Below are 46152 nucleotides of genomic sequence, written 5' to 3' on the forward strand. Positions count from 1 at the left end.
TGATCATCTTGGTGCGCTGGGCCTCGCCGCCGGACAGCGACCCGGACGGCCGGTCCAACGACAGGTAGCCGAGCCCGATCTCGACGAACGAGTCGAGCGTGTGGCGCAGCGAGCCCAGCAGCGGGGCCACGGTCCTGATGGTCGAGCTCCGCTCCGCTCCGTCTCCGTCGGCCCGTTCGAGGTCCCGGACCCAGTCGGCGAGGTCGGAGATCTGCATGGCGCAGGCGTCGGCGATGGAGACGCCCCGGATCTTCGAGGAGCGGGCGAGCTCGGACAGGCGCGTCCCGTCGCAGTCCGGGCACCGCCGGAACACGATGGCCCGGTCGACGAACGCGCGGATGTGCGGCTGCATCGCCTCGCGCTCCTTGGCCAGGAACGACTTCTGGATCCGCGGGATCAGCCCCTCGAAGGTGACGTTGATGCCGTCGACCTTGATCCGGGTGGCCTCCTTGTAGAGCAGTGCGTTCAGCTGGGGCTTGGTGAAGCTGCTGATCGGCTTGTCGCCGGGGAAGAAGCCGGAGTTGGCGAAGATCCGGCCGTACCAGCCGTCGACGGAGTAGTTCGGGATCGTCAGGGCGCCCTCGACGATCGACTTCGACTCGTCGTACAGGGCCGTGAGGTCGAAGTCGGACACCGAGCCGCGGCCCTCGCACCGCGGGCAGGCACCGCCGACGATCTCGAACTCGCGCCGCTCCTTGACCTGCTGGCCGTTCTTGCGGACGGTCACCGCGCCGGAGCCGCTGATCGTCGCGACGTTGAACGAGAACGCCTTCGCCGGGCCGGCGTAGGGCTTCCCGAGCCGGCTGAACAGGATCCGCAGCAGCGCCCCGACGTCGGTGGCGGTGCCGACGGTGGAGCGCACGTCCCCACCCATGCGCTCCTGGTCGACGATGATCGCGGTGGTGAGGCCGTCGAGGACGTCGACGTCGGGGCGGCCGAGGTTCGGCATGAAGCCCTGGACGAACGCGCTGTAGGTCTCGTTGATCATCCGCTGGGACTCGGCGGCGATCGTCGAGAACACCAGGGAGCTCTTGCCCGAGCCGGACACCCCGGTGAACACCGTGAGCCGCCGCTTGGGCAGCTCGACGGAGATGTCGCGCAGGTTGTTCTCGCGCGCACCGTGCACGCGGATGAGATCGTGGCTGTCGGCTGCGTGCATGGTGAATCCCCCGTCCGGCCCGTGTCAGGGCCGCTGCTGGATGCGGACCATCGTGCCCGCAGGGTCGCGGAAGGCACAGTCGCGCACCCCGTACGGCTGGTCGACCGGTTCCTGGACGACCTCGGCCCCGCTCGCCTGGAGCCTGTCGAACGCGGCCTCCAGGTCGTTACTGGCGAGCAGCACGGCGGTGTAGGTGCCCTTGGCCATCATCTCGGTGATGGTGCGGCGCTCGTCGTCGGTGACGCCGGGGTCCACCGCGGGCGGGGCGAGGACGATCGAGACGTCGGGCTGCCCGGGCGGACCGACGGTCAGCCAGCGCATGGTGCCCTGGCCGACGTCGAGGCGGACCTCGAAGCCCAGGCCGTCGCGGTAGAAGGCGAGCGAGGCCTCGGGGTCGGTGTGCGGGAGGAATCCGGCGTGGATGGTGATGGCGGGTTCGGTCATGACGCTCACGCTAGGGAGGTCGCGGGTCCCGGTGCTTCTCGATTCCTGACCGGTCGGGTGACCTGCTTGGCGACGCACGCCGGGAGCCCCGGTGTGCCGTCCCGGGCGGCGCGCCTGTACGCCGACGGCGGCATCCCGACGAGCTCGGTGAAGCGGGTGCTGAACGTGCCGAGCGAGGAGCAGCCGACGGCGAAGCAGACCTCGGTGACGGTGAGGTCACCCCGTCGCAGCAGCGCCATCGCACGTTCGATCCGCCGGGTCATCAGGTAGCTGTAGGGCGACTCGCCGTAGGCCCTGCGGAACGCCCGCGACAGGTGCCCGGCCGACACGTGCTCGGCGCGGGCGAGCTCGGCGACGTCGAGCGGACGCGCGTACTCACGGTCGATCCGGTCCCGGACCCGGCGGAGCCGGACGAGCTCGCGCAGGTGCCCGTCGTCGCGGTCGCTCACCCGAGGAACTCCCGCAGCAGCGCCGCCACCTCGGCCGGGCGTTCCAGGTAGACCATGTGCCCCGCGTCGACGGGGGCGACGGTCAGGTCCGCGCCGAGCGCGGCGCGGCAGGCGGCGAGCCAGTCGTCGGAGACGTAGTCGGCCCGGCCGGCGGGGACGACCAGCGTCGGCAGACCCGCCGGTGGGACGACCGCCGGGCGCGCCATCTCCGCCCACGCGGCCACCAGGGACGCCTGGCTCAGGCGCCAGCGCCAGGCGCCGTCGCGCCGTTCGAGATGCTCGTCCACCTCGGCGTCGACGAGCGCGCCGGGGACGTCGGCCCAGCTCCCGGCCTTGGCCGCGCGTGCGGCGTCGCGGGTCGGGAACGTGACGTCGGCGCGGGTGTACTCGGCCGCGTCGAGCATGTCCTGCGGGTCCAGCCCGAGTGCGGGGTCGAGCAGCGCGAGCCGGTCGACGCGGTCGGGAGCGGTCCGCGCGAGGTGCGTGGCGACGGCGCCGCCGAAGGAGTGCCCGACGACGGCGGCCCGCCCGACCCCGTCCGCGTCCAGCACCTCCACCAGGTCCGCGACGTGGCGTTCCAGGTTCCACGGCGGCGTCCACGGCGAGCGTCCGTGCCCGCGGACGTCGACGGCGATCCACCGCAGCCGGGGCAGCTCCGCGAACAGCGGTCGCCAGCGCAGACCGTGGCCGGTCACGCCGTGGACCGCGAGGACCGGCGGCCCGGCGGGGTCGCCGGCGTGGTGCACGTGCAGGGACATGCACCCATTCTGCACGTTGCCGGTCCGGCAAGGAAACTTGCTGATACGTGCGGCAGCTCGTCAGGGTGGGGACATGGACACAGCACACCGCCACGACGTCGTCGTGATCGGCGGCGGCCCGGCCGGACTGAACGGGGCCATGATGCTCGCCCGCTCCCTGCGGTCGGTGGTCGTCGTCGACTCCGGCACGCCCCGCAACGCCCCGGCCGCCGCCGTGCACGGCCTGTTCGCCCGCGACGGCGTCGCCCCGGCCGAGCTGCTCGCGACCGGCCGCGACGAGGTCCGCCGCTACGGCGGCACGCTCGTCGACGGCGAGGTCGTCGGCGCCCGCCGCACCGGCGACGGCTTCACCGTGACCCTCGCCGACGGCACCACCCTCGACGCCCGGCGACTGCTCGTCACGACCGGACTGGTCGACGTGCTGCCCGACGTGCCGGGACTCGCGCAGGGGTGGGGCGCCGACGTCGTCCACTGCCCCTACTGCCACGGCTACGAGGTGCGCGACCGCCCGATCGCGGTGCTCGGGACCTCCCCCGGCTCCGCGCACCACGCGCTGCTGTTCCGGCAGCTCAGCGCGGACGTGGTCTACGTGTCGCACACGGCGGGGCCGACCACGGAGCAGCGGGAACGCTTCGACGCGCTCGGCATCGCCGTCGTCGACGGGCCGGTGAGCGAGGTCGTGCGGTCCGACGGCGCGATCACCGGGCTGGTCACGCCGACCGGCGTGCTGGCGCGCGAGGTCGTCGCGGTGGCGCCCCGGATGGAGGCCCGCGCCGGCTTCCTCGCCGAGCTGGGCCTGGTCCCGGCCGAGCACCCGAGCGGGATGGGGCAGCACCTCGTCGCCGACGCGACGGGCCGCAGCACGGTCGAGGGCGTGTGGGTCGCGGGCAACATCACCGACCTGACCGCGCAGGTGGGGGCCGCGGCGGCCGCGGGGGCGTTCGCGGGGGCCGCGATCAACGCCGACCTCGTCGAGGCCGGGGCGCTCGCCGCGCTGCGGGAGGTGGCACGCCTCTAACCTGGGGGCGTGCTGGTCATCTTCGGGCTGTCCCGCAAGGAGCGCCCGCTGGGCCTGGTCGCGCTGGGCTGCGGGACCTGCGGTCACGCGGGTCCGCAGCCCGCCGTGCACCGGAGGACCCGGTTCACGCTGTTCTTCGTGCCGGTACTGCCGCTGCGCAGCCGCTACGAGATGCGGTGTCCCGTGTGCGGGGCGGGGCGGACCCTGTCCCGCGACGACGCCCGGCGGCACGGCGCGCGGACCTGAGGAGCGCCCTCCCCCGCGGCACGGCGGCACTCCCCTACCGCCATGCCGCGGCTCGGTCCATCGGCCGCGACGCGAGCCTCATCGACCGGCTGGGTCCACCTCGACGCGGTAGCCCACCGGCTCCAGCCGCATGACACGTCAGCGGTCCACACCGAGGCCGCAACCAAGGCAGGACCGTCGTCGCAGCTCAGGAGTTCGCAATTGCGAACGGAAACTTGGTGTTCGAACACCAGTTCGAGTAGTATGGGTGGCGTGACCGCGACCCAGGAACCACCCGCCCACGCCACCGGCGTGCACGCGGGTGGGTTCCCCTCCGGTGACCTCACCCTGCTCCGGTTCCTCGTCGAACAAGCCCTCAGCGCCGACCCTTCCGCGTCGTCCGAGTCGGAGCTGATCGACCAGATCCAGGAGATCGAATCCCTCCAGGCCTCCCTCGCCGCACTGCAGTCCACCCGCATCCGGGCCTTCGCCCGCAGCCACGTGGAGAACGCCCCGAGCGACCTGGATCCCCAGAAGCTCCACCGCAGCGTGATCGCCCAGATCCAGCTCGCCTGCCGGGTCTCCACCACCGAGGCCCGCACCCGGGTGGCCAACGCCCGCGACCTGCATTCCGGGCTCGACCGGATCCGTGGCCTGCACCGAGCTGGTGAACTCAGCGCAGCGAAGGTCTCCGCGATCGCCGTCGAATGCCGCGACCTCGACACCACCCAACGCGCGCAGGTCGACGCCCGCCTCGCCACCAACCGGGACCTCACCCGGTACGGCATCGGGCGCCTGCGTGCGATGACCCGGCGTCTGGTCGCCGAGATCGCCCCCGACCGGTTCCGCGCCCGCGTCCACGCCGCCAAGGCCGAACGCCGAGTGACACTGCGCCCGGCACCGGATGCGATGAGCTACCTCACCGCCTACGTCCCGGTCGAACAGGGCGCCGCCTGCCTGGCCGCACTACAAAAGGCGTTCGTCGAGGTCCAGGTCGACCCGCAGACGCTGACCCGCACCCGCGGCCAGGTCCTCGCCGACACCCTCGTCGAACGCGTCACCGGACAGGCCACCGCGACCGCAGTGAACCTGGAAGTGCAGGTCACCGTCCCCGTGCAGGCCCTGCTCGACCCGCAGTCCCCGCTGCCCGCCGAGATCCCCGGCTTCGGACCGGTTCCGGTCGATCTGCTCGCCACCTCCGAGGGCGCCAAGTCCCTGCGCAGACTGGTCACCGATCAGGGCCTGGTCATCGGCGGGGACTCCCGCAGACGTACCTTCACCGGACTGCTCGCCACCCTGGTCAAGGCACGCGCCGGGAACCGGTGCACCGAGCCCTACTGCGACGCTCCCGTCCGTCACGTCGACCACATCCGGCGGGATGCCGACGGCGGGCGGACGGAGCTGGAGAACGGGCGTGGGGTGTGCGAATTCCACAACCACGTCCGCGAACAACCCGGATGGCACGTGGCCCGAGCCCCCGACGGGACCGTCGTCACCACCACTCCGACCGGACACACCTACCGCGGGCCGGACTGATCGCGGCGTACCCGATCGCCCGGTGCCGAGGCGGTGTCCGCGGGGCCCGGCCGTCCGCTCCGTCCGCTGCCTCAGGTCGGCAGCAGGTACTCCTCGCTGGCGTGGTGGCACGCGCTCGGATGGTGCCCACCCGGCCGCGTCACCAGCGGCGGCTCCTCGGTCGCGCAGATGTCGGTGGCCTTCCAGCAGCGCGTCCGGAACCGGCAGCCGCTCGGCGGGTCCACCGGGCTCGGGACGTCACCGGTGAGCCGGATCCGCTTGCGCCCTTCGCGGACCGACGGGTCGGGCACCGGCACCGCGGAGAGCAGCGCCTGGGTGTACGGGTGCGACGCCCGGGTGTAGATCTCCTGCTCGGTCCCGAGCTCCACCATCTTGCCCAGGTACATCACGCCGACCCGGTCCGACAGGTGCCGCACGACGGACAGGTCGTGGGCGATGAAGATGTAGGACAGCCCGAACTCGCGCTGCAGGTTCCCGAGCAGGTTCATCACCTGCGCCTGGATGGACACGTCGAGTGCGGACACCGGCTCGTCGCACACGATGATCTCCGGGCGCAGCGCGAGCGCGCGGGCGATCCCGATGCGCTGCCGCTGCCCGCCGGAGAACTGGTGCGGGTAGCGGTTGACGAAGTCGGGGTTGAGCCCGACGACGTCGAGCAGCTCCTGCACCTTCGCCCGCCGCTCCCCCTTCGGCGCGACCTCGGGGTGGATCTCGAACGGCTCCCCGACGATGTCGGCGACCGTCATCCGCGGGTTCAGCGACGTGTACGGGTCCTGCAGCACGATCTGCATCTGCCGGCGCAGTGCCCGCAGCTCCGCCCCGCGGCGGGCGAAGATGTCCTCGCCGTGGAAGCGCACCGAGCCCGACGTCGGCGGCTCCAGCCGCATCAGCACCTGGGCCAGGGTCGACTTCCCGCAGCCGGACTCGCCGACGATGCCCAGCGTCTCGCCCTTGTTCAGCGAGAACGAGACGCCGTCGACGGCGCGCACGTGGCCGACGGTGCGCTTGACGACCGCACCGACCTTCACCGGGAAGTGCTTGACGAGGTCGTCGACCTCGAGAACGGGCTCGCTCATACGAGGTCCTCCGCGAACAGGCACGCCGACGCCCGCGCTCCGGGCAGTGGGATCAGCGGCGGGTCGGTCCCGAGGCAGCGCTCCACCGCACGCGGGCAGCGCGGGTGGAACGGGCAGCCGTCGGGGATGGCGGTGAGCGTCGGCGGGAGCCCGGTGATCGCCCGCAGCTCGGTGCCCTTGCTGTCCAGCCGCGGGATCGAGGCGAGCAGCGCCTCGGTGTAGGGGTGGGCCGGGTTCGCGAAGAGCTGGTGCACGTCGCCCTGCTCGACGATGCGGCCCGCGTACATCACCGCGATCCGGTCGGCGACCTCCGCGACGACGCCGAGGTCGTGGGTGATGAGGATCAGCCCCATCTCCCGCTCCCGCTGGATGTCGGCGAGCAGGTCCATGATCTGGGCCTGCACGGTGACGTCGAGGGCGGTCGTCGGCTCGTCGGCGATGAGCACGTCCGGGTCCAGCGCCAGCGACATCGCGATCATGACGCGCTGGCGCATCCCGCCGGAGAACTCGTGCGGGAAGTTCGTGACCCGCTGCGCCGCCCCGGGGATCCCGACGAGGTCGAGCAGTTCGACGGCGCGGGCCCGCGCGTCGCGCCTGCTCATCCCGCGCCGCGTCCGCAGCTGCTCCCCGATCTGGAACCCGACGGTGAACACCGGGTTCAGCGCCGACAGCGCGTCCTGGAAGATCATCGCGACGTTCTCGCCGCGCAGCTCGCGGCGCCGTTCCTCGGTCGCGGTGAGCAGCTCCTCGCCGCGGTAGCGGACCGAGCCCGCGGTGACGGTCGCGGGCGGGGTCGGCAGGATGCCCATCACCGTGTTCGCGGTGACCGACTTCCCCGACCCGGACTCCCCCAGGACGGCGAGGGTCTCCCCCGCGTGCACCTGGTAGCCGACGCCGTTCAGCACCCGGGCGACGCCGTCGCGGGTGCGGAACTCGACGTGCAGGTCCTTCACCTCGAGCAGCGGGGTCATGACCGGCCCTTCGGGTCGAACGCGTCGCGCACGGCGTCGCCGAGCAGCACGAAGGCCAGCACGGTGACGACGAGGAACGCGCCGGGGAACAGCAGCAGGTGCGGCGAGGTCCGCAGGTAGCTCTGCGCCTCGCTGATCATCACGCCCCAGGAGACGACGGGGTCGCGCAGGCCGACGCCGAGGAACGACAGCGTCGCCTCCGCGCCGATGAACGCACCGAGCGCGATCGTCGCGTACACCATGACGGGCGCGATGGTGTTGGGCAGCATGTGCCGCCGGATGATCCGCCACGGGCTCGCGCCGAGCGCGCGGGCGGCCTTGACGTAGTCCTGGTTGCGGGCGGCGATCGCGGCGGACCGCATGATCCGCATGACGATCGGCCAGGACAGCAGCCCGATCGTGCCGATCACCAGGCCGCTGATGCCGATCACGCTCTGCCCGACCGACGCCCGGAAGGTCGACAGCACGACGATCGCGCCGAGGATGAACGGCACACCGAAGAAGACGTCGGCGACGCGGGCGAGCAGCGAGTCGACCCAGCCGCCGGCGAACCCGGCGATCAGGCCCATGACGGCGCCGACGAGCACGACCGCCGTCGTCGCCAGCACACCGACCACGATCGAGACGCGGGTCCCGTAGACGGTGCGGGCGTACACGTCGCGGCCGAGGTGGTCGTAGCCGAACCACGCCTGGGCCGACGGGTCCTGCCGGGCCCGCGACAGGTCGCCGAGGGTCGGGTCGACCGAGGTGAACAGCTGCGGGAACGCGGCCATGACCAGCAGGAACGTGATGAGGCTCGCCGCGACGAGGAACAGCGGGCGACGACGCAGGTCGTGCCAGGCGTCGCCGCTGAGGCTGCGGGTGCGGGCCGACGCCTCGGCGGTGCCGCCGGTGGCGACGGGCTTGTCCGCGGTGGCGGTGGTGGGGTCAGTCAAGGCGGATCCTCGGGTCGAGCAGCGCGTAGGTGACGTCCACGACCAGGTTCGCGAGCAGGTAGACGATCACCAGCAGGACGACGACGCCGGTGACGACCACCCCGTCGAGCCGCTGGATGGACCCGAAGATCAGCCCGCCGATCCCCCGGATGTTGAAGATGCCCTCGGTGACGATCGCCCCGCCCATGAGCGTGCCGAAGTCCGCGCCGAGGAAGGTGATCACCGGGATCGCCGAGTTGCGGGTCAGGTGGACGCCGACGACCCGGCGCCGGGTCAGGCCCTTCGCGGTCGCCGTGCGGACGTAGTCGGCCCGCAGGTTCTCCGCGATCGACGTCCGGGTCAGCCGGGCCACGTAGGCCAGCGACAGGCTGCCGAGCACGTAGCCGGGCACGATCAGGTCCAGGAAGCCGGGGTTCGCCGGGACGGTCGGCGGGATCAGGCCCAGCCGCAGCCCGAGGACGGACTGCAGCACGTAGCCGGTGACGAAGACGGGCACGGCGACCAGGAACAGGGTCGCGGTGAGCACCACGTTGTCCAGGAACCCGCCGGGCCGCAGCCCGGTGAGCACACCCGCGGTCAGGCCGATGATCGCCTGGATGACCAGCGCCACGAGGGCGAGCTGGATCGTGACCGGGTAGGCGTTCGCGATCAGCGTGGAGACCTCCTGGCCACGGAAGTTCTCCCCGAAGTCGCCCCGCACCAGGTTGCCGAGGTAGGTGGCGTACTGGACGAAGATCGACCGGTCGAGCCCGTACTCCTCCCGCATGCGTTCGACGAACGCGGGCGGGCACGCCTGGTCGCCGCACTTGCCGGCGAGCGGGTCGCCGGGCAGCGCCCAGACCATGAAGTAGATGAGGAACGTGGTGCCGAGGAACACCGGCACCAGTTGCAGGAGTCGTCGCAGGACATAGCGCCCCACGGGTCACCTCCGGGTTCGGGTGCCCGGCGGTTCGCGCCGGGCACGTGCACCGGCGGCCGGGTGGTCACCCGGCCGCCGGTGGGTGGTGGTGGAGCGGCGTCACTCCTGGACGGTCACGGTCTCCAGGTCCAGCTCACGGCCGTAGGTCAGCTCGACGTTCTGCAGGCGCGGCGACCAGCCGAACTGCGCGGACTGGTCGTTGATCGCGACGGCCGGCATGTCCTGGATCAGGACGCGCTCGGCCTCGGCCCACAGCGCGTAGGCCTCCTCGGCGGTGGCGGCGGTCGAACCCTGGTCGACCAGCGCGTCGAAGCGCGGGTTGGTGTAGCCGCTGTTGTTGTTCGCCGCGCCCGTCGTGTACTGCGGCCGCAGGACGTAGTCCATGGTCGGGGTCGAGGCGACCCAGCCGGAGCGGAAGATGCCGGTGAGGCTCTCGGCCCGGCGCTGGTCCAGGAACTCCGAGAAGGTCGGGACCGGTACGAAGTTGCACGGCACGCCGAGGGTGTTGCTGATGCTGACGCAGGCGGCCTGCATCCACTCGCGGTTGATCGCGGAGTCGACGTTGGAGATCAGCTCGATCGGGCCGGTGAAGCCGGAGGCGTCGAACTGCTGCTTGGCCCGCTCCGGGGAGAAGGTGCACAGCTCGCCGCACTGGTCGTCGACCTTGCCGGGCACGCCCTCGGGGATGAAGCCGGTCGCCGGCTTCACGAGTCCGTTGTAGACGTTGTTGATGATCGCCTCGCGGTCGACGGCCATCGAGATCGCCTGCCGCAGCTGCGGGTCGGCGTAGCGCTGGTCGTAGATCGGGAACGTCATCGTGTTGGTGCCGGCGTAGGGCTGGTTGCCGTTCCGGTTGGCGAGGTCCTGCTGGTACAGGTTGTCGATCAGGAACGAGCCGGGGATGGTCTCGAGGAAGTCCAGGTTGCCGCTGACGACGTCCTGGTAGGCGGCCTCGCTGTCGGCGTAGAACCGGAACTCGACACCGCCGACCCCGACCGGCTGCTCGCCGCCCCACTCGTCGTAGCGGGTGACGGTGACGTTCTGGTCGGGCACCCGGGACTCGTAGCGGAACGGGCCGTTGCCGACCGGGTTCGCCTCGAACGCGGCCGGATCGGCGAAGAACGACTCGGGCATCGGGTAGAACGCGACGTCACCGAGGGTGTTGACGAACACCGGCGACGGCGCGGTCAGCGCGACGGTGAAGGTGCGGTCGTCGACGACCCGCAGGCCGGACATGGCCTGCGCGGTCGGCTCGCCCTCGTCCGGGTTGACCTGGTCGAACCCGGCGACGCCTGCGAAGAACTCCGAGCTGGACTGGGCGTTGGTCTTCAGCGCGACGTAGTTCCACGCGTCGACGAAGCTCTTCGCCGTGACCGGCGTGCCGTCGTGGAAGGTCCAGCCCTCCTTGAGGCGGATCGTCCAGTTCTGTGAGTCGGTCGACTCGATGGACTCGGCGACCTTGTTCTCCGGCTCGCCCTGCTGGTTGTAGTCGACCAGCCCGGACCACAGCGCGTCGAGGATCTTGCTGCCGCCGACCTCGCGGGTGTTGCCCGGCAGCAGCGCGTTCTCGGGCTCGGTGCCGTAGACCGAGATCGTGGGGGCGCCCTGGGCGTCGCCCGTGGTGCCGCCTCCCCCGCCGCCACAGGCGCTGAGCACCAGCGCGGAGGTCAGGGAGAGCAGCGCCGCGACTCGAGTTGATCGCATCAGAGTCCTGTCTGTCCGGGACGGCCGCGCCCCGCGTGGTGTGCAGGCGGCCGGTGCGGTTCGGTGGTGGGTCGCACGGTAACCACAGCATCCCGGTTCTCCGGTTACGAATCCATTGCGCCCGCCTCCATTGCGTCGGGCAACACGGAATTGCGCGCGACCGTCGGTGATCGGATCGCGACGTCACGTCCGGCCTGATCCTCACGGAAAACACATCAGCGCAGGTCGGACGCATTCCGGCACATTCTTCCGTTACGCAACATTGCATTGCGCATCGCAATTACCCGACCGAAGGTGTGACCAGTGCCACATTACCGGACTGCTGCGAGCCCGTGAGCAGCGACAGCACCTCACGGGAGCGCGTCGAAGCCGACCGGTGAGACGAGCGCCGTCCCACGTCGTGGAACCCGCCCACCACGACGCGGGACCACCCGTCGCGCACTGTTCGGCGCCCCGCGCGCATTCACCGCTGCTTTTCTCGCGGAAATGCCCGACATGCTGGTGGCGATTTTCCCCGCCCTGGGACGCCGACTCCGACGCCGCGTCGACCTGGTTTTCAACGGCAACCGGAAATGGACCGGAATCGAATCGGAAACAGTGCACGGACACCGCCGGCGTGCGCTCCACCTGCGGGACCGCGGGATCGCGGCGCGGCCGACCCCGCCGCCACGGACGACGGCGCGCCTCCACGGGACGTCAAACGCTCGACGTGTTTATTTCAGGAAGATCGCCTGAAACGGTCATTCGAGTACGGTCGTACCAATCGTGGGCGGTCAGCGCGGTGACGCCTGTGTGAACAGATCGCCCTTCAGGTAGATGTTCCAGTCGGCCGCCTTGAGGCCGTGCCCGCCGGAGCGCAGGTGGTAGCTCATCGCCGGCCCGGAGAAGGCCGTGTCGGTGGTGGGCTTCCAGCCCGTCGTGCCCAGGCCGTTGTCGCCGAGGCCGTACAGGGCGTAGATCTCGCTCGCCGCCTCGTAGGCGAGGAACTCGCCCTCCGGGTCGGCGTTCGAGTCGTCGTCGGCGCTGGCGATCACCAGCTTGCGCGGCGCGACCAGCCCCATCAGCTCGTGCTGGTCGACGGGCAGCTCGTCGACCTTGTTCCCGTAGGCCTGGTAGGTCTTCGGGAACCAGTACGGGAAGGAGCTGTTGACCCGCGACACCGTCTCGGCACCCACTCCCCCGTCGCCGCGGCGGGCGAGCTTCGCGCCGGTGGACCCCGAGTTGTTGGAGATGACCGCGGCGAAGCGCGGGTCCTGGGCGCCGGCCCAGAGCGCTGCCTTGCCGCTGCGGGAGTGCCCGATGACCGCGATCTTCGACGGGTCGATGTCCTTGTCGGTCTGCAGGTAGTCCATCGCCCGGCTCGCACCCCAGGCCCAGGCGGCGACGGCCCGGCCCGCGTCGTCGGGCAGGTCGCTCCCGGACGGGTGGAACAGATTGATCATCTTGCTGCGGTAGCTGCCGCTGTCGTCCGGGGCGATGTCGTTGGCGTCGATCTGGGCGAAGGCGTACCCGGCCTTCGTGATCGTCGAGACCGGCGCGTAGTCCGAGGACTGCCCCGGGTCGTCGGAGACCGAGCCGCGGTGGTCGATCATGAGGAAGGTGCCGCGCGGGGTCTTGCCCGTCGGGACGAACAGCCGCAGTGTGAACTTCCCGGTGCCCTCCGGCCCGGTGATGCCGATCGTGACCTTCTTGAGGGTGACGTCACCGTCGTCGCTGGTCCGCACGTCGAAGGTCTGTTTGGTCGGCTTGGGCAGCGGCTGGCCGTAGACGTTCTCGCGGAACGCCGCCAGCAGCTCCGCGCGCCGGGTCCCCTCCCACCGGGCGACGTCGGTGACGCCGGTGCCGTCGAGCATGCGCAGCGGGTTCGGGTACTGCGCGCCGTCGATGGTCACCGTCGCCGCGACGGACAGGCCCGCCGCCGGGACCGACGTGTAGGCGGCGTGTGCGACCGGCGTGGCCGTGGCCCCCACCGCGCCCACGCACCCGGCCGCGGCGACCGCGCCGACGACGAACAGCGACGTCGCCGTCCTCGCGACGGGGTGCAGGACGCGACGACGGCTGCGCGGGCTGATCGGCGTGGACACGGCCCGGACGCTACCGAGGCGGGGACCCTCTGCAACCGCGGTTGCCGGTATCACGTCGATCGGGGGACACGATCACACACCTAACGTGTGACTCCTGCCGTCACCGGTGTTGCCGCAGGTGACGGCGGGGTACGACGGGTCGGCGGGGGCCCGGAGGGGGTCGCGCCGACGTTCGCGGGTGCGAACCGTCGGGGCCTCGGCGCGGTGCCGCCGGTGCCGAGGTCGTGCTGCCCGTCCGCAACGCCGCGGCGGGCGCCGCCGCCCGCCGGGTGTGGGACATGTCGCAGCAGCGGGCCGGGGTGTCGTTCGACGGCGCCGCCACCCCCTGACAACCCCCCTCGCCGACGTCTCCAGGACACCGGCGGACCCCACCGCCGCGGGCCCGTGCGGAGGGGGATCATGGAGGCGTCGACGTACGGAGGTGCCCAGTGGCGGACCAGTCCCCCCAGGAGCGCGAGATCCTGCTGCACGGACAGCGTGTGAGCTACCGCGAGACCGGCCGCGGCGAGGGCCCGACGGTCCTGCTCGTGCACGGTCTGGCCTCCAGCTCGCGCACCTGGGCCCCCGTGTTCGACGCCTTCGACGGCGGGCTGCACGTCATCGCCCCGGACCTGCTCGGCCACGGGGCCAGCGAGGCACCGCGCAGCGGCGACTACTCCCTGGGCGGCTACGCGACCGGGCTGCGGGACCTGCTGGCGGCGCTCGACGTCGACGGGGCGACGATCGTCGGCCACTCGTTCGGCGGCGGCGTCGCGATGCAGTTCGCCCACCAGTTCCCGGAGTTCACCGAGCGCGTCGTGCTCGTGTCCTCCGGCGGTCTCGGCCACGACCTGACCCTCGCGCTGCGCGCAGCGAGCCTGCCGGGCACCGAGCTGGTGCTCCGCTCGGCGGCGTCGCTGACCCCGCCGTGGATGCGCCGCGCCGCGCACCGGCTGGCCCACCGCGTCGGCACCGCGCCGCGCTCGGACATCGACGGTGTGCACACCGCGCTGGAGGCCTTCGCCGACCGCGGCACCCGCGGCGCGTTCGTCCAGACCGCGCGGGGTGCGCTGGAGCCGTCCGGCCAGCGCCTCGACGGGGCGCAGCGCCTGCACCTGCTCGAGGAGGTGCCCGTGCTGCTGGTCGGCGGGAACCGCGACCGGGTCATCCCGCTCGCCCACACCCTCGCCGCGCACGACCGGCTGCCCGACAGCCGGCTGGAGGTCTTCGACGACGCGGGGCACTTCCCGCACGCCGAGCAGCCGGACCGCTTCGTGGCGCTCCTGCGGGACTTCGTCGAGGGGACGGCACCGGCCGAGGGCGGCCGGGACGCGCTGCGCCGCCGGATCCTGGGGCTCCCCCGGGTCGGCTGACCCGGCCCGCACGTCGAGCCCCCGACCGCTCACCCCAGGTGCCGGGCCAGGAACCTGGCCACGTCGGCGCCCTCGAAGGCGGGGACGCCGGTGTGCCCGCCGGTGTTGGCGTGCAGCGTCTTCTCACGACTGCCGAGGGCGTCGAACAGGTCCAGGGCGTGTTGCCGGTCGTTGCCCTCGTCGTCCCACTGGAGCAGCACCAGCAGCGGGACGGTGACCGTCCGGGCCTCCTCGACGATCGCGCGGGGTACGTAGCTCCCGGCGAACAGGACCGCGGCCGCGATGCGCGGCTCGACCACGGCCATCCGGACGCCGAGCGAGATGATCCCGCCCGACCAGGCGACCGGCCCGCACAGGTCCGGCCGGGCGAGCAGTGCGTCCAGCGCGGCCCGCCACTCCGGGGCCGCCTGCTCGACCAGCGGGAGGACGAGCCGGTCGACGACGTCGTCGGGCACCGGCTCGCCGGCCAGGACGGCGCGTCGCAGGTCGGCGCGGGCCCGGTCGGCCTCGGGGTGGCGGGGCCGGTCGCCGGCCCCCGGGAGCTCGAGGGTCGCCGCGGCGAATCCGGCCGCCACGCAGGACCGGGCCCGGGCGAGCAGCCGGGGGTGCATCCGGCGCAGGTCGCCGGGGTGGCCGAGGAGGACCAGCGGGGACGGGACGGTCGCGGCGACCGGGGTCGTCGCGACGGCCGGGGTCCAGAGGATGCCGGGGACGTCGTCGAGGGTGAACGCCGTCTCGACCAGGTCGTCGTGGCGCTGTTCGGTGTGGAGTCGCATGGTCGTGCCCTTCGTGAGAGGGCGCTCCCGGGCGACCTACCGCCCGGCCGTGTCCCCGGAGGGGAGCACCCGGCTGTCTGCTGCGGTCACGGGTCCCACCTCCTCGGTTCGGTGCACGGCTGCGGGCACGGTAGTGCGGGCCGTGGGTGGTCGGCCACCGGGTTTCCGTGGCCGAGAACGGTTCAGTCCCCGGTGCCGGACGGGCCCCCGGCCGCCGGGACGGGCGGGGGACGCCGAGGCGCTCCGCGACGCGGCGCGCGGTCCGCTCGCGGCTCGCGGTGAGGTCCCCCTGGGCCTCCCGCGCCCGGGCCGGCACCTCCGGGGGCGCCGTGTCCGGGGTGCCGGCGTCGAACGGGGGCTCCGGGGCGTACTGCATGCCCAGCTGCACGACTCGGCCGCCCGCCGCCCGCGCAGCCCGGCCGCGAACCGGAGCGCGCCGTCGATACCGGGCGTGACCCCGCCGGCGAACACCCACGCGTCGTCGACGACGACCCGGCGGTCGTCGCGGACCGCGCCGGCTCGGCGATGGTCCGGTCGGGGAGCACCCGGAGCCCGCGCACATCGCGGACCGGGCCGTCGGCGGCCCCGTGCACTGCGCATCATTCGTGCTCGACGACGGTCGCGGCGGGGACCGAAAGCGGGGCAACCGCAGTGTGGGCAGCACCGAAGTGTTCGGAACCACCCGATCACCAGTCGACCACGCAGCGACCACCCGAGAGCGCTTTTCCTGCCTCAACCGGATTCATCCACCGATGCGACATGCCCGCCAGCAGATCATCTACTTGGAGCACCACGCGGGGCCGCAAGATCGTGCAGCATCACCAGCACCCATCGGTCCGGACGCCATCCTTCGGCCGCGGCCGAGGAGGTCCGAACGCTCCGAGGAGAGCGTCAACGTCGGCGGCGCCGGCGATGGCCACCACGGCCGGCGGAACAGGCCGGGCGGCGACAACCTGGCGGGGAGCCGGAAGCCCCTCCTCTCGGCCGAACAGCGTGAACGGTGTCGGCGGGTGCCGTAGATCGTGCAGCCGCCCACCGCCCCACTGTGGGATCGAGCATCGCGACCGCGTCTGCGCTCCGGACGATGATCACCGAATGGGTGCCGGTCGCTCCCTTCGATCACGACGACCTGACGGCGTATCGCAGCAAGCGCCTATAGTTGATCTCGATTATCACTGATCGGCCGACCCAGACCGCTCCTTCAGTCGGAATGCTTGTCGACGGCCGGATCGGATCCCCTCTCTGGCCTGGCTTGCGTATACTTCGCCGTGAACAGGAACAGACGCGCCCCTCAAGCCAATGCTTGAATTGCTTGGTCCATCAGCTGACGCGCCTGTTCGATCTGCCCTTCGCTCGTCAGCGAGAACTCGAGATCCCCGTTTCCCCAGTGGCCGATGTCCGACACGTCGCGCATAGAGCTGTCGTCCCAGTGCGGCACCGAGACGGGGTCGAGCTTGAGATGGAGAACGACCCGATCGTTGCGGATCTGCGCCGATCCTAGGGACTTCTTCCCTCGAAAGTAGTTGACTGCCACCTTCCCGACGCGTCGGGACATCTCTGCACTGCTCGACATCAGGTAGGTGTCGATCGACTCCCAGAGCTCGCGCATCGCCCGAGCCTTACCTGACAGATGCCAGTCCAGGTCATAGGCGCCCGGTTTCTTCCCGACTTCGGACAGTGTCAACGGCGACGGCTGCGCCGATCGCGACGGCGAAGTCGGAACGGCTGGCGAAGTCGAAACCGTCGGAGCGTCGACGTCCAGGCCGACCGAGACCGGCGCCGCATCGAGAACTCGAGCCAGGCTGTCTCGGAGCAACGGGCCGGCGACTGCGGGCGCACCCACCTTCTCGGTGATCATGCCAAGAAGGGCCTCTGGCGGATCAGCTGCGAGGGCCGACAGCGCAGACCGGATCCGCGAGTCGGTGAAGACCCGCTCTCCGTACTCGTCCAGCCTGCCCATCGACACCTCGCGATGAGCGATTCTGCCAAGCTGTTCCAGCTTGCGTGCGATCGGCTGTGGGTCGTCGAGATCCACCTCGAATAGCAGCTTCTCGTCCATCGGAGCAACCTCGTTGGACTTGAAAACACGGTACCGTCGACCATTGGTGAGCACGCACCACACGACCCCGCTGTTATTGGCATAATTCACCGCCTGGGCGATGAACTTCTTGTCCGACAGATTCCCGGACAGCGACTTGGCCTCAACGAAGACGCGTGGCGTGCCGTCGATTTTGAGGGCATAGTCTAGAAATGTGCCGTCGTAGATCTGCACTTCGCGTTCAACGGCATCGATGTCCGTCGTATCCCAGCCAAGCGCCTTCAGGACCGGCTCGATGACCAACGCCTTGGTGTTCGCTTCGTTCGCAGCCTTCTTCACCACCAGGCTCGCGGCTGCGAGTAGCGCCTTCTCCACCGCTTCGGAGACGTTCACGCGTGCCAGTGTGACGGATCGGATTCGAGGTCTGTCAGGACGGTCACACGGTCAGGCGGTTCTCGAGCTCGGCACGGGCGAGGGGGCCTGTCCCATCTCAGAGCCGGACAGCGGGGCTCACGGCGTGGCTGATCGGACCCGGCCCAGGACCTGCTCGCAAAGCGTTCTAGGCTCTGCAACCTCCGCTCCCCACGGAGGTACGCATGGCGCGCACCCGGCGCACCACCTCGTTCGGCGCCCCGGCCTACCGGGCGCTGGTCGATCTCGTCCGAGCTGTGAAGGGCGCTGATCCGCTGCGCCGGATCACCGTCGTGGTGCCATCCGAGCGGGTCGGTGTCGCGGCGCGACGGGCCGTGGCCCGTGGTGGCGGCAGTCCGGGCGTGGCGGCGCTGCAGGTCGTCACCCTGCGCCGGCTGGCCGAGTCGTTGGCCGCGGCAGAGTTGGTCTCCGCCGGTCGGCGCCCGCTGACCGGGGCTCGGCTCGCCGCGGCCGTCCGCGACGTCCTCGTCGAGGAGCCGGGTGTGTTCGAGCCGGTCGCCGGGCACGTCGGTACGCTGCGCGCCATCGTCGAAGCCCACCGGGATCTACGGGAGGTCGCGCCGGGGGCGTCCGAGCGCATTCCGGCGGGCGAGGCTGTCGCGGCCGATGCGGCCCGTGTGCACGCGGCGCTGCTCGGCCGGGTCCGGGCCGATGGTTACGACGAAGTCGACCTGCTGGACTCCGCGACACAGAAGACGCACCGGATCCGCGAGGCCGTCGTCGCGTTCCTGCCCCGTGACCTGACCCCGCCGGAGCAGGCGCTGTTGGAGTCGGTGGCGGCGAACGGCGAGCTGCACGTGATCGACGGAGTGATCGATCCGGCGGTTGTCGCGGATCGGGTGGTGCATGCCTCCGATCCCGATGACGAGGTCCGCTCCGCCGTGCGCGACGTCGTTGAGGCTCTTCGCGCCGGGACGCCGGGTCACCGCATCGCGGTCCTGCACACCGCCACGGACCCCTACGCCCGGTTGCTGCACGACCACCTCTCGCGCGCCGGCGTGACGTTCTTCGGCCGTGGGGTCCGGACGACCGTGGAGACCCGCTTCGGACGCGGTCTGCTGCGGATGCTGGAGCTGCCCGGACACGGGTTCCGGCGTGACGAGGTGATCGGTTGGCTCACCGACGCCCCCGTGCGCCATGACGGCGAGCGGGTGCCGGCGTCGCGATGGGACCGGATCTCCCGGACCGCCGCTGTGGTGCGGTGGGCCCCTTCGGGAGGTTGGGACGGCCTGACACGGTTCGCGGCAGAACGGCGGGAAGCTGCAACGGGCGCCGAATCAGCACGCGCGGAGAGGCTGCGCCGGGACGCTGACGACGCGGAGACTCTGTTCTCGTTCGTCGGTGACCTGCGCGATCGGCTCGGGCGTTGTGCGACCGCGACGACGTGGTCCCAGCTCGGGATCGAGCTGACCGAGCTGTGGACGTCGACCGTGGCCGGGGAGGACACCGACGCCTTGGCACCGGACGAGGCCCGTGCGGTGGCGCGTATCAGCGCCGCGGTCGACGGGCTCTGCGCGCTGGGGGACGGAGCGCCGAGTATCGCGACGGCGCGGGAGCTGCTGGAGATGCAACTCGCCGAGGACACCGACCGGGTCGGGTCGATCGGGACCGGGGTACACGTCGGACCGCTGTCCGACGGGTTCGGCGAGGACGTGGACCACGTCATCATGCTCGGTGTCGCCGAGGGGCTGCTGCCCGGGCGACACATCGACGATCCGCTGCTGCCCGACCGCGTCCGGGACCTGCTCGGTCTGCCGACCGCGGTCGAGCACGCCCGGCGACGTCACCGTGACCTGCTCGCCGCACTCGCCGCCGCCCCGGCCGGCGGCCGGACCCTGAGCTTCCCCCGCGGTGATCTGCGGGGCGGCGGCATGCGGGTGCCGTCGCGGTGGCTGCTGCCCACGCTGCGTGTGCTGAGCGGAGACGAATCTGTCAGCAGTCGCTCGTGGGAGCGCGCCGTCCCGGGTGTCGAGGAGCGGCCGTCCTACACCGGTTCCGTGCTCGGGCGGGGTGAGCCGGCGACTGCGCAGGAGTGGCGCCAACGCGCCGTCGCCGCCCGGGAGCGCCTGGCCGACCCGGTCCTGGACCGGGCGGTGGTTGTGCGGTCCGCGCGGGCGGAGGCGCGGTTCGGCCCGTTCGACGGTGACCTCTCCGACGCCGACCTCCCCGCCCCCGATGCGGTGTCACCGATCTCGGCGACCGCGCTGGAGACCTGGGCGCGCTGCCCGTTCGGCTACTTCGTCTCCCGGGTGCTGCGCGCCGCGGCACCGGTGCAGCCCGAGGACGTGGTGACGTTGTCGCCGCTGGTCCGCGGCGACATCGTGCACCGCACGCTGCACCGCCTGGTCTCGACCGCCGCGGAGCAGGGCTGGCTCCCGGACCCCGACCAGGCGTGGCCGGAGCGGACCCGGGACGTGCTCGAGGAGCTCGCCGGGCAGGAGTTCGCCCGGGCCGAGTCGGCCGGGGTCACCGGCGCCGCGCTGCTCTGGCGCGACGATCAGAGCTCGATCCTGGAGGACCTGAGGGCCTGGATCGGGCACGACGATGCGCTGCGCCGCGGCGGGGACCTGCGCCCGGCGGCGACCGAGTGGGAATTCGGCGGCGACGACCGGCCCACCGCGCTCACACTGCCCGGCGGGCGGGCTCTGCGGCTGCGTGGTGCGGTCGATCGGATCGACCGCGACGCACGCGACCGGATCGTCGTCACCGACTACAAGACCGGGCGCCGGCCCTCCTCGTCCGACACCGACCCGTGGGAGGGCGGGCGGAAGCTGCAGCTCCCTCTCTACGCCCTGGTCGCGGCCGAGCAGCTCGGTCATCCCCACGGTGAGCCGGTCCGGGCGGGGTACTGGTACGTGACCGGGCGTGAGAGCTTCGAACGGACCGAGGTGGTGATCGACGACGCCCGCCGCGCCGATGCCCTGGCCACGGTCGGCGCGATCGTCGACGGCATCACCGGCGGCTTCTTCGCACCCCGCCCCTCCGGCGCCCAGCACTACCTCGGCCGGACCCGCGTCGACTGCCCGGCGTGTGAACCCGACGGGCTCGGCGAACGCGTCGACGGCGAGGACTGGGCCCGACTCGCCGCCGACAACCGGCTCGCCGCCCTTCCGTCCGTCCGCTCACTGCTGTTCGGGGAGGACGCATGACCTCGACTGCCGTCAGGACCACGCCGGCGGATCAGGACGCCCGCAACCGGATCCGCGATGACCTGGCCACGTCGCTGTTCGTCGAGGCCGGGGCCGGATCGGGCAAGACCAGGAGCCTCGTCGCCCGGATCGCCGCGCTCGTCGAGTCCGGCGTGCCGATGACGGCGATCGCGGCGATCACCTTCACCGAGAAGGCCGCCGCCGAGCTTCGCGACCGCCTCCGCGACAAGCTCGAACAGCAGGGGCAGGAACGTGCCGTCGACGAGCTCGACGGCGCCGCGATCGGCACCCTGCACGCCTTCGCCCGGCGGATCCTGTCCGAACACGCCATCGAAGCCGGGCTGCCGCCGCTGATCGAAGTGCTCGACCAGGTCGGCTCCCAGGTCGCGGTCGACCGGCGGTTCGACGAGCTGCAGACCGAACTCCTCGATGACTCGCAGATGGCCTCGACGCTGCGGCTGGCCTTCGCCTCCGGCCTCAGGCTCGCCCACCTGCGCGAGCTCTACCAGGATTTCGACGGCGAGTGGGACCTCGTCGAGGAACGGGTGGACACGACCCTGCCGCCGGCGCCCCGGCCACGCATCGACGACCTGCGGCTGCGGGCCCGGGAGCTGTCCACACAACGGACCCGCTGCGCCGACCCGACCGACAAGCTCGCCCAACGCCTGGCCGAACTCGAAGACTGGGCAGACCGCGCCGACGTCGCCGACGAGGCCCGCATCCTCACCTGCCTGCGGACCGTGCCCGCAAAGAGCAAGGTGGGCCAGGCCGTGAACTGGGGTGGCCGGGACGGCGTCGAGGCCGTCCGCGACGACTACTCGACCTGGCGCACCGACGTGCTCGACCGCTACCACCAGGTGATCGACCAGGTACTGCGTCGGCTCGCGGCATGGACCGCGGCCCGGGTGCTGACCGGCGCCGAGCAGCGCCGCACCGAAGGACGCCTCCGGTTCCACGATCTCCTCGTCCTGGCCCGGCGCCTCGTCCGCGACAACCCCGACGCCCGGGCCACTCTGCAGCACCGCTACCGCAAGCTTCTGCTCGACGAGTTCCAGGACACCGACCGGATCCAGATCGAGATCGCCCTGCGCATCGCCGGGGGCGCCGGCGCGGACGCCGCGGACTGGCGTGACCTCGTTCCCCCACCCGGCTCGGTGTTCGCGGTCGGCGACCCCAAGCAGTCGATCTACCGTTTCCGCCGGGCCGACATCGCGACCTATCTCGACGCCCGCGACATACTCGACGACCGGGTCGAGCTCACCACCAACTTCCGTTCCTCCCGAGCCATCCTCGACTGGGTCGACGCCACGTTCGCACCGCTGATCACCGAGCAGCCCGGGGCCCAGCCCGCCTTCGTCGCGCTGAAGCCACGCCCCGGCGCCGAGGACGGCGACCCGGTGCTCGTCCTCGGCGCGCCGGAACACACCGGCGTCTCCGCCACCGACATCCGGGCCGCCGAGGCCCGCGACGTCGCGGCGCTGATCACGACCGCGCTGTGCGAAGGACACCCGGTGCGCGACGACTCCGCCCCCTCCGGCACCGGGACCCGGGCGGTGCAGGCGCAGGACATCGCGATCCTGGTGCCCACCCGCACCTCCATCCTCGGTCTGGAGGAGGAACTCGACCGCCTCGGGATCTCCTACCGCACCGAGGCCGCGACCTTCGTCTACTCCGCGAACGAGGTCCGGGAAGTCATGCTCTGCCTGCGCGCCGTCGACGACCCCTCCGACGAGCTCGCGATCGTCTCGACCCTGCGCAGCACCCTGTTCGGATGCTCCGACACCGAGCTCTTCCACTGGCGTAACGCCGGAGGCTCCTGGAACCCGTTCGCTACGGCGCCGGACGGACAGCGGGAGACCCGGGCCGCCGGCGCGATGTCCGTCCTCGCAGGCTGGTCCCGGGGACGGTCGCGCCGCACACCGGCCGAGCTGCTCGACGAGATCCTCGACACCCGCCGGGTCCTCGAGGCCGCCGTCGGCGGGCCCCGCTACCGCGAGACCTGGCGGCGGCTTCGCTTCGTCGTCGACCAGGCCCGCGCCTGGTCCGAAGCCGAGCGCGGCTCGCTGCGCGAGTACCTGCGCTGGGCAGCCCAACAGGCCGAGGACCGGGCACGGGTCACCGAGACCGTGCTGCCCGAACGCGACGCCTCCGCGGTCCGAATCACCACGGTGCACGCATCCAAGGGGCTCGAGTTCCCGTTCGTCGTGCTCGCCGGACTCGGCTCCCGCCCGGCCAACCGGCGACCGAACGTGCTCTGGCCCGCCACCGGCGGCTACGAACTGCGCTTCGGCGAGGACCGACCCACCACCGGATACGCCGCCGCCGACATCGACGAGCGGGATCTGGAGCGCTGCGAGCGCCGCCGCCTGCTGTACGTCGCCGCCACCCGCGCAACCAGCCGACTCGTCGTATCCCTGCACCGCGCGAAGGGAACGAGCCCGGCCGCCGAACTCGCCGAAGTATGCCCCCAGGAATCCTGGGCGGCGCCGGAGAAGGTGACACCGCTGCCGCGCGCAGACCAGCGCGTCGCAGCGCCCACGGCCTGGGCGGCGTGGATCGACGCCCGGGACCGGGCGCTGGCCGCGGCGCGGCGCCGGGAAGCCGAGTCCGCGACCCACATCGCCCACCGCGACGCTGCGGTAGAGCTACCCACCCTCGTACGGGCCGGCCTGGCCAAACAACCCCGGGACCTGGAACTGCGGCCCTGGCTCAAAGGCCGCTACGGCACCGCGATCGGGCGAGCCGTGCACGGCGTCCTGCAGTCGGTCCCGCTCGACACCGGCGATGGACTCGACGCGCTCGCACAGGCACAGGCCATCGCCGAAGACGTCCCGGGGGCGGCGGGCGAGGTCGCCGCCGCCGTCCGGGCCGCCCTCGCCGCGCCGGTCGTGCGGCGTGCTGCCGCACGCGAGCATTGGCGAGAGACCTACGTCGGTACCGAGATCGACGGAACCCTCGTCGAGGGCTACGTCGACCTGCTCTTCCGCGACATCGACGGGCTCGTCCTTGTCGACTACAAGACCGACCAGGCCGCCGGCGCGCAGGCACTCGCCGCGTACACGACCCAGCTCGAGGTCTACGCGCGGGCGATCGCCGACGCGACCGGCGAACCCGTCGTCCGCCGGGTCCTGGTCTTCCTGCGCCCAGACGGCGCCGTCGAGTACATGGTGGAGGGGTCATGAACGAGGTCCTACGCGTGGTGCGGACGAATCCGGATGGGGGACGCAGCGAGGCCGTCCTCGCCACCGAGGACGGCCGACACATTCTGACCTCTGACGACGGCACCACCCGGGAGCTGCCCGGCCAGAGCCTGGCGGCAGTCTTGAGCGCCGCACCCGAGCTGACCGTTGTCGATGCCGTCACCCGGGTCGACGCCACCTGTGCCGCCCCCGACGTCCGTGCTCAGTTCGTGGACGCCCTGCAGGACGCCGATCCCACGGCACCGTTCGACGAGAGTGCTTGGCCGGCGGGCACCGAGCTCCTGCCCGTCACCGACGAGTGGCCAGCTGCCGACGGGCTGCGTTACCGGTGGATCACCATCGACGGCGCCTACTACCACCTACTCCCCGCCGAGGGCCGCACTCGGGCGGTGCAGGTCGAGGACGGCGAGATCGTGTCCGGCGAAGAAGTCGCATCAGCGAGCTGGGACTTCGAGGGCATCGGCCTGAGCTCTGTCGGTCGCGAGTCGCTACGCATCGTCGGCGGAGACGTCTTGGTGCGCCAGAACCTCGGCGACGACTTCCCCGAGATGGCGGCCGCATCGTTCGACGGAGACGTGATCTCGGCTGTCGTGCGCTGGCTCGACGACCAGACCTATGCCCCCTCCTACCTCCTGCGATCCCTGCCCACGCCCGGCCTGACAGCAGACGAACGATCTGACCTGGGAGATCTAGTGCGTCAGGATGTCGCCGTCTTCGTCGACGGCGAGGTCGTTCTCGACCGCTTGTGCGCCGCCGGGGATCGGAACAAGTTCCGGCGTGCCCTCGCCGACCCCGCCTCCCTTGACGGGGCGCGGACCTACGCCCTGCTGCGCGCGATCATGGCGGGTGAGGAGCCGATGGACGATCTCCTCGGGACGCTTGTATGAGCAGCGGCTGCGACGAGAGCTGCCGCAGCTACGCCGACGGGCACCGGATGCACCACATCCGCTCCCGCCTGACGGGTGAGAGCCCGTGGGGCTGGAGAGACGCCATCGTGACCGGAACCGAGGGCACCTGGCTGACCCTCGACTACGTGACCACCAAGGGCCGTCCCCGCGTCCGACACCATGCGCAACTCGACACGCTGCCGCCCGGCACACCGGTCCGGCTGCACGAACGCTTCCGAGTCCTCGGCTCGCCCACGGGGTGGATCACCGTCGAGATCGAGAACGGCATCGGGCCGGTGCCCGAACCGGAGAATCCGTCGGACTGGGCCGACGCAGTGAGCCCGGGGATCGTCCACCTCCGGACCGGACACGGTCTTTCCACCGACCACCGCACCGAGCGATGACCGAAGGCTCCGGGTCGGAGGCCGCCCTCGGGGACAGCGGCCCGTGGGTCCGGCACCTCGGACTCGCCTGGGCGGCGGTCACGGGGGCGGCCGCCGGCGACCTCGTCATCGGCGACGAACCCACCCCGTCGCGTCCCGGACGTGCTGTCCTGCTCCTCGACGGATGCTCGGGGTGGTACGCCGAACTGCACCGACTCGGCGCAGAACTCCACGACCAACCCGGCGGCCGGTCGTGGCGGGTCGACGTGCTTTGTCGTCCCCTCGGTTGGCTCGGCAACTCGTACGCGACCTGGCTCGTCGACGACGGCGTGCCGCCGAACACGGCGCAGCGTGTGATGGGCCACTAGAGCGTCACCACGACGCCGCAGCTCTATACGCGACGGACCGGAAGAACCACGACCGCATCCTCGACGCCCTGGGCGGCTGGATGCTCGCCGCCGGCGGCCCGGACGACGAGGACCCGGACGACGGGCCGGCCGCGGGAACGGCGGTGCTGCGGTGATCCGGGAATGTTCCCTGAATGTCCCCCGGGAACGACTGAGGCCCAACCCGAATTACTCGGATTGGGCCTCTGACCTGCGTGGGCGATACTGGGATCGAACCAGTGACCTCTTCGGTGTGAACGAAGCGCTCTCCCCCTGAGCTAATCGCCCTCAGCGGTGGAACCAACTCTACACAGCCCGTCCCATCGCCGTTCACGGGGGTCACCCGTGGATCATCGCGGGCCCGTGACCAGGTCCGGTCCCGGTACGGGCACCGGCGGGGGCGGCGGCTGGATCATCGGCAGCAGCGGCGAGTGCAGCCACTGCCAGTGGATCCCCACCCAGCCGCCGGCCGTCTCGAAGATCCCGAACAGCCACGCGCACACCGCGACCGTGCCGAGGATCAGCGTCATCACCAGCAGCTGCACCACGCGGTTCTGGCGGCCCATCCAGGCGACCCAGCCGTCGTAGCGGACACGGACCCAGTGCAGGAGCCGCTGCGCCCAGCCGAACTCGGCGGCGAGCACGCCCAGGCCGAGGAAGATGATCGCCCAGCCGGGGCCCGGCGCGGGCAGCGCGATGATCCCGATGATGACGATCGCGGTGCCGAGGACCCCCATGGTGATGCGGTAGGTCAGGTCCAGCACCGGGTTGCGGGCCACGCGGGCCCGGAACGCGCGGTAGCGGACCTTCGCCCGCCGGTACTTCTTGCGGATGCCGGTGTACCGGCGCCCGGAGGTCGTCCTCCCGGACACCGGCACACCGACGTCGTCCTTCTCCGTCGTACTCAGGTCTCCACCTGCCCGGCCGCGACTACCTTGGTCGGCGCGGGGGGAGCCTCCCTTCCGCGCTCGAGCGAGACGGCGTAGGTCCCGTAGCTCCCGCTGTCGGGCGATTCTACGGACACCGGTCCCGACTGCCCCGCTCGCACGTCGAACGTGCCGACCGCCCGCGGAGTTCCGTCAGCTTTCAGTCCCCAGAGGACGTAGGTCTGGTCCGCGGTCTCGTTGGGGTCCAGGCCCATCGGCATGACCTGCCGCTGTCCGTCCTTCACGACGACCGCGGCGACCATCGGCGCACCCGGCTCGGCGGAGAGGAAGGCGTGCGGCGTCCCGGGCTGCGCGATGGCGGAGAGCACGTCGCGCAGCTCCTGGGCCTGTGCGAGGCTCGCGTCGCGCTCGGCCTGCAGCGACTGCACCTGACCGATCGCCGCTCCCCCGCCCACGATCACCGCGAGTGCGACGGCCGCCGCGACCAGAACCCGTCCGGGGCGGCGCAGCCACCCGTTCCGGGCCGGGCCGCGTCCGGCAGCTCCCGACGGGCGTGTCGCGGGCCCGGTGGACCGCTCGGACCGCGACGGGCGGGCGCGCGACCCCGCGTCGGCGGACGACGCCTCGTCGCGCAGGGCGTGCCGCGGCACCGCGCGGTCGGACTCGCGCCCGACCTGGGGGGTCTGGCGGGCCTGCTCCAGGATCGATTCCCGCAGCGACGGCGGCGGCTCGACCTGCGGCACCGCGCTACCGAGCTCGGTCGTGGTCTCGGCGACGTCCGCGGCGAGCCGTCGGCACTCGTCGCAGCCCTCGAGGTGCTGCACCACCTCGATCTCCTCATCGGGCTCGAGAGCGTGGAGCGCCCACCCGACCGTCTGTTCGTTCATCGGACAGGGCCTCCTCTCGTTGCCGTTCACGACAGCCCTCCTGCCAGGTCTCCCCCGGCCTCCCCGAGCACGGGTCCCAGCAGGTTCCGGAGCTTGGCCACCCCGGTGAACATGCGGGACTTCACGGTGCCGAGCGGCACCCCGGTCATCGCGGCCACCTCGCGTTGGGTGTAGCCGCCGTAGTAGGCCAGCGCGAGGACCTTCCGCTGGTCGGCGGGCAGCTGACCGAGCGCGTCGCGCACCTGGCCCGCGACGAGCGCGCCGATGGCACCCTCGTCGGCGCCCGGGCCGGGCGGGGCGTTCCACTCCGCGCCGTCGTCCGACGCCGGCACGGTGCGGCGCCGGATGGCGCTCTCCCGGCGGACGGCGTCGACGGACTTGTGGTGCACCAGGGTCAGCAGCCAGGTGCCGAAGCGGCCCTTGGCCGGGTCGAAGCGCGACGGGTCGCGCCAGAAGGCCAGGAAGACCTCCTGCACGACGTCCTCGGCCAGACCCTCGTCGGCACAGATGCGTCGTGCGAGGGAGTAGGCCTGACGCCCGAAGCGGTCGTACAGCTCACCCAGTGCGGTCGAGTCGCCGGACACGATCCGTTGCACGAGTCGCGTGTCCCCGGCGTCGTCACGACGCGACGGGTCACGGCGCGCTGCAGGGCCGGCGGCCCGCCCGTGCTCGGGGCGGTCCGGCGGATCGGCGATGCCTGCCACCAGCGTTGTCCTCACGATTGCTGTGTTCGGTGCCCGTACCCGTTCCGGTTCGGACTCCGACGAGAGTAGTCGTTCTGGACTGCACGGCTCACACGCCAGGACGTCGCCAAGCCCGTTCAGCCCTGTCGTCGCACGCAGCGAGTTACACCGTTGTGACTCGATCGGGGGTCATCCCACGGTGATCCACGTTCTTGCGCATCGAACCCGTCACCCCGAGGCCTTCTCTCTCGTTCCCACACTGACGCCCCACGCAACGCCCCCACGAAAGAGGATCACCGATGCGCGACGAGTCCAAGACGATCCGGGCGACGGCCATGTTCGAGCTCATCGCTCCGGACGCGCCTGTCGTGCCCGTGAAGGTCGAGCTGTCCTACACGAGCCGCGACCCCTACGCCGTGCAGGCCTCGTTCAAGACCGGTCACGACACCACGGTCGACTGGGTCTTCGCCCGCGACCTGCTCGGCGACGGGCTGGTCGACTCCGCCGGCACCGGCGACGTCCGGGTGCAGCCGATGAGCGACGACCCGACCCGGATCGAGCTCGAGCTCACCTCGCCCTCGGGCCACGCCCTGTTCACCACCTCCGCGGCGACGCTGTCGGAGTTCCTGCAGGCGACCTACGACGCCGTGCCCGCCGCCGCCGAGTACTCGTGGCTCGACTTCGACGCCGCCCTCGCGGACCTGCTCGACACCACCGCCCGGGACTGACCCGACGTACCCCACCACCGGGCGGAGCCCGTCTCCGCACGTGAGAGGACATCCGGTGGTGGAGAGGGGGCGGTCGGACCCCCCTCGGGGCGGGTGCTAGTGTTCTCTCACCGCACCGCGGACGGGCCTCACGCCCGGGACGCGGTGCACGGTGCGGACGTAGCGCAGCTGGTAGCGCATCACCTTGCCAAGGTGAGGGTCGCGGGTTCGAATCCCGTCGTCCGCTCGGAGACTTCTCTTCCCACGCGCGATTAGCTCAGCGGGAGAGCACTACCTTGACACGGTAGGGGTCACTGGTTCAATCCCAGTATCGCGCACCATCTACCCGGATCCCCGGGGCCGCACATCGGCCCCGGGGATCTCGTTTTTCCGGGTGCGACCCGTCATGACCGGACACGACGACGCGCTCGGCCGAACGCCCGCGGCGCGCTCCCCCGGCCGCGCCCGGCCGTCGTGGCGCCGGTGACCTGTACGGACGATCATCGGGTACCCCCTCGACAGCCGCCACGGACCGTGCGCTACTGTTCTTCCCAACGCACCGGGAACTTGCGGAAACGTCTCGGGAACGGTGCGACATGCGGACGTAGCGCAGCTGGTAGCGCATCACCTTGCCAAGGTGAGGGTCGCGGGTTCGAATCCCGTCGTCCGCTCTGCCGGGCCCCGACAGCAGGCCGGTTTCCGGCGGCGTGGCCGAGTGGCTTAGGCAAGGGCCTGCAAAGCCCTGTACGCGGGTTCGATTCCCGCCGCCGCCTCGCGCGATTAGCTCAGCGGGAGAGCACTACCTTGACACGGTAGGGGTCACTGGTTCAATCCCAGTATCGCGCACCATTCCCGGATCCCCGGGGCCGGATCTCCGGCCCCGGGGATTCTGCTGTCCGGGCCTCCCCCGGGCGGTTCAGCGCACCTGTTCCACCGGGCGCACGAGCATCTCGTTGACCGCCGCGTGCCGCGGGCGGGTCACGATGTAGACGACGGCGTCGGCGATGTCGGCGGGCGCCAACACCCCGCGTTCGCCCTTCGAGGTCGCGTCCGGCGCGTACTGGGCACCCGAGGTCGTCATCTCCGAGGCGACCAGGCCGGGCTCCACGAGGCCGACCCGCACGTGGCGTTCGGCGTACTCCTGGCGCAGCGCCTCGCAGAACGCACCGACCCCGTGCTTGGTGGCCGCGTAGACGTTGCTCTCCGGCGAGGGGACCCGCCGCCCGGCCACCGAGCTGATCGTCACCACGTCGGCGACGCCGCGCGGCCCGCCGGCCGCCGTCGCCAGGTGCGGCAGGGCCGCGTGCGTCGTCGACAGCACGCCCGTGAGATTCACGTCGATCATCGTGCGCCAGTCCGCGACGTCGGCCTCGGCCGCCGGGCCCCAGGACCCGAAGCCGGCGTTGTTGACGAGGACGTCCAGCCCGCCGTGCTGCTCGACCACCGCCGCGACGGCGGCGTGCAGCGCGTCGTCGTCGGTGACGTCCACGGGGTGCACCGACGCCCTCGGCAGCTCCGTCGCCAGCTCCTCGAGGCGCTCCCGGCGCCGGGCCAGCAGCGCCACCGTCGCCCCCTCGGCGGCCAGCGCCCGGGCGGTCGCCTCACCGATACCGCTCGACGCGCCCGTCACGATCACCGTCGTCCCGTCCAACCGTCCGCTCATGACAGCGGTGTACCCGCGGGCTCGGCCACGTAGTGATCATCGCCGGGGGTGCGGCGCGGCGCCCGGGACCGGGTGCGTTATCGTGGATCAGCACGCGCCGGAGACGGTGCGACTGCGGACGTAGCGCAGCTGGTAGCGCATCACCTTGCCAAGGTGAGGGTCGCGGGTTCGAATCCCGTCGTCCGCTCCACATCACCAGGGTCGCCACCCGCTCCGGTGCCGCGCGAACCCGCCCTCCGAGTCGATCACCTGTCCGGTGATTCAGGCCGCCTCGTCGGTGCACAGCCACGCGACCGGCCGGGCCGGGTCGTCGGGCGTGGTGATGCCCGCGACGGCCGCCTTCGCCGCGGCGTAGGCCACCTCGCCGGGCATCGGCCCGCGTGCCTGCCTCGGTGCCCTGCCCTACCGTGCCGCCATGACGACATGGACGGAGTTCGTGACCGCGGCGCCCACGATCTCCGAGGTCTTCGCGCGCCGCCACGCCGCCGCCGGGAGCCTCGCCCTGCTGGGCACCCTGCGCGCGGACGGCTTCCCCCGGGTGTCCCCCGTCGAACCGCGGGTCTTCGAGGGCGAGCTGTGGCTGGGCGGCATGCCCGGGACCCGCAAGTTCGACGACCTGCGTCGCGACCCGCGGTTCACCCTGCACACCGCGACCGTCGACTCCCGGGTCACCGAGGGCGACGCCAAGATCTGGGGCACCGTGCACGACGTGCGCGATCCGGAGCTGCACCAGCGCTTCGCCGAGGCGCTGTACGAGGAGATCGGGTTCGACCTGCGCGGCCGGGAGTTCGGCTTCTTCCCGGCCGCCGACATCCTGGGCGGGTCCTCGGTCCGCGTCGGCGGCGGCCACATGGACGTCACCGTGTGGCGGGCCGGTGGGACCGAGGAGGTGGTCCGCAAGCACTAGCCGCGTGCGGTCTCCGGGGTGATCGCGCAGCGCAGCCGCGCGGGCAGCGCCTGCGGGTCGGGTGCGCCGCCGTCCTGGAGCCAGCGGGTCACCGCGCGGACGTCGTCGGTGCTGCGGACCGGGCCGACCGTGGCCACCGGCGACTCGGGACGAGTGCGGGCCGCGTCGCACGCCTGCACCAGCACCATCAGCCCGGGCCGCCGCACCGTGCAGACGCCCGGTCCGAGCCGGCACCCCGCGGTCACGAGCACCCCCTGGGCGCTGTCCTGCACCACCGCGCGCAGGCCCTCGACCAGCACCTCGTCGACGCCGGGCAGGGGCGCGACGGCGCCGTGCGCGTCCTCGTCGAACCCCGACGGCGCGTGGGCGCACGCCCCGCACCGGACCACCGTGAACCTGTCCACCGGCACCCCTCCTGCAAACAGGAATCATTGTCGATTACAGTCGACGGTAACACCCGCGACGCAGGAGGAACACCGTGAAGCCCGGCATCCACCCCCCGTACGGCCCGGTCGTCTACCGCGACACGTCCACCGGCGACGAGTTCCTGACCCGGTCGACCGAGACCTCGCGCGAGACCGTCGAGTGGTCGGACGGGAACACCTATCCCCTGATCAAGGTGGACACGACGTCGGCGTCGCACCCGTTCTGGACGGGGAACGCCCGGGTGCTCGACGCCGCGGGCCAGGTCGAGAAGTTCCGCCGCCGCTTCGGGGAGCGCACGCGAGGCTAGGCCCGCGTAGCGTCGGGAGGCATGGGCCGCCGCCGTCGCGAACGGGTCCAGGTCGTCACCGACCTGACCGAGCCGCTGACGGTCGAGCACGGTCGTCGCATCCGGATCCGGCTCGTCGCGATGGTGGTGTGGATCGCGGGCTGGATCGTCGCCGGCGCCCTGTGGCGCGACGGCTGGCTGGCCACCGCGATCCTGCTGACCAGCGGCCCGGGGCTGTGGATCCTGTGGTGGCTGTTCGTCCCGTCGCGGGAGCGGGGACGGCGCGAACCGGTCGGGCGTCGGCCCCCGCGGGCACTGCCCGCGCCGCGGGACCCCCGGGAGTGATCGGGTGGGCGGCCGCGGGGCTCCGCGACCACCCACCCCGGCATCCGGCGTCGTGGGCCGGAGGGTCATCCCGTCCTGCTGATCTCCACCATGTCCTCGCGCGGCACGACCTTCGTCCGCTCGCGGCCGCGTGCCTCGCCGAGGCCGCGCTCGTGCTTGTCGAGCGCGAGCCAGCCGGTCCAGGTCGTGTACGCCACGCCCCGGCGCTCCAGCAGCGCGTCGACCTCGGCCGGGTCGCGACGGGGCGCCCGGCGCAGCTGCGGCGCGTCGGCCAGCAGGCTCGCGACGGTCTCCGAGGCGCAGCCCTTGGTGTGCCCGATCAGCCCGACCGGGCCGCGCTTGATCCAGCCGACGGCGTAGACGCCGGGCATCTCCTGGCCGTCGATGTCGTGCACCCGCCCCTCGCGGTGCGGCAGCACACCGCGCTCGTGGTCGAAGGGCAGCCCGGCCAGGTGCGAGCCGGTGTAGCCGATCGCCCGGTAGACCGCACCGACCGGGATGTCGGTGAACTCGCCGGTGTCGCGGACGTCGCCGTGGCCGGTGTACTCGGTGCGCTCGATCCGGATGCCCTCGACGCGGTCGGTGCCGAGGATCCGCTCGGGGCGCGAGAGGAAGTGCAGGTGCACCCGGCGCGGGTCGCCGCGCCGGTCGCGCAGCGCCCATCCCTGCAGGGTCCGCACCACCATCTCGACGTGCTTGGCCGAGCGGACCTCGGCGGCGGCGACGTCGTCGAACTCGACGTCGGCCGGGTCGACGACCACCTCGACGCCCGGCACGTGGTCGAGCTCGCGCAGCTCCATCGGGCTGAACCGGGCGTGCGCGATCCCGCGGCGGGCGAACACGTGCACGTCGGTGGCCGGGTTGACCGCGAGCCCGGCGTGGACCGAGTCCGGGATCTCGGTGCCCGACAGGCCCTCGGCGGTGCTCGCCAGGATCCGGGCGACGTCCAGGGCCACGTTCCCGGCGCCGATCACCGCGACCGACGACGCGTCGAGCGTCCAGTCCCGGGGCACGTCGGGGTGGCCGTCGTACCACTGCACGAAGCGGGCGGCGCCGTGGCTGCCGGGCAGGTCGACGCCGGGGACGTCGAGGTCCCGGTCCCGCTCGCAGCCGGTGGCCGCGATGACCGCGTCGTAGTGGTCGCGCAGGTCGGACAGGGTGATGTCGGTCCCGACGTGGACGTTGCCGAACAGCCGCACGCCGGGGCGGTCGAGCACGCGGTGCAGGGCGTGCACGATCTGCTTGATCCGCGGGTGGTCCGGGGCGACGCCGTAGCGGACCAGCCCGAACGGGGCGGGCAGCTTTTCGAACAGGTCCACGGTGACGTCGGCGTCGGACTTCAGCAGGGTGTCGGCGGCGTAGACGGCGGCCGGACCGGCGCCGATCACGGCGACGCGCAGCGCAGTCATCGTTCTCCTCGGGTGTCGACGGACCCCCGAGGCTATAACAAGGTAAGCCTTACCTAACTATGATGCAGGCAACACCGTGCGCGGCAACAGGTCCGGGAAGTGGCCGCCGACCCGCTCGGAGTGACGTCGCCACTCCCGCGGGTAGCCCAGCGACACCTCGACGAACGGGACGCCGTCGACGGTGACCGTCCGCGGGATGTGCAGGTGGCCGTGCACGACCACCCGCGCCCGGTACCGGCGGTGCCAGTCCGCCGTCGCCGTCGTGCCGCACCAGAGCGCGAACTCCGGGTACCAGAGGACGTCGCAGGGCTCGCGGACCAGCGGCCAGTGGTTGACCAGCACCGTCGGCAGGTCCGGGTCGAGCGCGTCGAGGCGGGCCGCCGTCGACGCCACCCGGGCCGCGGACCACTCGGCCCGTGTGGCGTACGGGGCCGGGTGGAGCAGGTACTCGTCGGTGCAGACGACGCCGGCGGCGTGGGCCGCGGCCAGCCCCTCCTCCGGCGTCGTGGTGCCGGCGGGCAGGAACGAGTAGTCGTAGGGCACGAACAGCGACGCGACGACGGCCGGTCCGCCCGGGCCGTCCCACACCGGCCACGCGTCCTCCGGGGTCAGCACCCCGACCTCCCGGCAGCGGCGGACCAGCTCGTCGTAGCGGGCGACGCCGGCGAGCTGCTCGACCGCGTCGGACCGGGCGTTCCTGGCGCGGGTCCAGAGCTCGTGGTTGCCCGGGGTCCACAGCACCTGCGCGAAACGCTCCCGCAGCACGGCGAGCGTCGCGACGACGCTCTCGATCCGCTCGTCGACGTCACCCGCGACGATCAGCCAGTCCCCCGGGTGTCCCGGGTGCAGCCCCGCGGCGATGTCGGCGTTCTCCGCGTGGCGCACGTGCAGGTCACTGACCGCGAGCAGGCGCGGCTCCCCGACGGCGGTCACCCACCATTGGTACCGGGTGGGGTCCGGACCACCGTCCGCCGGGGCCGGAATCGTACCTACCCGCGGTAACTTACCCCTGGTAGCTTCGGGCTCGACGACGAGGCGGGGAGGCCGGGATGGCGGCATCGCGGGGCGTACGACGGTGGATCCGGTGGGTGCTGCGGCACGGGGCGATGCGGCGGGAGGTGACCCGCCAGGCGGCCAAGGGTGACCTGGGCGCGCACATGATCATCAACCCGGACGCGGTCCGGGACCCGTACCCGGCCTACGAGCAGATCCGCGGTCAGGGTCGGATGGTGCGTTCCGCGCTGACCTGGACCACGGTCGACCACGAGATCACCACCGAGGTGCTGCGCAGCCCCGACTTCTGCGTCGGCCTGCGCATGCCGGAGAACGCGCCGGGACTGCTGCGCGCGCTGCTCGCCGCGGGCGGGACCTGGCCGCTCGGGCCGGCCGAGCCGCCGTCGCTGCTGTCGATCGACCCACCGGACCACAACCGGATCCGCAAGCTGGTCACCCGCTCGTTCAGCGCCAAGGCCATCTCGTCGCTGCGCGGACGCACCGAGGAGATCGCGGCACAGCTGCTCGCGGACCTGGAGACCCGGGCCGGCGCCGACCGGCGCACCGACGTCATCTCCGGCTACGCCTCACTGCTGCCGGCCACCGTCATCACCGAGATGCTCGGCGCCCCGGTGGAGATGCGGGAGAAGTTCCTCGAGTGGGGCGAGGGCGGGGCCTACTCCCTCGACATGGGCCTGGACTACGCGACGTTCCGCCGGTCCGAGCGCGACATCGACGCGCTCACCGACTGGATGACCGGGCACTTCGAGCGGCTGCGCCGCGAGCCCAACGACTCCATCCTGTCCTCCCTGGTCGCCGCCTACGACGAGGAGGAGGGCCGGCTCACCCACGACGAGCTGCTGTCGCTGGCGATGCTGCTGCTCGCCGCCGGGTTCGAGACCACGGTGAACCTCATCGGCAACGGCACCCGGCTGCTGCTGACCCATCCCGACGAACTCGCCCGGCTGCAGGCCGACCCGGCGCTGTGGCCCAACGCCGTCGACGAGGTCCTGCGCGTCGACTCCCCCGTCCAGCGCACCGGCCGCGTCGCCGCGCGCGACACCGAGGTGTGCGGCTACCCGGTGCGCCGGGGCGCGCTGGTGCTCACCCACCTCGGCGGTGCGAACCGCGACCCCGAGGTGTTCCCCGACCCCGCCCGGTTCGACGTCGGGCGCGCGGGCGCGGACCGGCACGTCGCCTTCAGCCAGGGGATCCACTACTGCCTGGGCGCGGCGCTGGCGAAGATGGAGGGCGAGGTCGGGCTGCGGGCGCTGTTCGACCGCTACCCCGATCTGCGCACCGACGGGCCCGCCGAGCTGCGCGGGACCCGGGTGCTGCGCGGCTACCGGACGCTGCCGGTCCGCCTGGGCGACGCCCGGGTCCCCGTCGACGCCTGAGCTCAGGCCCGGTTCGTGGCGCTGGTGACCGTCGTCGTCACCAGGCTGATGATCGACATCCCGATGACGAGGTGGATCACCGCGGTGGCGATGCGGACGGTCCAGGGCTGCTCGGTGAGGATCAGCGGGGACACCGCGGCCAGCGCGGTGAGCAGCCCGGCGATCCAGCCGAAGTAGGACATCGGGCTCGGTACCGCGACCAGCAGCAGGTGCGCGAGCCCGGTGGCCGCCAGCCCGGCGACCGCCGCCCAGATCGCGAGGCTCTGCGCCGCGGCCCAGCCGTCGAGCGGCTCGGAGACGGCCGGGGCCAGGTACGGGATCTGCAGCAGGACCTGCAGGATCAGCAGCCCCACCAGGGCGATCAGCGCGGCGATCACCGCCGTCGCCACACCGCCGGCCCACAGCCGACCGGGGTTCACCCCGCTGCGGGGACGCGGCCGGGCGGTCTCCCGGCTCATCTCTCGGGTGCGGTCGTCGGCCTCGGACATCGTCGTACTCCCCCGGTCGCGGACGGGCCGTGCGCGGCGTCGGTGTGGCGCGGCACGACGGGGACCACCCGTGCCCGGGTGATCACCTGTGGTGGGCAGCAGACTACGCCCCGCGAGGACGCCCCGTCGGTCCGCGGCGCACCGCGGCGAGCGCGGCCTCCACGTCGGCGACCACGCGCCCACGATCCACCCCGCAGCAGCTGTTCGCGCTGCTGTCGACCCCCACCCGGCATCAGGAGATCGACGGTGCCGACATGCTGCGCGGCGTCGAGGGGACGACCGAGCTCGGCGGCGTCGGCGACGAGTTCGTGATGAACATGCACAACGGCGACCTCGGCGACTACCAGATGAAGAACACCGTCACGTCCTTCGAGAAGGACCGCGTGATCGGCTGGGCGCCGGCGATGCACCCGATCGACGCGAAGAAGGACAAGATCGGCGACGTCCGCGCCGAGGGCCACACCTACACCTGGCACCTCGAGCCCGAGGGCGACGGCACCACGGTCACCCAGGTCTACGACTGGAGCGGTGTGCAGGACCAGGACTTCCGCGGCTTCTTCCCGATGCTGAGCGAGCAGCAGCTCGCCGACTCCATCGAGAACGCCGGGCGGGCCGCGTCCTCCTGACGCCCGTCCACACCCGACGGCGCCGTACCGGGTGACCGGACGGCGCCGTCGTGCGTCCCGGGGCTCCGGCCGGAGCCGTGCGGTCCTAGGACAGCGGAAGGACGAGCCGGGCCAGCAGCCGCTCGGCCTCCGCGGCGGGGTCCGCGGTGAGTCCGGTGTGGACCGGCCCGGGGCACACGATGGTGCTGCGCGCGGTCGTGAGACGCCGGAAGCGGCGTCCGATGTCCTCGCCCGCGCCGGGTCCCCGTGCGGCCAGCGCGCCGGTGGCGTGCCGGTCCGAGCGCGGCGGCTCGGGCACCGCGGCCACCGCGGCCACGGTCCCCAGCAGCTCCTCGACGGCGTCGGCGTCGGCGGTCGGGTCGAGCGCGGCCAGCCGGGCGCGGTCGAGGTGGACCCGCACCGCGAGGACGTCGCGGGCCCGGCAGTGCAGCAGCACGCCGGCGTTCATCGACTCCCCGCGCTCCACCCGCGGCACGACCCGCAGCAGCGCGTACTCGTAGGCGACGAGGCCGCTCACCGGCCCTCCCCGCCGCCGACGCCGCCGATCCGCAGCCACGGTGGACGGCGCGGGGCACGGTCGACCGGCCGCGGCCTGCCCGCCGCCACCGTCGCGGCGACGCCCGGCAGCCAGTCCCCGCGCGCCGCGACCCGGGCCGCGAGAGCCTGCACGTAGGCGGCGCGCACGGCATCGGGGCCGCCGACGCCGTCGACGTCGGCGATCCACTCGTCGGGGACCAGCGCCAGCACCTCCTCGAGCAGCTCCGGGGTGACCAGCGGGGCGAGCGCGGTGTCGGCGGCGTCGAGGTCGGGGTGCGCGCCGAGCAACACGTGGTCGCCGGCGTCGAACGGGCGGTGCGCGAACCGCGGCGCGGCCGACCAGTCGTGGGCGAAGGTGAGGGTCGCGCCGTGGTCGATCAGGTAGGGCCCGCGGTGCCAGAGCAGCATGTTCGAGTTGCGCCAGGAGCGGTCGACGTTGCCGACGAGCGCGTCGAACCAGAGCACCCGACCCGCGAACCCGGGCCCGACGTCGAACGCGACCGGGTCCAGGTCGAGCGCCCCGGGCAGGAAGTCGACGGCCAGGTTGAGCCCGTCGGAGTTCCGGAGCAGCTCCTGGACCTCCTCGTCGGGCTCGGTGCGCCCGAGCGTCCCGTCGACGACGATCGTCGCGATCCGCGGGACGGGCAGGCCCAGTGCGCGGGCGAGCTCCCCGGAGACGATCTCGTTGACCAGCACCGGGCGGCCCTGCCCGGCGCCGGCGAACTTGACCGCGTAGGTGCCGAGGTCGTCGGCCTCCATCAGCCCGGGCAGCGACCCGCCCTCGCGCAGCGGGGTCACGTACCGGATCGCGGTCAGCCGGGGCAGCGCCCGCCCCTCCGTCGTCCTCTCCTGGCTCACCCGCGGAGGTTAGCGCCGGACAGGCGAACGGCCCGCACCCCGTGGCGTCGGGGTGCGGGCCGTGGTCGCGCCCGTGGGCGGGCCGGGAGGAGGGTCACCGGCCCGCCCGGCTTCGGGGCGCGCGGGCGGGCCGGGAGGTACGGGTCAGACCGAGACGGTCTGGCGCGGGATCGCCTGGGTCTGCTCCATGCGGCGGACCGCCTGGCGGGACAGGAGCTCGTCGACACTGAACCGGCCCGGGCCGGACGACATGAGGATCAGCATGGCGCAGATGATCGTGCCGACCAGCGCCCAGCCGTTGTCGGCCATGAACAGGCCGTTCTTGCCGTGGACGAACCAGATCGCGCCGGCCATCACGAACGTCATCAGCGCACCGGGCACGACCATGCGCAGACCGAGGGCGACCGAGAGGGAGAACACCAGCTCCACGACGATCGTGAAGGACGCCGCACCGATGGCCAGCGGGATGCCGAACTTGGCGAACACGGTCGCGGTGTCGAACAGACCGGCGTCGATCTTCTTCCACGAGTGCATGACCATGATGTAGGCGAGCAGCAGGCGGCCGACGAGCAGCGCGACGTCGCGCGGGGTTCCGGTCAGGGAGCGGTACACGGTTCCTCCAGGTACGAGATGATCACCGCGGGTGAGCTCGTCACTACGGAATGCACAAGACCCTAAGCGCACGAACGTGCTACTTCCCCCGGTTCAGCGACTCTGCGCGACGAAACGGCCGCACCGCGCGACGAGATGCACGACACCGCATGTCACCCGACCGGGGGCACTGTGGCCGGTGCGTTGTGCGGCACGACCGGACGAGCGGTCGCCCCGCTGACACATCGCCGCAGGTCGCGAGCACGGAGCGTCGCCCGTACCGGACGGCCGTCACCCCCTTGTCGTAGTGAGCGAACGGTCACTCCGCGCGAGGTCACCGATCGTCGGCGCGGGCTGCAGTCCGGCGATCCGGACAGGCCGCTCGTCCCGGAGCCCGTCGTGTACGCCGGGCGGTACGCCCGAGCGGCCCAGTGACGCGCCGCCGCTCCGTGCCGCTGCGCTCGGGACCGGGTGCTGCGCGATGATGGCCCGCGTGTCCGACACGAACAGCCACGACATCACGGCGACGCAGGAGTGGACGGCGCTGACCGAGCACGCGGCGGAGGTCGAGCCGCGGCCACTGCGGTCGTTGTTCGACGACGACCCCGACCGCGCCGACGCGCTCACCGCCACCGGCGCCGACCTGGTGCTCGACTACTCCAAGCACCGCATCACCCGCGACACCGTCGGGTTGCTGACGGACCTGGCGCGGGCCGCCGGGCTGCCCGCCCGCACCGAGGCGATGTTCACCGGTGAGCACGTGAACACCTCCGAGGACCGGGCCGTCCTGCACACGGCGCTGCGGCTGCCGCGCGACGCGTCGCTCACCGTCGACGGCCAGGACGTCGTCGCCGACGTGCACGCCGTCCTGGACCGGATGGGCGAGTTCACCGACGCCGTGCGCTCCGGGGCGTGGACCGGGTCCACCGGGCAGCGGATCAGCACGGTGGTCAACATCGGCATCGGCGGCTCCGACCTGGGCCCGGTCATGGCCTACGAGGCGCTGCGCGACTACGCCCTGCGCGACCTCGAGTGCCGGTTCGTGTCCAACATCGACCCGACCGACCTGTACGAGAAGACCCGCGACCTCGACCCGGCGACCACGCTGTTCGTCGTCTCGTCCAAGACCTTCACCACCCAGGAGACGCTGACCAACGCCCGCAACGCGCGGTCCTGGCTGCTGTCCGGGCTCGGCACGGACGACACCGGGGCCGTCGCGAGGCACTTCGCCGCGGTCTCCACGAACGCGGAGAAGGTGTCGGAGTTCGGGATCTCCACCGACACCATGTTCGGCTTCTGGGACTGGGTCGGCGGCCGCTACTCGCTGGACTCGGCGATCGGGCTGTCGCTGATGTGCGCGATCGGCCGCGAGCACTTCGCGGAGTTCCTCGCCGGCATGCACGCCATGGACGAGCACTTCCGGCGCACCCCGCTCGAGCAGAACCTGCCGGTGATCTCCGGGCTGCTCGGCGTCTGGTACGCGAACTTCTTCGGCGCCGACACCCGCGCGGTGCTGCCGTACTCGCAGTACCTGCACCGGCTGCCCGCCTACCTGCAGCAGCTGACCATGGAGTCCAACGGCAAGTCCGTGCGCGGCGACGGCACCCCGGTCACCACGACCACCGGCGAGATCTTCTGGGGCGAGCCGGGCACCAACGGCCAGCACGCGTTCTACCAGCTGCTGCACCAGGGCACCCGGCTCGTGCCGTGCGACTTCATCGGTTTCGCCCGTCCGCACCACGACCTGCCCGGCGAGGACGCGGCCGACTCCCACGACCTGTTCATGGCGAACCTGTTCGCCCAGTCCGCGGCGCTGGCGTTCGGCAAGACCGCCGCGGAGATCGAGGCCGAGGGCACCCCGGCCGACGTCGTGCCGCACAAGGTGATGCCGGGCAACCGGCCGTCGTCGACGATCCTGGCCGAGAAGCTGACCCCGTCGGTGCTGGGGCAGATCATCGCCTTCTACGAGCACGTCACCTTCGTCGAGGGCACGATCTGGGGTATCGACTCCTTCGACCAGTGGGGCGTGGAGCTCGGCAAGGTCATGGCCAGGCAGTTCGGCCCCGCGCTCTACGACCCGAACCCGCCGGACGCCGCCGAGGCCGGTCTCGACACGTCCACCGCCGCGCTGATCGGTCGCTACCGCGCCTGGCGCGGCCGCTGAGTCCCCTCACCCGGCGGGGCGCCGTCCCGCCGGGTGAGAATCGCCCGGTGAACGATCTACGGTCGGCCCCGCTGCGGGCCCGCGTCACCGGTCCGGTCGCTGCGGTCCTGCTCGTGTTCGCCGCGGTGCTCATCGCCCTGGCGTGGACGGGTGCGTTCCAGACCGGCGACACGGAGACCGCGGTCGGGCTCGCCGCGGACCGGGCCCCGGGGATCACCGTGGTGGCGCTGGTCGTCACCGAGCTCGGCAACACCGTCGGGAGCACGGCGGTCGCGCTCGTCGGCGGCGCAGTCCTCGCGGTACGCGGCCGGGCCGCCGCGGGCCTGTGCCTGGCCGCGGTGCCGCTCGTCGCGAGCGTGGTGTTCACGGTGGTCAAGCGGATCCTCGACCGGGCCCGCCCGCCGGCGGACCTGCAGGTCATGGCCGTGGCGAACGAGTCGCTGCCGTCCGGGCACGCGACGATGGTCGCCGCCGCCTGGACGACGCTTGTGCTCGTGCTGTGGCCGGTGCTGCGCACGCGCGGCCGGGTGCTGCTCACCGCGTGCGCGGTGCTGTGGGCGGGCGCCGTCGGGTCCACCCGCATCTACCTGGGTGTGCACTGGCTCTCCGACGTGGTCGCCGGGTGGACGCTGGGCGCGGCGCTCGCGTTCACCGGGGTGACGGTGCTGTCGCTGGTGCTCGCCCGGCGGACCCGGCGACCGGACACCGCCGCGGCCTGACCCGGCGGGCACCACCCGGCGCCGGTCAGGCCGCGGGGTCCCCGTCCGGTGTCCCGGCGCCGGTCAGGTCGCCGGTGATGCGCGTGGCCCGCTCCCCCGCCGCGGCGAGAGTGCGGGCGTGGTCGTGCCAGGCGCCGATGTCGTCGCGCAGCCACGCCGCGCGCAGTGCCTCGGTCGCCGTCGTCCACCGTCGCAGCAGCGCGACCCCCTCGGCGGCGGCGTCGGCCCTCCGGTGGGTGCGCAGCGCACCGGTCATCGCGAGCACGGCACGCATCGCGGTCGCGACCTTCCCGGTGATCTCGATCGGCACCGGCAGCCCTGCCGTGGCGTGCGCGACGGCGGCAGCGCGGGTCAGCAGCAGCACCGCGGCCACGGCCCCGACCAGAACGACGACGGCCGCCACCCGGAACGCCGCCCCCGCCACCGGGGTGAAGGCGAGCACCAGCACGACGAGCAGCAGCGCGGGGACGACCCACCGGGCACCGCGGGCGGTGCGGACCAGGGTGTGGGCGCGGCGCTGGGCCGCGGGGTCGGGTGGGGTGTCGTCGGCGCGCACGAGGCCGCGGTCGAGGTGGAGCAGAGCGGTGTCGGACGCGTCCGGCATGGGGTGATTGTGCACGGCCCCCGGGAGGGTGTGTCCGCGGGATTCGCTCACCGGGTGAGCGAATCCCCGCAGATGTCACCGTCCGGCGACGCACAGGTCGGTCAGCACCCGGCCGCGCGGAACCCGCGGCGATGCGACGCCGGTCCCGTTCCAGCACCCCCAGCGCGCCGGCTCGGTCCGCCACGGTTCAGACCTGCTCCTGCGGGCACCACCAGGTCGACCGCCCGCCGACGGTCCCGTGCACCATCTCGGCCCCGCAGCGCGGGCAGTGCCCGCCCGGGTGCCGGTGCTCGATGACCTCACCGGTGTGCACGCCACCGTTCGCGATGGCCCGCTCCAGCGCGCGGTCGAGGTTGCGGTGCAGCCGGTCCAGGTCGGTGCGGGTCAGGTCGCGCACCGGGACCTCCGGCGAGATCCGCGCCTGCCACAGCGTCTCGTCGGCCAGCAGGTTCCCGACGCCGGCCAGCACGGACTGGTCGAGCAGCCGCGCCTTGACCGCCGATGTGCCGCGCAGCAGCCGGTCGCGGAACTCGGCGGGCCGCATGCCTTCTGCGTCGGGGCCGAGACCGGACAGGTCGGGGTCGAGCCGGACCCGGCCGAGACGGCGCTTGTCGAACAGCCGGAACTGCCCGCCGTCGTCGAAGGTCAGGGTGAACCGGTCCCACTCGGCCTTGCGCGGCTGCCGGTCGGGGCGGGCGGGACCGCCGCCGATGCGCTCACCGTCGGAGTCGGTGACGACGATCCGTCCGCCCATCCCGAGGTGCACGCCGAGCGCGGGGCCCGCCTCGCCGTCGGCGGTCTCGGTGTCGCACCACATGGTCTTGCCGATGCGGTTCGCCCGGGTGAGCCTCCCGCCCTTCAGCGCGGAGGCGATGTCACCGGGCCGGTGCGGGCGGCAGACCCAGTCGTCGCGGTCGTCGATGTCGCCCTAGGCACCTAGCGCCCAGGCCGATGAGGCGGGCCCCGGCCAGCGACCTCACCGCTGAGCCAGGGCCCTTGAGCAGCTACAAGGAGCTGCCCCGTGGCCAAGCATCCTCGAAAGCGTCCGGCGAACCAGAGCCGGATCGAGGACGGATCGAGCCGACGGCTCGCCATCATCCTGACCCTGACCCTCACCGCCTTCGCCGTGATCGTCCTGCTGGCGGTGTGCCGATGAACCGCGCCGGGTGGAGCCGCACCGAGGTCGGCAGCTTCCCGTTGCTCGTCGAGCCGGACCGGACCGTCACGGTCGCGGTGCTCTCGCCGGGGGCGGTGCGGATCATGACGCTCGACGGCGAAGAGGTCTCTCCCAGGGCCGCGCTGATCGAGGTCGTCACCGACCTGTCGGCCGAGCCGATCTACATCTACCCGCCCGACGTCGTCCGGCTCGCGACGTTGCTCGTCGATGCCCTCCCGATCGCCGATCTGCACGACGGCGGTGCAGGTGTACCGGCCTCGGTGCAGGCCTCGGGACAGGCGCACATCCACGGGCTCTGAGCCTCCCGGCACGACAACCGACTGACCGTCCGAACCAGAGGACTGATCATGAACTCTCTCGTCGTCATCCTGCTCTGCATCTGGCTGGCCTGGGTCATCACCAAGGCCTGCACCGCGAGCAAGAAGCCGCCCTCCGGAACGTGGACCATGCGCTGATCAACTCGTCACGCTCTGTGTACCTGGCTTCGCCTGGCGCCAGAAGGTCTCCAGCGGCAGGAAACCCCACCCCATGGGGTCCGCGCGAAGAGATCAACTGGCTTTGTCTGGCGCCAGACTGATCACCGGCCTGGCTTCGTCTGGCGCCAGGCCGTCATCAACAGAGCGTGACGTCTTGATCTTCTGGCGCCAGGCCTCAACGGGTCCTGACTCGTGGCAGCTTCACCGCCCGGTCGCTCCTCTTTGACGGCCGGGCGGTGGCGCGTCCGGAGGACTGCACCGGACCGCACCAGGGCTGCTCCATCGCGCTGCACCGTGTCCCGAAGCAGCCGGTGCAGGTGTACCGCGGGCCAGCTAGCGTGTGCCTCCTGCGCTTCCCCCGCAGGCCGATTCAGAAGCCGATCCACGCGGGGGTGCACCATGCCCGAGGGGCAGTACTACGACGAGATCGCGGCCGAGCAGGCGCGCGAGTTCCGGGCCACGGCCGAGGTCGTCCGGTCGATGCCGGAGCTGCCTCGACCGCTTCGCGCCGCGGTGAGCCATGTGCTCTCCGCAGCCTGCACAGAGCTGGCCAACGGGCGAGTGCTGCCGATGGAGATCCGGCGGGCCGTACGACACGTCCAGAAGGCCGTGCGCGAGGTCGAGCAGGGGCTCGGCGGGTAGCTCAAGACTCCCGGCGAGGGGCCCAGTTGTCGTACGGGAGGACGCCGTTCCTCCACCGCTGCCACCACCGAGGATCGGTGATCGGTGAACCTCCTGCCGGTGACTGGAACAGCACCAGGCCCGTGGTCTTGCCCTCGCGCAGGTCGTAGTAGTTCCGCCAGACGTAGCCATGCGCGTCCTCCCAGGTGACGCGCCACATGTAGCCGTCGTCCCCCGCAGCGTTGGTGATCGTCTGCATCGACTCTTCGGCGCCCGCCTTCATCACGGACATGGTCTTCGGCGAGTCGGAGACGATCTTGTCCGAAGAGTCGACCGGAGACGGATCGACCAGCACGGACTCGACCTTCACGATCGGGGACGTGCCCGTTACCTCCAGCACGAGGCTCAGCACGCTTGGGTCCCAGCGCAGCGCCCCGCCGATGTACACACCGCCGCTAGGCACGCGGGGGCTCAAGATGACCATGAGTGCCTCATTTCGCGCCTGGCTGTACCTCTCGCGGGCCGCGTTGGCGTTGATCACCCGTTGTCCTCGCAGGGTGGCCAGGATGGCGAGCAGAGTCAGCAGCGGGGCGCCATCGCGCACGATCTGCCAGAACACGTCCACGACTGCTGATCGCGGAGGGTGGCCGCGTCGCTACGTCTCATTCGTCCCGTCACCCAATAGGCTGACGCTGTCGACGACGGGCTGAGACTGACCCCCTGACGTCGGATTGGGATTGACCCCTTCTGGACGACGCTGAGGGGGTGTTGTCGGTGGAGGACTGGGCCGAGATCCGTCGTCTACATCGGGCGGAGGGTG

The 46152-nt window shown here is 72.1% G+C and carries 46 protein-coding genes and 7 tRNA genes (1 of these 53 only partly in view); 26 read left to right on the plus strand and 27 right to left on the minus strand.

The genetic code is table 11. The annotated features are described in order from the left end of the window. The 4 genes in view from WHI96_RS12880 to WHI96_RS12895 are tightly spaced (at most 24 nt apart) and all read right to left on the minus strand, a layout consistent with a single transcriptional unit that may run on beyond the window. A protein-coding gene (locus WHI96_RS12880; protein WP_345648746.1) for an ATP-binding cassette domain-containing protein crosses the window boundary here: on the minus strand, window positions 1–1159 show its start. Its footprint begins 1229 nt before the window's first position; 1159 of the gene's 2388 nt are visible here — the first part of the coding sequence; its start codon is at window positions 1157–1159; its stop codon lies off the left edge, out of view. A gap of 24 nt (window positions 1160–1183) precedes the next feature. Next, window positions 1184–1603 (minus strand): VOC family protein, encoded by a 420-nt coding sequence (locus WHI96_RS12885; RefSeq protein ID WP_226357626.1) that lies wholly within the window; start codon window positions 1601–1603, stop codon window positions 1184–1186. Between the two features lie 5 nt (window positions 1604–1608). Beyond that, on the minus strand, window positions 1609–2052 hold the full coding sequence (locus WHI96_RS12890) for a helix-turn-helix transcriptional regulator (RefSeq protein ID WP_345648741.1): 444 nt from the start codon (window positions 2050–2052) through the stop codon (window positions 1609–1611). Next, on the minus strand, window positions 2049–2810 hold the full coding sequence (locus tag WHI96_RS12895) for an alpha/beta fold hydrolase (protein WP_345648738.1): 762 nt from the start codon (window positions 2808–2810) through the stop codon (window positions 2049–2051). The genes WHI96_RS12890 and WHI96_RS12895 overlap by 4 nt, the downstream gene beginning before the upstream one ends. A gap of 73 nt (window positions 2811–2883) precedes the next feature. Here WHI96_RS12895 and WHI96_RS12900 point away from each other — a divergent pair, with 73 nt between their 5' ends. From WHI96_RS12900 to WHI96_RS12910, 3 genes are all read left to right on the plus strand, one after another. After that, window positions 2884–3828 carry an NAD(P)/FAD-dependent oxidoreductase gene (locus tag WHI96_RS12900; protein ID WP_345648735.1) on the plus strand — a complete coding sequence of 315 codons (945 nt, stop codon included), beginning with the start codon at window positions 2884–2886 and terminating at the stop codon, window positions 3826–3828. A 9-nt stretch (window positions 3829–3837) separates the two neighbouring features. Next, on the plus strand, window positions 3838–4074 hold the full coding sequence (locus WHI96_RS12905) for a zinc ribbon domain-containing protein (RefSeq protein WP_345648732.1): 237 nt from the start codon (window positions 3838–3840) through the stop codon (window positions 4072–4074). 252 nt (window positions 4075–4326) lie between these two features. Then, a complete protein-coding gene (locus WHI96_RS12910) occupies window positions 4327–5589 on the plus strand; it encodes an HNH endonuclease (protein WP_345648729.1) in 1263 nt (420 codons plus the stop codon). 71 nt (window positions 5590–5660) lie between these two features. Here WHI96_RS12910 and WHI96_RS12915 read toward each other — a convergent pair whose 3' ends face one another. The 6 genes from WHI96_RS12915 to WHI96_RS12940 all read right to left on the minus strand — a co-directional run bounded on the left by WHI96_RS12915 (window position 5661) and on the right by WHI96_RS12940 (window position 13278). After that, the gene (locus WHI96_RS12915; protein WP_226357631.1) at window positions 5661–6665 is read right to left on the minus strand and encodes an ABC transporter ATP-binding protein; all 1005 of its coding nucleotides are present in this window, start codon (window positions 6663–6665) and stop codon (window positions 5661–5663) included. After that, window positions 6662–7636 (minus strand): ABC transporter ATP-binding protein, encoded by a 975-nt coding sequence (locus tag WHI96_RS12920; protein WP_345648725.1) that lies wholly within the window; start codon window positions 7634–7636, stop codon window positions 6662–6664. Before WHI96_RS12920 ends, WHI96_RS12915 begins: the two co-directional genes overlap by 4 nt. Further along, a complete protein-coding gene (locus WHI96_RS12925; protein WP_345648722.1) occupies window positions 7633–8571 on the minus strand; it encodes an ABC transporter permease in 939 nt (312 codons plus the stop codon). Before WHI96_RS12925 ends, WHI96_RS12920 begins: the two co-directional genes overlap by 4 nt. After that, window positions 8564–9490 (minus strand): ABC transporter permease, encoded by a 927-nt coding sequence (locus tag WHI96_RS12930; protein ID WP_345648719.1) that lies wholly within the window; start codon window positions 9488–9490, stop codon window positions 8564–8566. The genes WHI96_RS12925 and WHI96_RS12930 overlap by 8 nt, the downstream gene beginning before the upstream one ends. A 99-nt stretch (window positions 9491–9589) precedes the next feature. Further along, window positions 9590–11194, minus strand: coding sequence for a peptide ABC transporter substrate-binding protein (locus WHI96_RS12935; RefSeq protein WP_345648716.1), 1605 nt, complete (start codon window positions 11192–11194; stop codon window positions 9590–9592). A gap of 773 nt (window positions 11195–11967) precedes the next feature. Continuing rightward, on the minus strand, window positions 11968–13278 hold the full coding sequence (locus WHI96_RS12940; protein ID WP_345648713.1) for a dienelactone hydrolase family protein: 1311 nt from the start codon (window positions 13276–13278) through the stop codon (window positions 11968–11970). Between the two features lie 428 nt (window positions 13279–13706). Between WHI96_RS12940 and WHI96_RS12945 the strand changes: the two genes are divergently transcribed. Next, complete coding sequence (locus WHI96_RS12945) at window positions 13707–14630, plus strand: alpha/beta fold hydrolase (protein ID WP_345648710.1); 924 nt, start codon at window positions 13707–13709, stop codon at window positions 14628–14630. A 29-nt stretch (window positions 14631–14659) separates the two neighbouring features. Here WHI96_RS12945 and WHI96_RS12950 read toward each other — a convergent pair whose 3' ends face one another. Together WHI96_RS12950 and WHI96_RS12955 are read right to left on the minus strand one after the other, a co-directional pair. Next, the gene (locus tag WHI96_RS12950; RefSeq protein WP_345648707.1) at window positions 14660–15406 is read right to left on the minus strand and encodes a dienelactone hydrolase family protein; all 747 of its coding nucleotides are present in this window, start codon (window positions 15404–15406) and stop codon (window positions 14660–14662) included. A 1291-nt stretch (window positions 15407–16697) separates the two neighbouring features. Then, the gene (locus WHI96_RS12955) at window positions 16698–17837 is read right to left on the minus strand and encodes a hypothetical protein (protein WP_345648705.1); all 1140 of its coding nucleotides are present in this window, start codon (window positions 17835–17837) and stop codon (window positions 16698–16700) included. A 203-nt stretch (window positions 17838–18040) separates the two neighbouring features. Here WHI96_RS12955 and WHI96_RS12960 point away from each other — a divergent pair, with 203 nt between their 5' ends. From WHI96_RS12960 to WHI96_RS12980, 5 genes are read left to right on the plus strand one after another with little or no spacing between them, the layout of a single operon-like run. Further along, window positions 18041–21025 carry a PD-(D/E)XK nuclease family protein gene (locus WHI96_RS12960; protein WP_345648702.1) on the plus strand — a complete coding sequence of 995 codons (2985 nt, stop codon included), beginning with the start codon at window positions 18041–18043 and terminating at the stop codon, window positions 21023–21025. After that, window positions 21022–24207 carry a UvrD-helicase domain-containing protein gene (locus WHI96_RS12965; RefSeq protein ID WP_345648699.1) on the plus strand — a complete coding sequence of 1062 codons (3186 nt, stop codon included), beginning with the start codon at window positions 21022–21024 and terminating at the stop codon, window positions 24205–24207. Before WHI96_RS12960 ends, WHI96_RS12965 begins: the two co-directional genes overlap by 4 nt. Beyond that, window positions 24204–25112, plus strand: a complete 909-nt coding sequence (locus WHI96_RS12970) for a hypothetical protein (RefSeq protein WP_345648697.1) — start codon at window positions 24204–24206, stop codon at window positions 25110–25112. Before WHI96_RS12965 ends, WHI96_RS12970 begins: the two co-directional genes overlap by 4 nt. After that, window positions 25109–25516: a hypothetical protein gene (locus WHI96_RS12975; protein WP_345648694.1), complete on the plus strand. Its 408-nt coding sequence runs from the start codon at window positions 25109–25111 to the stop codon at window positions 25514–25516. The genes WHI96_RS12970 and WHI96_RS12975 overlap by 4 nt, the downstream gene beginning before the upstream one ends. Next, complete coding sequence (locus tag WHI96_RS12980) at window positions 25513–25863, plus strand: hypothetical protein (protein WP_345648691.1); 351 nt, start codon at window positions 25513–25515, stop codon at window positions 25861–25863. The genes WHI96_RS12975 and WHI96_RS12980 overlap by 4 nt, the downstream gene beginning before the upstream one ends. A gap of 234 nt (window positions 25864–26097) precedes the next feature. Here WHI96_RS12980 and WHI96_RS12985 read toward each other — a convergent pair. The 4 genes from WHI96_RS12985 to WHI96_RS13000 all read right to left on the minus strand — a co-directional run bounded on the left by WHI96_RS12985 (window position 26098) and on the right by WHI96_RS13000 (window position 28359). Continuing rightward, a tRNA-Val gene (locus WHI96_RS12985) sits at window positions 26098–26169 on the minus strand. A gap of 62 nt (window positions 26170–26231) precedes the next feature. Next, on the minus strand, window positions 26232–26753 hold the full coding sequence (locus tag WHI96_RS12990; protein WP_345648688.1) for a TIGR02611 family protein: 522 nt from the start codon (window positions 26751–26753) through the stop codon (window positions 26232–26234). Window positions 26754–26785: 32 nt separating this feature from the next. Further along, window positions 26786–27655 (minus strand): anti-sigma factor domain-containing protein, encoded by an 870-nt coding sequence (locus WHI96_RS12995; protein ID WP_345648685.1) that lies wholly within the window; start codon window positions 27653–27655, stop codon window positions 26786–26788. Window positions 27656–27681: 26 nt separating this feature from the next. Next, window positions 27682–28359: an RNA polymerase sigma factor gene (locus WHI96_RS13000; protein ID WP_226357653.1), complete on the minus strand. Its 678-nt coding sequence runs from the start codon at window positions 28357–28359 to the stop codon at window positions 27682–27684. Between the two features lie 278 nt (window positions 28360–28637). On the opposite strand from WHI96_RS13000, the gene WHI96_RS13005 reads away from it, so the two are divergent. The 6 genes from WHI96_RS13005 (at window position 28638) to WHI96_RS13030 (ending at window position 29894) form a co-directional block, all read left to right on the plus strand. After that, window positions 28638–29066: an SsgA family sporulation/cell division regulator gene (locus tag WHI96_RS13005; protein ID WP_020624097.1), complete on the plus strand. Its 429-nt coding sequence runs from the start codon at window positions 28638–28640 to the stop codon at window positions 29064–29066. A 153-nt stretch (window positions 29067–29219) separates the two neighbouring features. Beyond that, window positions 29220–29292 (plus strand) — tRNA-Gly (locus tag WHI96_RS13010). 19 nt (window positions 29293–29311) lie between these two features. Beyond that, a tRNA-Val gene (locus tag WHI96_RS13015) sits at window positions 29312–29386 on the plus strand. Window positions 29387–29643: 257 nt separating this feature from the next. Then, window positions 29644–29716, plus strand: a tRNA-Gly gene (locus WHI96_RS13020). A 30-nt stretch (window positions 29717–29746) separates the two neighbouring features. Further along, window positions 29747–29818 (plus strand) — tRNA-Cys (locus WHI96_RS13025). Between the two features lies 1 nt (window position 29819). After that, window positions 29820–29894, plus strand: a tRNA-Val gene (locus tag WHI96_RS13030). 67 nt (window positions 29895–29961) lie between these two features. On the opposite strand, the gene WHI96_RS13035 is transcribed toward WHI96_RS13030, so the two are convergent. Continuing rightward, window positions 29962–30708 (minus strand): SDR family oxidoreductase, encoded by a 747-nt coding sequence (locus WHI96_RS13035; RefSeq protein WP_345648678.1) that lies wholly within the window; start codon window positions 30706–30708, stop codon window positions 29962–29964. 114 nt (window positions 30709–30822) lie between these two features. Here WHI96_RS13035 and WHI96_RS13040 point away from each other — a divergent pair. Together WHI96_RS13040 and WHI96_RS13045 are read left to right on the plus strand one after the other, a co-directional pair. Next, window positions 30823–30898, plus strand: a tRNA-Gly gene (locus tag WHI96_RS13040). A gap of 225 nt (window positions 30899–31123) precedes the next feature. Continuing rightward, the gene (locus WHI96_RS13045) at window positions 31124–31615 is read left to right on the plus strand and encodes a pyridoxamine 5'-phosphate oxidase family protein (protein WP_345648675.1); all 492 of its coding nucleotides are present in this window, start codon (window positions 31124–31126) and stop codon (window positions 31613–31615) included. Here the strand turns inward: WHI96_RS13045 and WHI96_RS13050 are convergent. Next, window positions 31612–32019: a hypothetical protein gene (locus WHI96_RS13050; RefSeq protein ID WP_345648672.1), complete on the minus strand. Its 408-nt coding sequence runs from the start codon at window positions 32017–32019 to the stop codon at window positions 31612–31614. The genes WHI96_RS13045 and WHI96_RS13050 overlap by 4 nt on opposite strands. A gap of 74 nt (window positions 32020–32093) precedes the next feature. Between WHI96_RS13050 and WHI96_RS13055 the strand changes: the two genes are divergently transcribed. Together WHI96_RS13055 and WHI96_RS13060 are read left to right on the plus strand one after the other, a co-directional pair. After that, a complete protein-coding gene (locus WHI96_RS13055) occupies window positions 32094–32348 on the plus strand; it encodes a type B 50S ribosomal protein L31 (protein WP_020624102.1) in 255 nt (84 codons plus the stop codon). A gap of 21 nt (window positions 32349–32369) precedes the next feature. After that, a complete protein-coding gene (locus WHI96_RS13060; RefSeq protein ID WP_345648668.1) occupies window positions 32370–32672 on the plus strand; it encodes a hypothetical protein in 303 nt (100 codons plus the stop codon). Window positions 32673–32737: 65 nt separating this feature from the next. Here the strand turns inward: WHI96_RS13060 and WHI96_RS13065 are convergent, their stop codons facing one another. Beyond that, window positions 32738–34081 (minus strand): FAD-dependent oxidoreductase, encoded by a 1344-nt coding sequence (locus WHI96_RS13065; RefSeq protein WP_345648666.1) that lies wholly within the window; start codon window positions 34079–34081, stop codon window positions 32738–32740. Between the two features lie 57 nt (window positions 34082–34138). Next, complete coding sequence (locus WHI96_RS13070; RefSeq protein WP_345648663.1) at window positions 34139–35014, minus strand: metallophosphoesterase family protein; 876 nt, start codon at window positions 35012–35014, stop codon at window positions 34139–34141. A 116-nt stretch (window positions 35015–35130) separates the two neighbouring features. Between WHI96_RS13070 and WHI96_RS13075 the strand changes: the two genes are divergently transcribed. Beyond that, complete coding sequence (locus WHI96_RS13075) at window positions 35131–36471, plus strand: cytochrome P450 (protein ID WP_345648660.1); 1341 nt, start codon at window positions 35131–35133, stop codon at window positions 36469–36471. 2 nt (window positions 36472–36473) lie between these two features. On the opposite strand, the gene WHI96_RS13080 is transcribed toward WHI96_RS13075, so the two are convergent. Next, window positions 36474–36959 carry a DUF6069 family protein gene (locus tag WHI96_RS13080; protein ID WP_062395952.1) on the minus strand — a complete coding sequence of 162 codons (486 nt, stop codon included), beginning with the start codon at window positions 36957–36959 and terminating at the stop codon, window positions 36474–36476. 29 nt (window positions 36960–36988) lie between these two features. Between WHI96_RS13080 and WHI96_RS13085 the strand changes: the two genes are divergently transcribed. Further along, window positions 36989–37585, plus strand: a complete 597-nt coding sequence (locus WHI96_RS13085; RefSeq protein WP_345648656.1) for an SRPBCC domain-containing protein — start codon at window positions 36989–36991, stop codon at window positions 37583–37585. 85 nt (window positions 37586–37670) lie between these two features. On the opposite strand, the gene WHI96_RS13090 is transcribed toward WHI96_RS13085, so the two are convergent. The 3 genes from WHI96_RS13090 to WHI96_RS13100 form a co-directional block, all read right to left on the minus strand. Beyond that, window positions 37671–38102, minus strand: coding sequence for a DUF3037 domain-containing protein (locus tag WHI96_RS13090; RefSeq protein ID WP_345648653.1), 432 nt, complete (start codon window positions 38100–38102; stop codon window positions 37671–37673). Continuing rightward, the gene (locus tag WHI96_RS13095) at window positions 38099–38980 is read right to left on the minus strand and encodes a HipA family kinase (RefSeq protein WP_345648651.1); all 882 of its coding nucleotides are present in this window, start codon (window positions 38978–38980) and stop codon (window positions 38099–38101) included. Before WHI96_RS13095 ends, WHI96_RS13090 begins: the two co-directional genes overlap by 4 nt. Window positions 38981–39124: 144 nt before the next feature. Continuing rightward, complete coding sequence (locus WHI96_RS13100; protein WP_345648650.1) at window positions 39125–39592, minus strand: DoxX family protein; 468 nt, start codon at window positions 39590–39592, stop codon at window positions 39125–39127. Between the two features lie 472 nt (window positions 39593–40064). Here WHI96_RS13100 and pgi point away from each other — a divergent pair, with 472 nt between their 5' ends. Continuing rightward, window positions 40065–41735: a glucose-6-phosphate isomerase gene (pgi, locus tag WHI96_RS13105; protein WP_345648648.1), complete on the plus strand. Its 1671-nt coding sequence runs from the start codon at window positions 40065–40067 to the stop codon at window positions 41733–41735. Window positions 41736–41782: 47 nt separating this feature from the next. After that, the gene (locus tag WHI96_RS13110; protein WP_345648647.1) at window positions 41783–42454 is read left to right on the plus strand and encodes a phosphatase PAP2 family protein; all 672 of its coding nucleotides are present in this window, start codon (window positions 41783–41785) and stop codon (window positions 42452–42454) included. Between the two features lie 25 nt (window positions 42455–42479). Here WHI96_RS13110 and WHI96_RS13115 read toward each other — a convergent pair whose 3' ends face one another. After that, a complete protein-coding gene (locus tag WHI96_RS13115; RefSeq protein WP_345648644.1) occupies window positions 42480–43058 on the minus strand; it encodes a hypothetical protein in 579 nt (192 codons plus the stop codon). Between the two features lie 187 nt (window positions 43059–43245). After that, on the minus strand, window positions 43246–43980 hold the full coding sequence (locus WHI96_RS13120) for a DNA-formamidopyrimidine glycosylase family protein (protein WP_345649197.1): 735 nt from the start codon (window positions 43978–43980) through the stop codon (window positions 43246–43248). A 99-nt stretch (window positions 43981–44079) separates the two neighbouring features. Between WHI96_RS13120 and WHI96_RS13125 the strand changes: the two genes are divergently transcribed. The 3 genes from WHI96_RS13125 (at window position 44080) to WHI96_RS13135 (ending at window position 45353) form a co-directional block, all read left to right on the plus strand. Continuing rightward, window positions 44080–44214 (plus strand): hypothetical protein, encoded by a 135-nt coding sequence (locus WHI96_RS13125; protein WP_345648641.1) that lies wholly within the window; start codon window positions 44080–44082, stop codon window positions 44212–44214. Then, complete coding sequence (locus WHI96_RS13130; RefSeq protein WP_345648638.1) at window positions 44211–44534, plus strand: hypothetical protein; 324 nt, start codon at window positions 44211–44213, stop codon at window positions 44532–44534. The genes WHI96_RS13125 and WHI96_RS13130 overlap by 4 nt, the downstream gene beginning before the upstream one ends. 576 nt (window positions 44535–45110) lie before the next feature. Further along, entirely contained in the window at window positions 45111–45353 is a 243-nt protein-coding gene (locus WHI96_RS13135) for a hypothetical protein (RefSeq protein ID WP_345648635.1), read from the plus strand. Window position 45354: 1 nt separating this feature from the next. Here WHI96_RS13135 and WHI96_RS13140 read toward each other — a convergent pair whose 3' ends face one another. Beyond that, complete coding sequence (locus WHI96_RS13140; protein ID WP_345648633.1) at window positions 45355–45957, minus strand: hypothetical protein; 603 nt, start codon at window positions 45955–45957, stop codon at window positions 45355–45357. Between the last annotated feature and the right edge of the window lie 195 nt (window positions 45958–46152).

It is taken from the genome of Pseudonocardia tropica, from assembly GCF_040105315.1.
In the GTDB taxonomy this organism is placed as follows: Bacteria; Actinomycetota; Actinomycetes; order Mycobacteriales; family Pseudonocardiaceae; genus Pseudonocardia; species Pseudonocardia alni.

Bases quoted from the DNA above. Each gene is read 5' to 3' on its own strand.
- WHI96_RS13075 (WP_345648660.1), top strand. From the start codon at position 35,131: ATGGCGGCATCGCGGGGCGTACGACGGTGGATCCGGTGGGTGCTGCGG.
- WHI96_RS12995 (WP_345648685.1), bottom strand. From the start codon at position 27,655: ATGAACGAACAGACGGTCGGGTGGGCGCTCCACGCTCTCGAGCCCGAT.
- WHI96_RS12895 (WP_345648738.1), bottom strand. From the start codon at position 2,810: ATGTCCCTGCACGTGCACCACGCCGGCGACCCCGCCGGGCCGCCGGTC.
- WHI96_RS13130 (WP_345648638.1), top strand. From the start codon at position 44,211: ATGAACCGCGCCGGGTGGAGCCGCACCGAGGTCGGCAGCTTCCCGTTG.
- WHI96_RS13005 (WP_020624097.1), top strand. From the start codon at position 28,638: ATGCGCGACGAGTCCAAGACGATCCGGGCGACGGCCATGTTCGAGCTC.
- WHI96_RS13080 (WP_062395952.1), bottom strand. From the start codon at position 36,959: ATGTCCGAGGCCGACGACCGCACCCGAGAGATGAGCCGGGAGACCGCC.
- WHI96_RS12975 (WP_345648694.1), top strand. From the start codon at position 25,109: ATGAGCAGCGGCTGCGACGAGAGCTGCCGCAGCTACGCCGACGGGCAC.
- WHI96_RS12915 (WP_226357631.1), bottom strand. From the start codon at position 6,665: ATGAGCGAGCCCGTTCTCGAGGTCGACGACCTCGTCAAGCACTTCCCG.
- WHI96_RS13065 (WP_345648666.1), bottom strand. From the start codon at position 34,081: ATGACTGCGCTGCGCGTCGCCGTGATCGGCGCCGGTCCGGCCGCCGTC.
- WHI96_RS12970 (WP_345648697.1), top strand. From the start codon at position 24,204: ATGAACGAGGTCCTACGCGTGGTGCGGACGAATCCGGATGGGGGACGC.
- WHI96_RS12900 (WP_345648735.1), top strand. From the start codon at position 2,884: ATGGACACAGCACACCGCCACGACGTCGTCGTGATCGGCGGCGGCCCG.
- WHI96_RS12980 (WP_345648691.1), top strand. From the start codon at position 25,513: ATGACCGAAGGCTCCGGGTCGGAGGCCGCCCTCGGGGACAGCGGCCCG.
- WHI96_RS12950 (WP_345648707.1), bottom strand. From the start codon at position 15,406: ATGCGACTCCACACCGAACAGCGCCACGACGACCTGGTCGAGACGGCG.
- WHI96_RS12885 (WP_226357626.1), bottom strand. From the start codon at position 1,603: ATGACCGAACCCGCCATCACCATCCACGCCGGATTCCTCCCGCACACC.
- WHI96_RS13060 (WP_345648668.1), top strand. From the start codon at position 32,370: ATGGGCCGCCGCCGTCGCGAACGGGTCCAGGTCGTCACCGACCTGACC.
- WHI96_RS12935 (WP_345648716.1), bottom strand. From the start codon at position 11,194: ATGCGATCAACTCGAGTCGCGGCGCTGCTCTCCCTGACCTCCGCGCTG.
- WHI96_RS12965 (WP_345648699.1), top strand. From the start codon at position 21,022: ATGACCTCGACTGCCGTCAGGACCACGCCGGCGGATCAGGACGCCCGC.
- WHI96_RS12920 (WP_345648725.1), bottom strand. From the start codon at position 7,636: ATGACCCCGCTGCTCGAGGTGAAGGACCTGCACGTCGAGTTCCGCACC.
- WHI96_RS13035 (WP_345648678.1), bottom strand. From the start codon at position 30,708: ATGAGCGGACGGTTGGACGGGACGACGGTGATCGTGACGGGCGCGTCG.
- WHI96_RS13045 (WP_345648675.1), top strand. From the start codon at position 31,124: ATGACGACATGGACGGAGTTCGTGACCGCGGCGCCCACGATCTCCGAG.
- WHI96_RS13135 (WP_345648635.1), top strand. From the start codon at position 45,111: ATGCCCGAGGGGCAGTACTACGACGAGATCGCGGCCGAGCAGGCGCGC.
- WHI96_RS12960 (WP_345648702.1), top strand. From the start codon at position 18,041: ATGGCGCGCACCCGGCGCACCACCTCGTTCGGCGCCCCGGCCTACCGG.
- WHI96_RS13115 (WP_345648644.1), bottom strand. From the start codon at position 43,058: ATGCCGGACGCGTCCGACACCGCTCTGCTCCACCTCGACCGCGGCCTC.